Source organism: Streptomyces mobaraensis NBRC 13819 = DSM 40847 (assembly GCF_017916255.1).
Taxonomy (GTDB): Bacteria; Actinomycetota; Actinomycetes; order Streptomycetales; family Streptomycetaceae; genus Streptomyces; species Streptomyces mobaraensis.
The window spans coordinates 1080038-1137708 of record NZ_CP072827.1; the positions used below are offsets into that span (position 1 = coordinate 1080038).

The 57671-nt window shown below is 72.5% G+C and carries 44 protein-coding genes, 3 rRNA genes and 1 riboswitch (2 of these 48 running past the window's edge); of the genes, 13 read left to right on the forward strand and 34 right to left on the reverse strand.

Annotated elements, in window-relative coordinates:
- The 8 genes from J7W19_RS04075 to J7W19_RS04110 all read right to left on the reverse strand — a co-directional run.
- Nucleotides 1–181, reverse strand: partial view of a DMT family transporter gene (locus tag J7W19_RS04075; RefSeq protein ID WP_004947232.1) — the 5' end (the start) only. Its footprint begins 917 nt before the window's first position; only the first 181 of its 1098 coding nucleotides appear in the window; the start codon lies at nt 179–181; its stop codon lies off the left edge, out of view.
- Nucleotides 182–397: 216 nt separating this feature from the next.
- Entirely contained in the window at nt 398–1501 is a 1104-nt protein-coding gene (locus J7W19_RS04080; RefSeq protein ID WP_004947229.1) for an EamA family transporter, read from the reverse strand.
- A 12-nt stretch (nt 1502–1513) separates the two neighbouring features.
- Nucleotides 1514–2056: a Clp protease N-terminal domain-containing protein gene (locus tag J7W19_RS04085; RefSeq protein WP_051072641.1), complete on the reverse strand. Its 543-nt coding sequence runs from the start codon at nt 2054–2056 to the stop codon at nt 1514–1516.
- A gap of 145 nt (nt 2057–2201) precedes the next feature.
- Nucleotides 2202–2795, reverse strand: a complete 594-nt coding sequence (locus J7W19_RS04090; RefSeq protein WP_078588082.1) for a PadR family transcriptional regulator — start codon at nt 2793–2795, stop codon at nt 2202–2204.
- Nucleotides 2796–3016: 221 nt separating this feature from the next.
- Nucleotides 3017–3628 (reverse strand): DUF2867 domain-containing protein, encoded by a 612-nt coding sequence (locus J7W19_RS04095; protein WP_004947222.1) that lies wholly within the window; start codon nt 3626–3628, stop codon nt 3017–3019.
- A gap of 66 nt (nt 3629–3694) precedes the next feature.
- Nucleotides 3695–4273, reverse strand: coding sequence for a hypothetical protein (locus J7W19_RS04100; RefSeq protein WP_004947219.1), 579 nt, complete (start codon nt 4271–4273; stop codon nt 3695–3697).
- A gap of 119 nt (nt 4274–4392) precedes the next feature.
- Entirely contained in the window at nt 4393–5454 is a 1062-nt protein-coding gene (locus tag J7W19_RS04105) for a hypothetical protein (protein WP_004947214.1), read from the reverse strand.
- 496 nt (nt 5455–5950) lie between these two features.
- Nucleotides 5951–6355: a winged helix-turn-helix transcriptional regulator gene (locus J7W19_RS04110; protein WP_004947212.1), complete on the reverse strand. Its 405-nt coding sequence runs from the start codon at nt 6353–6355 to the stop codon at nt 5951–5953.
- 105 nt (nt 6356–6460) lie between these two features.
- On the opposite strand from J7W19_RS04110, the gene J7W19_RS04115 reads away from it, so the two are divergent.
- Both J7W19_RS04115 and J7W19_RS04120 read left to right on the forward strand, forming a co-directional pair.
- Nucleotides 6461–7372: an alpha/beta fold hydrolase gene (locus tag J7W19_RS04115; protein WP_004947211.1), complete on the forward strand. Its 912-nt coding sequence runs from the start codon at nt 6461–6463 to the stop codon at nt 7370–7372.
- Between the two features lie 87 nt (nt 7373–7459).
- The gene (locus J7W19_RS04120) at nt 7460–8290 is read left to right on the forward strand and encodes a PhzF family phenazine biosynthesis protein (protein ID WP_004947208.1); all 831 of its coding nucleotides are present in this window, start codon (nt 7460–7462) and stop codon (nt 8288–8290) included.
- A 54-nt stretch (nt 8291–8344) separates the two neighbouring features.
- Here the strand turns inward: J7W19_RS04120 and J7W19_RS04125 are convergent, their stop codons facing one another.
- Nucleotides 8345–9145, reverse strand: a complete 801-nt coding sequence (locus J7W19_RS04125) for a CPBP family intramembrane glutamic endopeptidase (RefSeq protein ID WP_004947205.1) — start codon at nt 9143–9145, stop codon at nt 8345–8347.
- 197 nt (nt 9146–9342) lie between these two features.
- Entirely contained in the window at nt 9343–10839 is a 1497-nt protein-coding gene (locus J7W19_RS04130) for a glutamate-cysteine ligase family protein (protein WP_004947203.1), read from the reverse strand.
- Nucleotides 10840–11318: 479 nt separating this feature from the next.
- Between J7W19_RS04130 and J7W19_RS04135 the strand changes: the two genes are divergently transcribed.
- Nucleotides 11319–11915 (forward strand): hypothetical protein, encoded by a 597-nt coding sequence (locus J7W19_RS04135; RefSeq protein WP_004947200.1) that lies wholly within the window; start codon nt 11319–11321, stop codon nt 11913–11915.
- 346 nt (nt 11916–12261) lie between these two features.
- Nucleotides 12262–12468, forward strand: coding sequence for a DUF5999 family protein (locus J7W19_RS04140; RefSeq protein ID WP_004947198.1), 207 nt, complete (start codon nt 12262–12264; stop codon nt 12466–12468).
- Nucleotides 12469–12564: 96 nt separating this feature from the next.
- Here the strand turns inward: J7W19_RS04140 and gcvP are convergent, their stop codons facing one another.
- Nucleotides 12565–15450 carry an aminomethyl-transferring glycine dehydrogenase gene (gene gcvP / locus J7W19_RS04145; RefSeq protein ID WP_004947195.1) on the reverse strand — a complete coding sequence of 962 codons (2886 nt, stop codon included), beginning with the start codon at nt 15448–15450 and terminating at the stop codon, nt 12565–12567.
- 191 nt (nt 15451–15641) lie between these two features.
- Nucleotides 15642–15762, reverse strand: a riboswitch (glycine riboswitch).
- A gap of 190 nt (nt 15763–15952) precedes the next feature.
- On the opposite strand from gcvP, the gene J7W19_RS04150 reads away from it, so the two are divergent.
- A complete protein-coding gene (locus tag J7W19_RS04150; RefSeq protein ID WP_004947193.1) occupies nt 15953–16441 on the forward strand; it encodes a PRC-barrel domain-containing protein in 489 nt (162 codons plus the stop codon).
- Nucleotides 16442–16781: 340 nt separating this feature from the next.
- Here the strand turns inward: J7W19_RS04150 and J7W19_RS04155 are convergent, their stop codons facing one another.
- From J7W19_RS04155 to J7W19_RS04215, 13 genes are all read right to left on the reverse strand, one after another.
- A complete protein-coding gene (locus tag J7W19_RS04155; RefSeq protein WP_078588080.1) occupies nt 16782–18203 on the reverse strand; it encodes a DNA polymerase IV in 1422 nt (473 codons plus the stop codon).
- Nucleotides 18204–18339: 136 nt separating this feature from the next.
- On the reverse strand, nt 18340–18942 hold the full coding sequence (locus J7W19_RS04160) for a MerR family transcriptional regulator (RefSeq protein ID WP_051072642.1): 603 nt from the start codon (nt 18940–18942) through the stop codon (nt 18340–18342).
- Nucleotides 18943–19263: 321 nt separating this feature from the next.
- The gene (locus J7W19_RS04165) at nt 19264–19737 is read right to left on the reverse strand and encodes a bifunctional nuclease family protein (protein WP_004947186.1); all 474 of its coding nucleotides are present in this window, start codon (nt 19735–19737) and stop codon (nt 19264–19266) included.
- A gap of 101 nt (nt 19738–19838) precedes the next feature.
- The gene (gene ftsR / locus J7W19_RS04170) at nt 19839–20621 is read right to left on the reverse strand and encodes a transcriptional regulator FtsR (protein ID WP_004947183.1); all 783 of its coding nucleotides are present in this window, start codon (nt 20619–20621) and stop codon (nt 19839–19841) included.
- Nucleotides 20622–20676: 55 nt separating this feature from the next.
- Nucleotides 20677–21513 (reverse strand): FHA domain-containing protein, encoded by an 837-nt coding sequence (locus tag J7W19_RS33745; protein ID WP_411848822.1) that lies wholly within the window; start codon nt 21511–21513, stop codon nt 20677–20679.
- Between the two features lie 130 nt (nt 21514–21643).
- A complete protein-coding gene (locus J7W19_RS04180) occupies nt 21644–22552 on the reverse strand; it encodes a DUF881 domain-containing protein (protein ID WP_004947177.1) in 909 nt (302 codons plus the stop codon).
- A 5-nt stretch (nt 22553–22557) separates the two neighbouring features.
- Nucleotides 22558–22890, reverse strand: a complete 333-nt coding sequence (locus J7W19_RS04185) for a small basic family protein (protein WP_004947174.1) — start codon at nt 22888–22890, stop codon at nt 22558–22560.
- Nucleotides 22887–23804, reverse strand: a complete 918-nt coding sequence (locus J7W19_RS04190; RefSeq protein ID WP_040890440.1) for a DUF881 domain-containing protein — start codon at nt 23802–23804, stop codon at nt 22887–22889. Before J7W19_RS04190 ends, J7W19_RS04185 begins: the two co-directional genes overlap by 4 nt.
- Before the next feature lie 113 nt (nt 23805–23917).
- Nucleotides 23918–26413 (reverse strand): mannose-1-phosphate guanyltransferase, encoded by a 2496-nt coding sequence (locus J7W19_RS04195; protein WP_004947168.1) that lies wholly within the window; start codon nt 26411–26413, stop codon nt 23918–23920.
- A 96-nt stretch (nt 26414–26509) separates the two neighbouring features.
- Entirely contained in the window at nt 26510–27118 is a 609-nt protein-coding gene (locus J7W19_RS04200) for a CDP-alcohol phosphatidyltransferase family protein (protein ID WP_004947166.1), read from the reverse strand.
- A 150-nt stretch (nt 27119–27268) separates the two neighbouring features.
- Nucleotides 27269–27385, reverse strand: a 5S ribosomal RNA gene (gene rrf, locus J7W19_RS04205).
- A gap of 76 nt (nt 27386–27461) precedes the next feature.
- Nucleotides 27462–30585 (reverse strand): 23S ribosomal RNA (locus J7W19_RS04210).
- 275 nt (nt 30586–30860) lie between these two features.
- A 16S ribosomal RNA gene (locus tag J7W19_RS04215) occupies nt 30861–32386 on the reverse strand.
- Together the 16S, 23S and 5S rRNA genes form the textbook arrangement of a ribosomal RNA operon.
- 594 nt (nt 32387–32980) lie before the next feature.
- Between J7W19_RS04215 and J7W19_RS04220 the strand changes: the two genes are divergently transcribed.
- Entirely contained in the window at nt 32981–33430 is a 450-nt protein-coding gene (locus J7W19_RS04220; protein ID WP_004951969.1) for a PTS sugar transporter subunit IIA, read from the forward strand.
- Nucleotides 33431–33538: 108 nt separating this feature from the next.
- Nucleotides 33539–35209, forward strand: coding sequence for a phosphoenolpyruvate--protein phosphotransferase (gene ptsP / locus J7W19_RS04225; RefSeq protein WP_004951972.1), 1671 nt, complete (start codon nt 33539–33541; stop codon nt 35207–35209).
- Between the two features lie 78 nt (nt 35210–35287).
- Here ptsP and J7W19_RS04230 read toward each other — a convergent pair whose 3' ends face one another.
- Nucleotides 35288–36217, reverse strand: a complete 930-nt coding sequence (locus tag J7W19_RS04230) for a hypothetical protein (protein WP_004951974.1) — start codon at nt 36215–36217, stop codon at nt 35288–35290.
- 91 nt (nt 36218–36308) lie between these two features.
- The gene (locus tag J7W19_RS04235; RefSeq protein WP_004951976.1) at nt 36309–38321 is read right to left on the reverse strand and encodes an acetoacetate--CoA ligase; all 2013 of its coding nucleotides are present in this window, start codon (nt 38319–38321) and stop codon (nt 36309–36311) included.
- A 217-nt stretch (nt 38322–38538) separates the two neighbouring features.
- Between J7W19_RS04235 and J7W19_RS04240 the strand changes: the two genes are divergently transcribed.
- Nucleotides 38539–40902, forward strand: coding sequence for a glycoside hydrolase family 31 protein (locus J7W19_RS04240; RefSeq protein WP_040891928.1), 2364 nt, complete (start codon nt 38539–38541; stop codon nt 40900–40902).
- Between the two features lie 328 nt (nt 40903–41230).
- On the opposite strand, the gene J7W19_RS04245 is transcribed toward J7W19_RS04240, so the two are convergent.
- From J7W19_RS04245 to J7W19_RS04255, 3 genes are read right to left on the reverse strand one after another with little or no spacing between them, the layout of a single operon-like run.
- Nucleotides 41231–41650, reverse strand: a complete 420-nt coding sequence (locus J7W19_RS04245) for a DUF742 domain-containing protein (RefSeq protein WP_004951980.1) — start codon at nt 41648–41650, stop codon at nt 41231–41233.
- The gene (locus tag J7W19_RS04250; protein ID WP_004951981.1) at nt 41647–42096 is read right to left on the reverse strand and encodes a roadblock/LC7 domain-containing protein; all 450 of its coding nucleotides are present in this window, start codon (nt 42094–42096) and stop codon (nt 41647–41649) included. The genes J7W19_RS04245 and J7W19_RS04250 overlap by 4 nt, the downstream gene beginning before the upstream one ends.
- Nucleotides 42093–44942, reverse strand: a complete 2850-nt coding sequence (locus J7W19_RS04255) for a nitrate- and nitrite sensing domain-containing protein (protein WP_004951984.1) — start codon at nt 44940–44942, stop codon at nt 42093–42095. The genes J7W19_RS04250 and J7W19_RS04255 overlap by 4 nt, the downstream gene beginning before the upstream one ends.
- A gap of 428 nt (nt 44943–45370) precedes the next feature.
- Between J7W19_RS04255 and J7W19_RS04260 the strand changes: the two genes are divergently transcribed.
- Nucleotides 45371–45736: a hypothetical protein gene (locus tag J7W19_RS04260; RefSeq protein ID WP_051072726.1), complete on the forward strand. Its 366-nt coding sequence runs from the start codon at nt 45371–45373 to the stop codon at nt 45734–45736.
- Between the two features lie 117 nt (nt 45737–45853).
- Here J7W19_RS04260 and J7W19_RS04265 read toward each other — a convergent pair whose 3' ends face one another.
- The 5 genes from J7W19_RS04265 to J7W19_RS04285 all read right to left on the reverse strand — a co-directional run bounded on the left by J7W19_RS04265 (nt 45854) and on the right by J7W19_RS04285 (nt 55151).
- Entirely contained in the window at nt 45854–50497 is a 4644-nt protein-coding gene (locus J7W19_RS04265; RefSeq protein ID WP_004951987.1) for a coiled-coil domain-containing protein, read from the reverse strand.
- A gap of 46 nt (nt 50498–50543) precedes the next feature.
- Complete coding sequence (locus J7W19_RS04270) at nt 50544–51443, reverse strand: hypothetical protein (protein WP_004951989.1); 900 nt, start codon at nt 51441–51443, stop codon at nt 50544–50546.
- A gap of 277 nt (nt 51444–51720) precedes the next feature.
- Nucleotides 51721–53289 carry a hypothetical protein gene (locus J7W19_RS04275; protein WP_004951991.1) on the reverse strand — a complete coding sequence of 523 codons (1569 nt, stop codon included), beginning with the start codon at nt 53287–53289 and terminating at the stop codon, nt 51721–51723.
- Between the two features lie 84 nt (nt 53290–53373).
- Nucleotides 53374–54354, reverse strand: a complete 981-nt coding sequence (locus J7W19_RS04280; protein WP_152265469.1) for a DUF979 domain-containing protein — start codon at nt 54352–54354, stop codon at nt 53374–53376.
- Nucleotides 54351–55151 carry a DUF969 domain-containing protein gene (locus J7W19_RS04285; RefSeq protein ID WP_004955469.1) on the reverse strand — a complete coding sequence of 267 codons (801 nt, stop codon included), beginning with the start codon at nt 55149–55151 and terminating at the stop codon, nt 54351–54353. The genes J7W19_RS04280 and J7W19_RS04285 overlap by 4 nt, the downstream gene beginning before the upstream one ends.
- A 304-nt stretch (nt 55152–55455) precedes the next feature.
- Here J7W19_RS04285 and J7W19_RS04290 point away from each other — a divergent pair, with 304 nt between their 5' ends.
- The 4 genes in view from J7W19_RS04290 to J7W19_RS04305 are tightly spaced (each overlapping or abutting the next) and all read left to right on the forward strand, a layout consistent with a single transcriptional unit that may run on beyond the window.
- On the forward strand, nt 55456–56100 hold the full coding sequence (locus J7W19_RS04290; RefSeq protein WP_004955467.1) for a GntR family transcriptional regulator: 645 nt from the start codon (nt 55456–55458) through the stop codon (nt 56098–56100).
- Complete coding sequence (locus J7W19_RS04295) at nt 56097–56867, forward strand: LamB/YcsF family protein (RefSeq protein ID WP_004955465.1); 771 nt, start codon at nt 56097–56099, stop codon at nt 56865–56867. Before J7W19_RS04290 ends, J7W19_RS04295 begins: the two co-directional genes overlap by 4 nt.
- On the forward strand, nt 56864–57502 hold the full coding sequence (locus tag J7W19_RS04300) for a 5-oxoprolinase subunit B family protein (RefSeq protein ID WP_004955464.1): 639 nt from the start codon (nt 56864–56866) through the stop codon (nt 57500–57502). The genes J7W19_RS04295 and J7W19_RS04300 overlap by 4 nt, the downstream gene beginning before the upstream one ends.
- Nucleotides 57499–57671 carry the beginning of a 5-oxoprolinase subunit C family protein gene (locus J7W19_RS04305; protein WP_004955462.1) on the forward strand. The gene runs 691 nt beyond the window's last position, so 173 of the gene's 864 nt are visible here — the first part of the coding sequence; its start codon is at nt 57499–57501; its stop codon lies off the right edge, out of view. Before J7W19_RS04300 ends, J7W19_RS04305 begins: the two co-directional genes overlap by 4 nt.

Here is a 57671-nt window from a genome sequence, read left to right on the forward strand (position 1 = left end):
CGACGGGACCGAGGCCGCTGCTGTCGATCGCCAGGGTGGCGGTGGCTCCGGTGGTCCCCCAGGTGAGGGCGGTGAAGGTGACGTAGAGCAGGCCGCGCGCGGCGGACGGGATCCGCGGGGCGTCGGGGCGCACGGAGGGAAGGGCAGAAGGAAGGGACGACGACACGGACGTGTCGGACATGGCTGTTCTCCCGCTGAAGACGTGAAGGTCGCGTGGTCTTCGAACGCGGGCAGCGGCCGGCACCCGGGCGCGCGTCATGGCGCACCGGGCCGGTCACCCGGAAAGGTCCGGGGAACCCCCAGGGATCGGATCAGGATTGATCAGGTGGGGGAGGAAGGGCCGCCCGCGCTAGGCGGCGGGAGGCGGAAGAACAGCACTCGTAGGCATGATCACATCTTAGGACCGCGGCGCGCCGCCGGACAACTCCCGCCCGTCGGCCCCGCCTTCCGCCCTCCCAAGGCCGCCCCGAGACCCCACGTCGCGAAGACCGTCGCAAAGACCGTCCCGAGACCCGTCCCGAAGACCGTCCCCGAGACCGTCCGCCCCCTCGCCCCCGCCCCGTACCCCGCCGTCCCGCGGCGCCGAGCGCTGGGCGACGAACGCCCCGAGCAGCACGACCGCGCCGCCCACGAGCTGCGGAACCGACAGGCGCTCGCCCAGCAGCACCCAGGCGAGCACGGTGGCGACCACCGCCTCCAGACAGGCCACCACCCCCGCCACCTGCGGTGACAGCAGCCGCACCGACACCACCCCGGTGAGGTACGCGGCCACGGTGGCGACCAGCACCAGCCAGGCCAGCAGGACGACGGCCGGGACGTCCCCGCCGCGCAGTCCCGCGCTCCCGGCGAGCACATGCGCGTCCATGGTCCAGGGCCGCGCCACCGCCGTGAGGAGGAGGGCGCCGAGGAGGAAGCCGTAGGCGATGACGCCCACCGGGTCGGCGGCCTCGGCGTCGTCGCCGCCGTGGTCGGACAGGACGAAGTAGCCGACCTGGCAGACGGCCCCGCCGAGGGCGAGCAGCAGGCCCAGGGCGTCGAAGCGCAGCCCGGACCAGACCTCGACCACACAGGCCAGCCCGCCGACCGCCAGCACCACGCCAGCCGCCGCGGCCCGTGACACCGCCCGACGCCGGACGAACCGCACCCAGCCCAGCACCAGGGCGGGGGCCAGGTACTCGACGAGCAGGGCGACACCGACCGGGATCCGCGAGATGGCCGCGAAGTAGCAGGTCTGGACACCCGCGACGGCCAGCAGGCCGAAGCCCGCGAGCAGCGCGGGACGGCGCGTCACCAGGGCGCGGTGCCGCCACGCCAGGGGCAGCAGCACCAGGGCCGCGCCCGCGGACCGCAGCCAGACCACGTGGAGCGGGTCGAGCCCCGCCTCGATCAGCGGCTTGGCCGCGACGCCGGAGCCGCCGAAGGCGAGCGCCGAGACCAGGGCGAGGCCGAGCCCCGTCCCCCTTCCGCCGGACCGCAGGCCGGACAGCAGTTCCTTCCGCATCGACGCATCATGTCAGGCTCCGACAGGACCGTCACCGGCGTGGCTCCTGACCCACCGTCCGGCGCCGGGGCGGACGCACAGCCCCTCGGCGTCGATCCCGGCGCGTTCCAGCACCTCCACGGCCCGGCAGCGGGGGTCGAGGGCGAGCGCGTGCAGCAGGTCCAGCCCCTCGACCGGGCCCGGTCCGCGCACGGCGGCCCGCGCGTACGCCTCGCCCATGGCGATGGCGGCGGCGGGCGACCAGCCGGGGACGCCGCCCTCCGGCAGCAGCGGCAGCGCCCGCGAGTCCTCGACGCGGCCGCGCCAGCGCAGGCCGTAGCCGATGCTGCGCTGCACGAGGTAGCCGAGCAGCCGTACGAGCCGGTCCGGGCCGCCGGGCAGCGCGAGCCGGGTCTCGGGGTCGGCCTCCAGCAGGGAGTGCAGCAAGTGGGCGGTGTCGATCTGCCGGTCACCGTCGCGCAGGGCGCGCCGCCGGGCGCCGGCGACCGCCGCCGCCACCTCCGTGCTCAGCGGCACCTCGTCCGCCCCGCCGATGTCAGGTGTACGGCTTTGCACCCTCCCACCCCATCAGGCCCGGGCGCCAGAGGCATCCCCGAGCGGAAGCATTCGCGCGTCCCCCTCCGGTTGGGGGCGGACGCCCGCGCGCTCCTCCTTGAGGAGGAGACGCACGGGCGCTGTCCCCCAGGGGACCGACGGCGGGTCAGTCGCCTTCGGCGAGGATCAGGTAGAGCTTGCGGCGCGTCTCGTTGACGACGGCGAGCGCCTGTTCCCGCTGCTCCTCGCTGCCGGTGCGCCAGACCTGCCCGAACGCCTCCATCAGCGCGAATCCGGCCTGCCTGATCTCCTGCGCGGTCTCGCGGTCGGCGCCCCCGGCGACCTGCTCCCAGGGGGCCGCGGAACCCGCGTCGGCCTCCGCGCGACCGTCGTCGGTGAGCGCGAACAGCTTCTTGCCGCCCTCGCTCGCACTGCTGATCAGCCCCTCGTCCTCCAGCAGTTGGAGGGTGGGGTACACCGATCCGGGGCTGGGCCGCCAGGCGCCGCCGCTGCGCTCCGCGATCTCGCGGATCATCTCGTAGCCGTGCATGGGCCGGTCCTTGAGCAGCGCCAGGATCGACGCCCGCACATCACCGCGCCGCGCCCGACCGCCCGGGCCGCCGCGCCCCCGTCCACCGAACGGGGGCCCGCCGAAGGGCGGCCCGAACGGCCCGAAGGCCCGCCGCCCTCCCCGCTCACCACGCTCGCCACCACCACGCCGACCGAAGCCGGGGTGCTCATGACCATGGGGATACCGCATATCGCTCCTCCAGTTCATCGACCGTTCGCGATGCTTCGACGATATATCGGTATCGTTCATACGGCAAGACCCATGCCCTCGTCTCACGATGGCCCGCCTCCGCCCGCGACGTCAGGGCGCGACGGAAAGCGCGGCGAGGCGGCGCCGGCGGCGTTCGAGCCGGCCGGCACCGCTCGGAACGAGCGCCGCCGGCGCCGGACGAGCGCCTCGGCCGCCGTCCGTCACGACGGCCCCGGCCCGCGGCCCGCCACCGGGCGGTCCCGCCAAGCCTGTTCCCACCGCCGGGTCATGGCCGGATAGATGACGAGGTACCGAAAGGGCGCGATCAGGGCCATGTACAGCCGCCCGAAGCGTCCGTTGGCCTTGACCAGGACGGTCATCCGCAGCTCGTGGTCGCCGGCGCCGCCCGGGACCCAGCCGAGGTGCATGATCGTGTGTACGGTCTTGTTCGCCAGCTCCCGGGCGGACTCGTCGCGGAGTTCGTAGACGGCCTTGAGGGGCATCGCGTCGTCGTCCCATCCACGCGGCGCGTCGCGGAGGTCCGCGGGCAGGCGGTCACGGAGCGAGGCGACCCGTGAGCCCACACTCTCGGACGGGGCGTCCCATCCCAGCAGCGCGCCGAGCCTCCATCGCGCCGCGAACAGCAGTCTCGCCAGTGCGGGCTGGTTCCTGATGCCACCGGCGGCACGGAGAGCCTCGACCATCACGGGGAAATCGTCGGGGCCGGCCCCGGGCGTGCGGAAGCTCCAGACGTCCTCGACCGAGAAGTCCCCGGTGATCGCGTGGATGCGCCACGGTTGCTCGGTGAAGGCGGCGGTGGTGAGACGTGCCATGGTTACGCTCCTTTGATTTCGGCCTTTTCCGGCGGGGCGGCGAGACGGCGATCGGGCACGAGCCGGTCACCGTCCGGACGCCGACGACGCCGACGCCTCGCGCGCCGCCGGAGTCGGGCACGACCACGTTTCCGGCGTGGACCGCTTCCCCCGCGCGGCGGTCTGGGAGGTCAGACAACGCAGCAGGCGGACGTAAGGCGACCACGTGCGGCGACCGCGGCGTGCCGGTTCGAAGGCGAGCACCGCCCGGTCCAGGCATTCCTCCAGCAGGGCGTCGTGCAACCAGCGGAAGGCCAGCGGCCACGAGAGCCGGGCGGATCCGTGCAGTCGCATGGCGATGACGTGGCGGAGCACGGTGCCGCCCTCTTCCTCCGGGCCGACGGTGAACTCGTGGTACCCGTCGAAGCCACTCGGAGCCGAGAAGCGGAATCTCACCCATCGGCCGGGCACATAGTCCGTGACGCTGTAGCCGATCGGGCCGTGGCCGCCGCGCGAACCGACCCGCAGGCCGCGATCGAATCCCATCCTCGGCCAGGTCGCGAGCGGCCAGAGCGGGTCGTCATCACCCGCCAGGCCGTCCAGCAGGGCGCCGACCCGCTCCGCTGGTGCCGGGATCCGGCGTTCGTGAACGTTGAGCACCGCCATCGGTACCCCTCCAAGGCATTAGAGGATCTTCTCCAATTGATGTGGAGAGCACTCTCCATTTCAGTGCCCCACCACTCCCCCTGGCCGCCCGGGTCAACCTGCGGCCACTCGGCGCCCGCTCACACTCGCGGCTGACGGGCCAGCCGACCGGCAGGAACCGCGGTCCCGGTCACGGTCACGGCCCGCTTGTGGCCGAGAGCCCGCAGACCGGCCCCGAGCGCCAGCACCCCGGCGACCGTCTCCGCCACGTACACGGCGGCCATGAGCGCGGACGGACGATGGTCGGCGCCGACCATCGCGCCGAGGCCGCCGATGAACCCGCCCCACCCGAACGCCGCCGCGCTCCCCACCCAGGCCGCGGCGAGAGGCATCCGCACCCGGACCTCGGAGCGGCCCCGCCACAGCACGGTCAGGCCCCCGGCGCCGACCAGCGCCAGCACCCCTTGGACGGCCTCGACGGGCCGCACCGAGGCCTTGTCCATGTCGGAGATCTGCCGGGCGTTCAGGCCGAAGTCCGCGCCGCATCCCCACGCGAGGCGCAGGGCGGCGGTCACGGCCAGGAGCCCGGCCACGACCGCGACAACGGCGCGGACGCCGACCGGGACGCGCCGGGCGAACGCCCGGACCTGCCCGTTCAGGACACCGCCGACGCGGTCGTGCGCGTACATGGCGAACGCGCCGAGCAGAACGACGCCTTCGACGATGAAGCCGCTGTACACGAGGTCGTAGACCCACGGTTCGAGGAAGCCGTCGGGCTTGGCGAGGGGGTTGTGGCCGCCGAGCAGCGCGACGGCGGTCTGCGCCGGAACCGTGATCATGATGGGGGCCAGCAGCCCGGAGGCCACCCACATCGGCAGGACGATGAACAGGCCGCGCACCCGGGGCCCTCCGGGCCGGGTCATCTGGTGTGCGATCAAGGCGGCCGTCGCGTCCATCGCGAACGTCGCCAGGTTGACGGCCACCCACATGCCGTGGCTCACCCGGTGCCGGTCGACCACGCCGACGTTCGCACCGCAGACCCACAGCAGTTTGAGGCCGAGGTAGGGGAGGCACGCGAGGACGGCGGCGAAGCCGAGCCGGCGGCGCAGACGCTCACGGCGGGGATCGGCGACGGTGCCCGGCCCGGCCGTGGCCGCCGACGCGACGTCGAGGATGCTTGGTTCGCGGTTCGTGGTGTCCATGGGCTCAGCCTGTCCGCCGCCCCGGGGCGGCCGCGTCCGACCAGGCGCCGATCCGCTTCCCCCGCGCGGGGGAAACCCGACGGGCGCGTCCGCGCCTCAGCGTGCCGGTCGGCTGTCGCCGTCCGGCGTCGTATCGCCTTGGTGGCCCACACGATGGCGTTCGCGCCGAAGAACCTCCGGCGCCACCCGACGCCCTCGAACCCGAGCCCGCACAGCACCTCCGCGATGTCCCGACTCCCTCCCCCGTAGGGGGGAAGGAGATTCGACCCAGGCCACCGGCGGTCGCGGGCCCGGCCGGCCGTACTGGTCTGCGAGAGAACGCGGCCACGGGACGAGTGACCAGCGGGCGCGCGCACCCGGGCCCCGTCCCGATGGACGGCGCACCGCGCGCCGGGAGACGAAGACGGCCCGTGCCCCCGGTGCGCGGACGCCGTTCCGCGGAAGGAGCGAACTCCGGTACGCCGACGGGCCGTCAGGCCACCGTCGACGGGAGATCTCACGCCCCTCCCCCGCCCCCCGGCGCCGCGTCGGCGCGCCGGTTGTTGCGCTCGACCTCCGCCATGTGCGCCTCGGCCCAGGCGCGCAGGGCGGCGAGCGGCTCCTCCAGGGAGAGACCGAGGGCGGTCAGCCGGTAGTGCACGGCCGGCGGCACGGTCGGCTCGACGCGGCGGGCCGCGAGGCCGTCGCGTACCAGGCCGCGCAGGGTGACGGAGAGCATCTTCTGGGAGACGCCCGGCATCCGGCGCCGCAGCTCGGCGAACCGGACCTCTCCCGGGGCCGCCTCCGCCAGCACTTTGACCGCCATCGAGGTCCACTTGGAGCCGACGCGGTCGAGCAGCCGCCGCGTCGGGCAGTCCGGGTCGAACAGATCCCCGCGCCGGTCCGGAGTCGCCGTGGTCACCTGAAGCTCACCACCTGAGGGAGAAGTGCCGTCTTGGAACGTCGACCCTAGTCTCCTAGCGTGAGCTGGTCGCCTTTGGTTACCACCCCTCACCTGGGAGTTCCCATGCCCGAGTTGCGCTCCGTCCCCGTCCGCGGCATCGAACTGAATGTGGCCCTGGCCGGCTCCGGACCCGCCGTCCTCCTGCTGCACGGCTTCCCCCACACCTGGGAGCTGTGGACGGACGTGATGGCGGAGCTGTCCGACCGGTACCGGGTCATCGCGCCGGACCTGCGCGGCTTCGGCCGCAGCGGCCGCTCCCCCGCCGGGTACGACGCCCACCGGTCCCCCGCCCGGTACGACACCCACCGCTGCGCCAGCGGGTACGACGCCCGGTCCCTGGCCGACGACGCCGAGGCCCTGCTCACCGCGCTCGGCGAGCCCTCGGCCGCCGTGGTCGGCATCGACGCCGGCGCCCCGCCCGCCTTCCTCCTCGCCCTGCGCCGCCCCGAACGGGTCCGGCGGCTCGTCCTCATGGAATCCCTGCTCGGCACGCTCCCCGGGGCCGAGGACTTCCTCGCCGCCGGCCCCCCGTGGTGGTTCGGCTTCCACGCCGTCCCGGACCTGGCGGAGACCGTCCTGGAAGGGCACGAGGCCGAGTACGTCGACTGGTTCCTGCGCTCCGGCACCCTCGGCGACGGCGTCCGCCCTGCCCTGCGGGACGCGTTCGTCCGCGCCTACACCGGCCGCGACGCCCTGCGCGCCGCGTTCGCCGTCTACCGGGCCCTCCCCGAGAGCGCCGCGCGGATCGAACGCGCCACGGCCACCGCGCGGCTGACCGTGCCGACGATGGCGATCGGCGCCCACCCCGTCGGCAGGGCGCTGGAACACCAGCTCAGGCCCCTCACCGACGATCTGACCGGCCATCTGATCGAGGACTGCGGCCACATCGTCCCGCTCCACCGGCCGCGGGCGCTGCTCGCCCTGCTACGGCCCTTCCTCGCCGCCGACCGCGCGCCCCTCCCCGCCGCCGGCTGACACCGTCCCCTCGCCGTCCGGCCGAACAAGGCCACCGCCCGGCGATTGGCCGTGTCGGCAGCCTGCTCCGCGCCCTACCGTCCTGCCATGCGAATCCGAATCGTCGACGCGTTCACCGACCGCCCCTTCGCCGGCAACCCGGCCGGCGTCATGCTCTTCGACGGCCCCTTCCCCGACGACGACCGGCTCCAGGCCGTCGCCGCCGAGGTCAACCTCTCCGAGACGGCGTTCGCCCGGCCGCTGGACGGCACGCACCGAGGGGGTGAGGGGGAGGAAGCGGACTGGGCGCTGCGCTGGTTCACCCCGTCCACCGAGGTCGACATGTGCGGCCACGCCACCCTGGCCACGGCACACATCCTGCACACCACCGGCGCCGCCACCGGAACCGTGCGCTTCGCCACCCGCTGCGGTGTGCTCACCACGACGGCGCACGAGGACGGGTCCCTGACGCTGGACTTCCCGACGTCCTCGCTCACCCCGCTGGCCGTTCCCGACGGGCTGGCCGAGGCGCTCGGCGCCGCACCGCTGAGCGTGCACGACACCAGCGACCACATCGGCGACCTGCTCGTCGAACTGTCCGACGAGCGGACCGTCCACGCCCTGACCCCCGACTGGCACGCGCTGGCCGGCCGGTCCCGCCGGGGCGTCATCGTCACCGCGCCGGCCGCCGACCCCGCCCTCGGCTACGACTTCGTCTCCCGCGGCTTCTTCCCCAACGTGGGCATCGACGAGGACCCGGTCACCGGCAGCGCGCACACCGCGCTGGCCCCCTTCTGGGCGGCCCGCCTCGGCCGCACCGAGCTGACGGGCCTGCAGGGCGGCGCCCGGCGGGGACGGGTCCGTACCGCGCTGCGCGGCGACCGCACGCTGCTGACGGGCCGCGCGGTGACGGTGATCGACGGCGAGTTCCTCGTCTGACTCGTCCAAGCGGGGCGCCGGCGGAGGACACGGTGCACGGGGGCCGCCGGCGGCTCAGGCCGTCGGCAGCCACCCCACCTTCCCGGCGAGCAGCGCGTACCCGACGAACGCCACGATGTCGATCAGCGCGTGCGCCGCCACCAGCGGCCCCACCCGCCCCCACCGGCGGTACAGGAGAACGAAGAGGACGCCCATCGCCACGTTGCCGAAGAACCCGCCGATGCCCTGATAGAGGTGGTACGAGCCGCGCAGCACCGCGCTCGCGGCCAGGGCCGCCAGGGGCCCCCAGCCCGTCTGGCCCAGCCGGCGCAGCAGGTAGCCGACGACCACGACCTCCTCCAGCACCGCGTTCTGCACGGCGGAGGCGATCAGCACCGGGAACTTCCACCACACGTCCGGCAGCGACTCGGGCACCACCGTCAGGTTGGACCCGGCGGCCCGCGCCCCCAGGTACAGCAGCAGCCCGGTGCCACCCACGACGGCGGCGACGGCGGTGCCGCGCGCCAGGTCGGAGCCGGGGCGGCGGCGGTCGAAGCCGATGGACCGCAGCCCGGCGCCCTCGCGCGACAGCAGGTGGGCGACGAGGAGGACGGGCACCAGCGCGGTCGCGATGCCGAAGAGCTGCCAGGCGAGGTCCAGCCAGGGCCGGCCGGGTGCGTGGGAGGTGTTGAGCCGGGCCGCCTGGTCCTTGAGCCCGCCCGGCCGGGTGAGCGCGCCGATGAAGCTGATCAGCGCCGAGACCCCGCTGGCGCCCAGGGAGAGGGCCAGTACCAGGACGGTCTCGGTGCCCAGCGTCCGCCGGGACGGTACGGGGAGGGAGACCGGCCCGGCCGGGGCGCCCGGGGGTTCCTCCACACCCGGCTCCCCCGCGTCACGGGCGTCCTGTCGCGTCGCTCTGTTCACTCGTGGTCCACTCCTGCCTGCGCCCCTCGCCGTACCGCCCGCGCGTCGTCGCGTACGGCTCCGCGGCGGTGCCGCCACCGCGTCGTCCCAGCTTGCCCGACGGCCGCGGGCCCCGACCACAGAGGGGCTCCTCACGTGAGGTCGCGAGGTCAGGCGACCCCCACCGGCCAGGTGTGCACCGGCTCCCCGGTCGCCATCAGCTCGCAGTAGCGCCGTGTGGTGGCGGCCAGCGCGGCGTGCCGGTCCAGGCCGCGGTCCCGTGCCGCGTGGTAGGTGGCGGCCTGCCAGGACGCCCCGTTGGCGCGCCGCCGGCAGCGGCCCTCGATGACGCCGAGGTAGCGGTCGCGGTCGGCGGGTTCGACGCCCCAGGCGTCGAGGCCGGCGGCGGCGAGCGGCAGCAGTTCCTCGCGGACCAGCCGGACGGCGGGCACCCGGGCCACTCCTCCGTTGCGCCCCTTGGGCCAGCGCAGCACGGCGTCGATGCCGTGCCGGCAGGCGGCGTCGAAGTTGTCGGCCGCGGCGGCGAACGGCAGCCGCGTCCACACCGGCCGCGGCTCCTCCGCGAGGGCCCGGACGAGTCCGTAGTAGAACGCGGTGTTGGCCAGCACGTCGGTGACGGTCGGGCCCGCGGGCAGGACGCGGTTCTCCACCCGCAGGTGGGGGACGCCGTCGGCGATGCCGTAGACGGGCCGGTTCCAGCGGTAGACGGTGCCGTTGTGCAGGACGAGTTCGTCCAGTCGCGGCACCCCGCCCGCGTCCAGCACCCGCAGCGGGTCCTCGTCACCGCTGATGGGGAGCAGCGGGGGGAAGAAGCGGAGGTTCTCCTCGAAGAGTTCGTACGCCGAGTCGATCCACCGCTCCCCGAACCAGGTGCGCGGCCGTACGCCCTGCGCCTGCAGTTCGGGCGGGCGGGTGTCGGTGGACTGGACGAACAGCGGCGGCCGGCTCTCGCGCCACAGTTCGCGGCCGAAGAGGAACGGGGAGTTGGCGCCCACCGCGATCTGCGCGGCGGCCACCGCCTGGGCCGCGTTCCAGACGGCGGCGAACCGGCCGGGGGTGACCTGGAGGTGCAGTTGCACCGAAGTGCAGGCGGCCTCGGGGCAGATGGACCGCGCGGTGCAGGTCAGCCGCTCGACACCGGCGATGTCGATGCTGACGTCCTCGCCGCGGGCCGCCATCACCTGTTCGTTGAGAAGCGCGTAACGGTCGGCGGCGGAGAAGTTGTCCGGGACGAGGTCGTCCTGGCCGAGCGTCGGCAGAATGCCGATCATCACTATTCGGGAGCCCACTTCCCGGGCTTTCCGGTCGGCGTAGGAGAGGCCGGTGCGCAGTTCCTCGGCGAGTTGGTCGAGAACGCGCCCCGACAACCGGTGCGGGACAATGTTCACTTCCAGGTTGAATTGACCGAGTTCGGTCTGGAAATCATGGCTCGCGATACGCTCCAGCACCTTGGCATTCATCATGCTCGGCATACCGTCGGGGCCCGCCAGATTCAACTCGATCTCCAGCCCCATAAGGTTCCGGGGCCGGTCGAAACGCTTCTCCTCCAGTAACCTCCCCAGCCCTTCCAGGCACTGCCGGAGCTTGTCCCGATGCCGCTGCCGGTCGTCCAGGCCGAACTCCACGGCGGCGACCTTCTCACCCATGGACGCGTCCTCCTCCAGCGGTCGCCCTCGGCGCCGGCCCGTTCCCATCACGGTCGATGATGCCCAGACGAGGCGATCGAAACGCCTCACCCCGTCCCCGTATAACCGGTAGGCTGGCAACCAAGCGCACTCCGGCACATTCCCTTGGCATGACGGCAGCTCACGGCATGTCGCATTGCGCTGGTGATAAACGCCGACGAGTTTCGGCCGACCGTTCCCGGGAAAGAAACCGAGGTCAGGTGTGCGCGACCGGGAACGAAAACACCGAAAACGACCCCGCAGGCGGCCCTGATTTCCCCTTGCCGGAAATACCGGCGACAGCTAGCCGAAACACCCTGTGAACATGTGTCGTATAAACTCGGAGTGAGGCAGAGAGTAGGCGCCCCGGCAGTCGGTCCCGGCCCCCCTCTGACCCCGCACACCGACAGCGTCGTCACCTGCCAGCACCTGCGTGTCTCCGAAGTGAGAGGCGACCCATCATGCCGCTGCACATCCCCCCTGCCCCCGCGCCTGCCCTCCGTAGCGTCCGCACCGCCCTCGGCTCCCCCACCGCGGTCCGGGAGACCCGCACCCCGTCCCTGAAGGCCGCCCAGGGAGCGCTCAGCTGCGAACTCCCGCTTCCCGTCCACGTCCTGGAGCAGCACGCCCCGGCCGGTGCCACCCCCCGCACCCGGCTCACCGGCTGGCGCTTCCTGATCAAGGAGGACGAGCGCGCCATCGCCGCCGGCGAGGCCCGGCCGACCGCCGACGGCTGGACGTTCTCGCACTTCTTCGAGGGACCGTACGTCCTCTCCACCGAACTCGCCCTGCGGCAGGCGGAGTCGCTGTCGACGCCGTACCAGCCGCGCCTGCTGACCGTGCCCGGCCTCTACATGCTGACCTTGTGGCTGCACGGCGACGTCACGGCCGACGCCGAGTCCGGCCTGCCCGCCCCCGGCGACCTGCTGGTACCGCTCGCCCCCGCGCCGCCCGGCATCGCCGCCCACCGCCCGCACCGCTTCGCCGACCTGCTGCCGGTGCTCACCCTCCGGCTGACCCCCGCTCCCCTCACGACACCGATGCTGAAGACCGCGTGACGCGTCCCGACGGCGCCCCGTGACCCTCTCCGGTCGCGGGGCGCCGCGCCGTTTCCGCCCCTCCCGCCCCCCATGCCACCCCCATGCACTCCATGTCACCCACACGGCTCAGCGCGCGGAGGTCGACCCGAACCGACCGAAGGAGCAGACTTGTTGACAGCAACCGTCCGCATGGGTGACGCGTCTTCCTCCACAGCGGACCGCTGCTACGAAATCCCTGCGGAATCACGCCCGTAGGGCAACACTGGGAACGACAGACCACATCGTCACGGGGGGCGGCATGACCACCGCATCGAGCCGCAGCACAGCGACAGCAGCAGAGACATCCCAGCGAAAGAACCCTCCCATGTGCCAGCACCATCCCGCGTGCCCGTCAGCCGATTCCGCCGACCGGGAAGCCGCCCACCTCGTGGCGCACTTCCCCCAGCAGGGCTGGAGCCTGCTGTGCAACGGCGTCCTCTGCTTCGAGGACACCGGCGAACTGCTGCCGGACGGGCAGATCATCGCCCCGCACCGGCCGCTCGGCGCCGAGCATGTGGTGACGGCGGCCTGACGGCCCGTCGGCGCCGATGATCACCGCACGACACGACGAAAGGGCCGGCCCGGCGTTCCCGCCGGACCGGCCCTCCCCGTGTGACGGGCCCGTCGCCTAGCCCTCGTACTCGTCCAGCGGCGGGCAGGAGCAGACCAGGTTGCGGTCACCGAACGCGCCGTCGACCCGGCGCACCGGCGGCCAGTACTTGTCGGCCGCGGAGACCCCGCCCGGGAAGACCGCGGTCTGTCGGTCGTACGGGTGCTCCCACGCACCGGCGACCGACGCGGCGGTGTGCGGGGCATTGCGCAGCGGGTTGTCGTCCTTGTCCCACTCGCCCGTGCCGACCTTCTCGATCTCGGCGCGGATCGCGATCATCGCCTCGCAGAACCGGTCGAGCTCGCCGAGGTCCTCGCTCTCGGTGGGCTCGATCATCAGCGTGCCGGCCACCGGGAACGACATGGTCGGCGCGTGGAAGCCGTAGTCGATCAGGCGCTTGGCGACGTCGTCGACGGTGACGCCGGTCGCCTTGGTGAGCGGCCGGAGGTCCACGATGCACTCGTGGGCGACGAGGCCGTTGGGGCCGGTGTAGAGCACCGGGTAGTGCGGCTCCAGGCGCTTGGCGATGTAGTTGGCGCTCAGCACCGCGACCTGGGTCGCGGCCTTGAGCCCCTCGCCGCCCATCAGCCGGACGTACGCCCAGGAGATCGGCAGAATGCCGGCCGAGCCCCACGGCGCCGCCGAGATCGGGCCGACCCCGGTCTCCGGGCCCGCGGCGGGCTGGAGCGGGTGGTTGGGCAGGTACGGCGCGAGGTGGGCGCGGACGGCGACGGGGCCGACGCCCGGACCGCCGCCGCCGTGCGGGATGCAGAAGGTCTTGTGCAGGTTCAGGTGCGAGACGTCGCCCCCGAACTCGCCCGGCTTCGCCACGCCCACCAGGGCGTTGAGGTTGGCGCCGTCCACGTACACCTGGCCGCCGGCCTCGTGGACGAGGGCGCAGATCTCGCTGATGTGCTCCTCGAACACCCCGTGCGTGGAGGGGTAGGTGACCATGAGGACGGCCAGCTCGTCGCGGTGCTTCTCGATCTTGCCGCGCAGGTCGTCGGCGTCGACCTCGCCGTCCTCGCCCGTCTTGACGACGACGACGCGCATGCCGGCCATCACGGCGCTGGCCGCGTTGGTGCCGTGCGCGGAGGACGGGATGAGGCAGACGGTCCGCTGCTCGTCACCGTTGGCGCGGTGGTAGGCGCGCACGGCCAGCAGACCGGCCAGCTCGCCCTGCGAACCGGCGTTGGGCTGGAGCGAGACCTTGTCGTAGCCGGTGACCTCGGCCAGCCGCTCCTCCAGCTCGCGGATGAGCGTGAGGTAGCCCTCGGCCTGGTCCGCCGGGGCGAACGGGTGCAGCGCGCCGAACTCCGGCCAGGTGACCGGCTCCATCTCGGTCGTCGCGTTGAGCTTCATGGTGCAGGAGCCCAGCGGGATCATGCCCCGGTCCAGCGCGTAGTCCCGGTCGGCGAGCCGGCGCAGGTAGCGCAGCATCGCGGTCTCGGAGCGGTGCTGGTGGAAGACCGGGTGGGTGAGGAAGTCGGAGCCGCGCAGCAGCCCCTCGGGGAGGGCGTCGGCGGTGGCGGCGTCCAGCGCCTCGACGTCCGCGGTCACCCCGAACGCGGCCCAGACGGCGGCCAGGTGCTCGCGGGTGGTGGTCTCGTCGCAGGCGATGCCGACGGTGTCGGCGTCCGTCCGGCGCAGGTTGACGCCCCGCTCCAGGGCGGCGGCGACGATCTCGTCGGCCCGGCCCGGCACCCGCGCGGTGACGGTGTCGAAGTACGCGCCGTGCACGACCTCGACGCCGCCGGCCCGCAGGCCCTCGGCGAGCAGCGTGGCGTAGCGGTGGACGCGGCGCGCGATGCCGGTGAGCCCGTCGGGCCCGTGGTACACGGCGTACATCCCGGCCATGACCGCCAGCAGGACCTGCGCGGTGCAGATGTTGCTGGTGGCCTTCTCGCGGCGGATGTGCTGCTCGCGGGTCTGGAGGGCCAGGCGGTACGCCTTGTCGCCGTCCGCGTCGACGGAGACGCCGACGAGGCGGCCGGGCAGGCTGCGCGCGAACTGCTCGCGGACGGCCATGTAGCCGGCGTGCGGCCCGCCGAAGCCCATCGGCACGCCGAACCGCTGGCTGGTGCCGACGGCGATGTCGGCGCCCAGCTCGCCGGGCGGGGTGAGCAGCGTCAGGGCCAGCAGGTCGGCGGCGACGGTGACGACGGCGCCCAGCTCGTGGGCCCGCTCGATGACCGGCCGCAGGTCGCGGACGGCACCGGAGGCGCCGGGGTACTGGAGCAGCACGCCGAACACGCCGCGCTCGGCGATCTCGTCCGGGATGCCGGCCGAGAGGTCGGCGACGACGACCTCGACACCGGTCGGCTCGGCGCGGGTCTCGATGACGGCCACGGTCTGCGGCAGCGCGTCGGCGTCGACGAGGAACACCCCGCCCTTGACCTTGCCCACACGCCGCGCGAGCGCCATCGCCTCGGCGGCGGCCGTGCCCTCGTCGAGCAGCGAGGCACCCGAGGTCGGCAGCCCGGTGAGGTCGGCGACGACGGTCTGGAAGTTGAGCAGGGCCTCCAGGCGGCCCTGGGAGATCTCCGGCTGGTACGGGGTGTAGGCCGTGTACCAGGCGGGGTTCTCCATGACGTTGCGGAGGATCACCGGCGGCGTGAACGTGCCGTGGTAGCCGAGCCCGATCATGGGCACGAGCACCTGGTTGCGGTCCGCGAGGCCGCGCAGCTCGGCGATCACCTCGGCCTCGCCGCGGGGCGCGGGCAGCCGGAGCGCCTCGGCGCTCTTGATCACGTCCGGCACGGCGGCGGCGGTGAGTTCGTCCAGCGAGCCGAAGCCGACATGGGCGAGCATCTTCGCCTGCGCCTCGCTGTCGGGGCCTATGTGGCGGCCGGCGAAGGGAGTGCCGCGCTCCAGGTCGGAGAGGGCGATGCGGTGGGCGGTCATCTGCGGGGGCCTCCTGGTCATTGCGACCTGCGAGGGGTACCACGGCGCGGGTACCCGGACGGCCTCCCCCTCTGTCATCTCGACCTGAGAGCTTCACCGGGTCCTTGGTGACGCGACCCGGCTTTCACCGTCGGTGAGGAGGGGCTCGGCGTGGTGCCCGGTCCGGTGCCCGCCCTGCTTTCCAGAGTGACCTCGTCCGCGCGGTACGTGTGCCTGAGAGATTCCGGGGAGGATTTGCTCCTTCGGCGCCCCCGACGGATCCGTCGGGGCAATGCCCGTCCGGCTCCTGGGGGACTCTCCCGCGCGGGGTCCACAGCCAATCGCCAGCCTACCAGCGGCGATGCCGACGGCGGATCTCCTGGACCGGTGCTTTTCCGCGCGGTCCCCCATTACTCCTGTTTGACGGCTTATCGCGCCCTCCGAGGGCTTTCCAGGGCTTTGCGGCGGACCTCCCGGGGAAATCAGGGAAGAGAGGGTGCGGAAGTGACTCCCGGGAGGACAGATGCAGTCGGATATCGATCCTCGGACCCTGATCGGCCGCAAAGCCTACGACCGCGACGGCGCGAAGATCGGCACCGTGGACGAGGTCTACCTCGACGACGCCACCGGCGAACCCGAATGGGCGGCCGTACGCACCGGCCTGTTCGGCCGCGACGCGTTCGTCCCCCTGGAACCGAGCGAGGTCGTCGACGAGTCCCTGCGCATCCCCTACGACCGGACCCTCATCCGAACCGCCCCCGACCTGGGCGTGGGCCGCCACCTCTCCCCCGAACAGGAACTCCGCCTCTACCACCACTACCGCATGCCCCTGCCGACCCCGGAGACACCCGCGCCCGGGGCGGGCGAGAGGGACGAGAGGGACGAGAGGGACGAGAGGGACGAGAGGGACGAGAGGGAGGGTGCCGGGCACGAACCGCGACGCCCCGCCGACCCCGGACGGGAGCCCGGCGGGAGCCGCACATCCGGGCAGGACCCAGGCCACAGCGCCTGAACCGGGCCGGCCCGAACGGGCGTGAGCGAGGCACGGGGTGAGCCGAAGCCCCACCGGCCCCGCCGGGGACCGCGGGCGGAGCCGACGCCCGCCACGCCGAGCGTGGCCGGCCGCTCCGCCGAGGGCGGGGCGGTGAGCCGGATGATCACGGGAAAACCCGTGCGCCGTTCGCCCGGTGGCGAAGGCCGGGGACGTGGCCGCCGCCAACCCGCGGATGGGGGCGAGCCGCCCGGCCCTAGGACGCGCACCGCAGGTGCGCTGGGGGCGCGCGAGGGTCCTCCCCGCGAGAAACGGTGAAAGGGAGGGACCGGGGCACCCCAAGCGCGTCAGTGCCGCACCCTCACCGCCCCGACGCGGCGGCCACGTCGCCGACGGGCGGCGCCGGCGCCCCCTCCCCCACCACCGGCCGTATCAGCGGCACCGGCTCCGCCGGCTCCAGATCCGGATCGTCGACGGTGAACGTCCGCACCCGCCCCGGAGCCGCCGACCAGGGCTCCTCGAACCGCACGGTGACCCGCCCGAGCCCGCTCCCCTGCACCCACCCCCGCCCGAGCTCCCGGTGCACCACGTCCAGCCCCGGCAGCCACCGCCGGGCCGGCACCGCCTCGCCGTCGTCCGCCCGCCGCTCGAGTGCCCCCTCGGCATCCTGGAGCCCGCCGTCCTCCCCCGCCGCCTCGGCGGCCTCAGCGGCCCGCGCCTGCGCGAACAGATCCTCCTGCGTGTAATCGGCGAGCCCGCTGACCCCCACTCCCAGCAACCGCACCCCCGCCGTCGTGTCGACGCCCTCCAGCAACCGGGCGGCCGCCTCCCGGACCACCGCGGGATCGTCCGTCGGCCCGCGGAGCGTCTCGGAGCGCGTCAGCGTCGAGAAGTCGTACCGCCGCACCTTGATGACGACCGTCCGTCCCGACCGCCCGGCCGCGCGCAACCGCCGGACACAGCGGTCGGCGAGACGCGCGAGCTCCAGCTGTACCCGCGTCCGGTCGGTCAGGTCCTCGGCGAAGGTGTCCTCCACGGAGACCGACTTCGCGTCCCGCTCGGCCACCACGGGCCGCTCGTCGTGGCCCGTCGCCAGGGCGTACAGCCCGGCCCCGTGCGCCTTGCCCAGCAGCCGCACCAGCTCCGCCTCCCCCGCCTCGGCCGTCTCGGCCACCGTGTGGATGCCCGCGCGCCGCAGCGTCTCGGCCGTGGCGGGCCCGACGCCGGGAATCGTCCGCACCGGCATGGGCCCCAGCAGCTCCAGCTCCGTACCCGGCTCGATGACGACCAGCCCGTCCGGCTTCGCCTGCTCGGAGGCGATCTTGGCGAGCATCTTCGACCCGGCGAGCCCCACCGACCCGCTGACCCCCGTCGCCGCCAGGATGTCCCCGCGCAGCCGCTCCCCCACCGCCCGTACGGCCTCCGTCGCCGGCTCGACGCCACCCGCCTCCAGGTCGACGAACGCCTCGTCGAGGCTCAGCGGCTCCACCAGCGGCGACAGCTCGGCCAGCAGCCCCATGACGACGCCGCTCACCTGCTGGTACAGGCTGAAGCGCGGGGTCAGGTAGGCCGCGTTGGGGCACAGCCGGCGGGCCTGGGCCGTCGCCATGGCGGAGTGCACCCCGAAGACCCGCGCCTCGTACGACGCGGTGGCCACCACACCGCGCGGCCCGATGCCGCCCACGACGACCGGCTTTCCGCGCAGGCTGGGCTTGGCCGCCTGCTCCACCGAGGCGTAGAAGGCGTCCATGTCGAGATGCAGGATCGTCGGTGAACCTCTCACACCACGAATGGTCCCGCATACCACTGACAATCGCGCTGACGTGCGACGACGGTGCCGCCCGCGCCGCGTCCCGCTGACGCGGAAGCGGGCCCGGGGAGGAACCCCGAGCCCGCTTCCGTACACCTGTCAGCCGCCCTCAGCCCGCCCGGTTGCGGCGCCGCGCCAGCTCGTCCGCCGGGTTGTGGCCGATCAGTGTCTCCCCGGTGTCCACCCGCTCGCCGTGGAGCTGGGCGAGCGCGCTCTCGACGTCCCGCCAGACCACCCCGACGGCGATCCCGAAGACGCCCTGGCCCCCCTGGAGGAGCCCCACGACCTCGTCGGGGGACGCGCACTCGTAGACCGTCGCGCCGTCGCTCATCAGCGTCATCTGCGCCAGGTCGGCCATGCCGCGGGAGCGCAGGTGCTGGACGGCGGTGCGGATGTTCTGCAGGGAGACGCCGGTGTCCAGCAGCCGTTTGACGATCTTGAGGACGACGACGTCCCGGAAGCTGTACAGCCGCTGGCTGCCGGACCCGTACGCGGGCCGGACACTGGGCTCCACGAGCCCCGTGCGCGCCCAGTAGTCGAGCTGCCGGTAGGTGATGCCGGCCGCCGCGCAGGCGGTGGGCCCGCGGTAGCCGATGGTCTCCGTGCCGGCCGCCGTACCGCCCGCGGCGTCCGCCTCCCTGGGGCCGCCGGCCCGGGGTCCCCGCTGGGCGGTGACCGCCGCCGGGGCTGGAGCGCTTCCCACGCCGCTCAGGCCGTGGGCGGGGCTGCCGCCCGCACCGTTCAGGCTATGAGGGAGGGTCACCGGTTCGACCGATCCCCCGTGCAGCGGATACGGACTGCCGACCGCTGTACCGTCGCCCGTGCTTCTCACGCCGACCTCCGTCCTTGACCTGCCTTCTCGACGGTAGGCAGTCGCTCGGGGTGCGTCAACGATCGCCACACTCGGCACGCCGAGTGATAATCACCCTGAGAGTGGTTTTACGTGTCCCCGCCGGGGAAAGGCTACTCGAATACCCTGCCGCGGCCCCGGGCGCGCCCCTGGCGCGCCTGCCGAAAGGGGCCGCCGGCCGCCTCACTGGCTGTTGGTACCGAAGTCCTCCGGCGAGATCTGGTCGAGGAACTCGCGGAACTTCTCCACCTCGTCCTCCTGCTCGTCCGGGATGGCGATCCCCGCGTCGTCCAGCACCCCGTCACTGCCGTAGATCGGCGTTCCGGTGCGCAGGGCCAGCGCTATGGCGTCGGACGGCCTGGCGCTCACCTCGACTCCGCTGGCGAAGACCAGCTCCGCGTAGAACACGCCTTCGCGCAGGTCCGTGATGCGGACCTCCGCGAGCTGCTGCCCCACCGCCTCCAGCACGTCCTTGAACAGGTCGTGGGTCAGCGGTCGGGCCGGAGCCATCCCCTGCTGGGCGAAGGCGATCGCCGTCGCCTCCCCCGGTCCGATCCAGATGGGGAGGTAGCGGTCGCCTCCCACTTCGCGCAGGAGCACGATCGGTTGGTTGGAGGGCATTTCCACCCGGACACCCACGACATCGAGCTCGTTCACACAGCAACCCTAGGACGTGCTCGGCAGGTTTGGGTAGTCGGGGCCGTCCTCGGTCACCGTCCGCACAGTCGGAACGGCCCCCGTCCGCCCGGCCGGAGCGGTCACTGTCCGCGCAGCTGGAGCGCGGACCGCACCAGGGCCGCGTGCAGCCGGACCGACAGTCCGGCGAGCTCCCGCGCGGTGGCCTCGGCGTGCGCCCTGGTCTGCGGGTTGCGGTGCCTGCGCAGCGGGGCGACCACCTGTTCGACCAGGCCCGCCTCGCGGTCCGCCGCGGCCTTCACGGCCCGCAGGTGCCGCGGCTCCAGCCCGAATCGTCCCAGGTCGGCGACGAGGCGGGCGACGGCCACGGAATCGGCGCCGAATCCGCCGTCCGGGTGGGGGACGACCAGCCCGTACGACTCCCACTCCACCAGCTCACCCTCCGTGACCCCGGTGAGCTCCAGCAGCTCGGCGCGGCCGATCCGCCCGCCGGGCCCGGCGGGAACGGGCTCGGGACCGGCCTCCACCGGATCCTCGGGCCCTTCCACCAGCTCCCCGAGGCCGAGGCCGTCCCGGGGCTGCCCGGGGGCGGGCAGCGGGATCCGCTCACCGCGGGCCAGCGCGTCCAGGTGCTCGCGGATGACCTTCAGCGGCAGGTAGTGGTCGCGCTGCATCCGCAGCACCTGGGCGAGCCGTTCGACGTCCGCCGTACTGAACTTGCGGTATCCGGACGGCGTGCGCTGCGGCTCGACCAAGCCCTCCGCCTCCAGGAAACGGATCTTGGAGATGGTGACCTCGGGGAACTCCTCGCGCAGCAGGTTGAGCACCGTTCCGATGCTCACCAGCCGGCCCTCCGCACCGGCGGTGCCGGAGGAGCCGGCACCACCCGACGGTGTCTGAAGCATGGCCCTTCCCTTGCTGTCCCCCGGACGCGTCGTCCCGGACGCGGTCCGGGAGGGGTCAGATGCTCCGCTGGCTGCCGAAGAAGACCAGGCGGTACTTGCCGATCTGCACCTCGTCGCCGTTCGACAGCACCACCGAGTCGATCTGCTCCCGGTTCACGTACGTGCCGTTGAGGCTGCCGACGTCCGTGACGCTGAAGCCGCCGTCCTGCCCCCGCCGGAACTCCACGTGGCGGCGCGAGACCGTGACGTCGTCGAGGAAGATGTCGCTCTGCGGGTGGCGGCCCGCCGTGGTCACCTCGCCGTCCAGCAGGAAGCGGCTGCCCGAGTTCGGACCGCGCCGGACGACCAACAGCGCCGAACCGAGCGGCAGCGCCTCCACGGCGGCCTGGGCCTCCGGGGAGAGCGACGGGATGGGCGTCTGCCCGGTGGTCTCGGAGTCGTACGCCTCCAGACCGGAGATGGAGATCGTGGACGTGGTCTCCGAGGCGCGCTCGGCGACGGCACCCGGCCGCAGCGGCGCACCGCAGTTGGAGCAGAACCGGCTGTTCTCGCCGTTCCGATGACCACACCTCGTACAGACCGGCAACGCAGCCCCTTCCCCCGCACCCGACATCGGCGTACCGAGACCTATGCGCGCGGTCGCCGTGGGATCGCCGGGAGGAACTCCCTGACCCCCGTGGGCGCCGTCGTGGACACCCGCCTGGTCGCGGAACAGGGGACGCGCCTCCTGGCCCCGCTCATCGCCCTCCACCGGCGCCTGGGCCCGGTGACGCGCGGAACCGCCGCCGCTCTGGCGGGAGCTCTTGCCGAACAACTTCGCAAACAACTTCACGGGCGATTCCCCTTGACCGAAACAGACCCGCCCGTGGGGCAGGACAAAACCTCGCTGCACACACCGTCCGACCTGGACATCCTTACAACGTCCAGGACCGATGGACAGTTTCCATCACGCACCGCCGTCTTGGTGCGCCGACCCCCCGCAACTTCCCGCCCTCCCCGCAGAACCCCTGCGTTCGCCCGCCTCACCGCGATGACGACCGAGCGTAGTCAGGCCGCTTCGCCGGACGCAAGGCGTCGACAACGATCTTCTCAGACCGGGAGATGTCGACCCCGGCCTGCTCCTTCTGCAGAGTCTGCACCACACCACCGGGGATGTTGAGAGCGGGCTTCAGATCGTCGGGCTTGCCGATGGCCTTGAACTTGTAAGGCTGCGACACCTCCTTGCCGTCGATCTCCACCTTCCCCGCGCTACCGGAGAAATATGTGTCGGCGGCCACCCGGACATCGTTGAGCTGGATCGCCTCCGCCCCGGCCGCCCGCAGCTCCTGGACGGCGTCCAGCAGCATGTCGGGCTCCACCGCCCCCTTGCCGTCGCTCACCGTGAGGACGATGCCGGGCCCCTGGGCGGCCACCGTGCCCGCCAGGATGCCGAGCTGCTGCTCCTTCTGCGCCGTCTGCTTACGGGCCTCGGCGGCCTGGTTCGAGCTGCTCTCCAGCTCCGTCCGCTGGCCCTCCAGCTTCCGCTTCTCGTCCTCCAGCCGCTTGGTGCGGTTGTCGAGTTCGTCCAGGATCCGCACCAGGTCCTCCTGGCGCGCACCGCGCAGCACGCCGCTCTCGCTGTTCGACCGCACCTGGATCGCCAGACCCAGGCCCAGCACGCACAGCAGCAGGGCGACGGTGAGCTGGGCCCGGGTGAACCGCGGCGGCCACAGGCCCTTCACCAGCCGCTGACGCCCCGTCAGGGGCGGTTCCGCGGCCGGCTCGGGCGCGGCGCCCTCCGGACTCCCGCCGGTGTCCTCCCGGCCCTCCGGCGGGCCTTCCGGTTCCCCGGACGGCTCCGCCCCGGCGGCACCCGACGCGGCCGCCTTCCGCTCGCGCTCTTCCCGGCCGGGCTTCTCCTCCGGCCCCTCGGGCCTGGCGTCGTCGCTCATCGGCCTCACGCCCGGAACACGTGCCGCCGGATGGCGGCGGCGTTGGAGAAGATGCGGATGCCCAGGACGACCACCACACCGGTGGACAGCTGCGCGCCGACGCCCAGCTTGTCGCCCAGGAAGACGATGAGGGCCGCGACGACCACGTTCGACAGGAACGACACCACGAAGACCTTGTCGTCGAAGATGCCGTCCAGCATCGCCCGGAGCCCGCCGAACACCGCGTCCAGGGCCGCGACGACGGCGATGGGAAGGTAGGGCTCGACCGCCGTCGGCACCACGGGGCGGACGACCAGTCCGACCACGACTCCCACGATGAGGCCCAATACGGCGATCACGATGTGCCCTTCCCTGTGTCGGCGGCGCGGCCGGCCGCGCCGCCCCCCTGCGGCCGTGCGGTTCGTACGGTCAGACTCGGCGCGGGCGACAGCCGGATGTCGTCCTCGACGGAGATGTCGGCCCTGACCCCGTAGTTCTGCTGGAGGACGTGGAGGTACTGGCCGTCGACGCTGTCCTGGAACGAGGTGCTCATCCGCCGGCCGTCGCCGATCGCCAGCACCGTGTACGGCGGCGCCAGCGGCTTGTTGTCCACCAGTATGGCGTCACCGGCCGCCCGGATCGCCGACAACGAGGTCAGGCGCTGGTCATTGATCGAGACGGCCTCCGCACCGGCCTGCCACAGGCCGTTGACGACGCGTTGCATGTCGCGGTCGCGCACCCGGCCGGTGTCGGAGAAGCCGCTGCTCTCCCGGGGGCCGCCGCCCCCGCTCTTGGCCTGCTTGGCGTCGTCGACGACCACCTTGACCCCGGGGCCGTGCACCGGCGTGGCCCCGGCGAGCAGGGACACCAACTCGGCCTTGTCCCCGCCGTGTTCCTCCAGGGCCTCGCGCTGCCGGTCCCCGACGCTCTCCCGCAGCGCGTTGACGTTCTTCTGCAGCGCGTCGGCCGCCGCCGTCTCCTTCTCGATGCGGTGGATGAGCTGCTCGCGCTCCTTGGCCAGCGTCGGTGCCGATATGCGCGCCTGCGCGGCACCGAGCGTCACCACCACCGCGGCCAGCAGCAGCGCCGCGGCCAGCCCCAGCTTCGCCCGGAGCTTGCCCGGCAGCCCCTGGCCGCCCTCGGCCCGCCGGGCCGCCGCCTCCGCGTAGCCGTCGTCCAGGCTGTGGTCCATCACATTGGTCAGCAGCGACATGGAGGCGTCGGGGCGCGGAGGCGGTGCGGGGGTCCTCCGAACGGGGGGCTGCTGCGACATGCCGCACATCGTCGCACGTCGGGGGCGTCGTCTCCCAATGGCCCCACCGGCGTGCCGGAACGGGGACCGGGAGACACCCCGGGAAGGGTGCCTCCCGTGACCGCTCGGGACCGCTAGCGGCCGGCGCCGTCCACCACGGCGGACCACTCGTCCAGCAGCGCCTGGGCGGACGCGTCGTCAGGCCCCTCGGCCCACAGGTGCGTCACGGCCTCGGCCGGGTCGGGCAGCACCATCACCCACCGTCCGTCGGCCTCCACCACCCGGACGCCGTCGGTCGTGTCGACCGACCGGTCCCCGGCCGCCTCGACCACCTGACGCATCACCAGGCCCTTGACCGCCCACGGCGTGGCCAGGTCCCGCCGCAGGACGTGCGCCCGGGGGATCCGGGCGTCGATCTGGCTGAGCGTGAGCTGCGTCCGGGCCACCAGGCCGACCAGCCGGACGAAGGCCGCCGTGCCGTCGAACACACTGCTGGACTCCGGCACGATGAAACCGCCGCGCCCGTCGCCGCCGAAGATGGTCGAGTCCGCCCGGCCGACGCGGGTGAGATCGTCCGGCGAGGTCGTCGTCCACTCCACCTGCGTACCGTGGTACGCGGCCACCTGTTCGGCGATCCGGGTCGTGGTGACCGGCAGCGCCACCCGGCCGGACCGCCGCTCGGCGGCGACCAGGTCGAGCAGCACCAGCAGCGCCCGGTCGTCCTCGACGATCCGCCCCCGCTCGTCCACCAGCGAGATCCGCTCGCCGACGGGGTCGAACCGCACGCCGAACGCGGCCCGCGCGGAGGCGACGATCTCCCCGAGCCGGACCAGGCCGGACCGCCGGGCGTCGGCGGTCTCGGTGGGCCGCGCCTCGTCCAGCCCGGAGTTGATGGTCAGCGCCTCCACCCCGAGCCGCCCGAGGAGGCTGGGGAGGACGAGACCGGCGCTGCCGTTGGACGCGTCCACGACGACCTTCAGCCCGGCCTCGGCGACACCCGAGGTGTCGATGGACCGCAGCAGCGAGCCCGTGTACGAGTCGTAGACGCTCGACGGGAAGGACAGGTCGCCGATCTCGCCCGGGAACGCGCGCCGGTACTCCTGGCGGGCGTAGACCCGGTCCAGCTTCCGCTGTCCGGCCTGGGAGAGATCGGCACCGCGCTCGTCGAAGAACATGATGTCGACGGAGTCCGGCACCCCGGGCGTGGTCCGGATCATGATGCCGCCCGCGCTGCCCCGCGCGGTCTGCTGCCGGGCCACGGGCAGCGGGACGTTCTCCAGGTCCCGCACCTCGATGGCGCTGGCCTGGAGGGCCGAGATGACGGCCCGCTTGAGGGCGCGCGCGCCCCGGGAGTGGTCGCGGGCCGTGGTGACCGTGGCGCCCTTCTTGAGCGTCGTGGCGTAAGCGCCGGCCAGCCGGACGGCCAGCTCCGGGGTGATCTCGACGTTGAGGATGCCGGACACCCCGCGCGCCCCGAACAGGTGCGCCTGGCCGCGGGACTCCCAGATGACCGAGGTGTTGACGAACGCGCCGGCCTCGATCGTCTTGAAGGGGTAGACGCGGACGTTCCCCTGGATGATCGATTCCTCGCCGACGAGGCACTCGTCGCCGATGACGGCGCCGTCCTCGATCCGCGCGGCGCGCATGATGTCGGTGTTCTTGCCGACAACGCAGCCGCGCAGGTTGCTCTGCTGGCCGATGTAGACGTTGTCGTGGACGACGGCCTTGTGCAGGAACGCGCCGCTCTTGACGACGACGTTGGAGCCGACGACGGTGTGCTCGCGGAGCTCGGCGCCGGCCTCGACCTTGGCGTAGTCGCCGATGTAGAGGGGGCCGCGCAGTTCGGCGTCGGGGTGGACCTCGGCGCCCTCGGCGACCCAGACGCCGGGCGAGATCTCGAAGCCGTCTATGTCGACGTCCACCTTGCGCTCGAGGACGTCGGCCTGCGCCTTGACGTAGCTCTCGTGGGTGCCGACGTCCTCCCAGTAGCCCTCGGCGACGTAGCCGTAGATGGGCTTGCCTTCCTTCATCAGCTGGGGGAAGACGTCACCCGACCAGTCGACCGGGACGTCGGGCGCCACGTACTTGAAGACCTCGGGCTCCATGACGTAGATGCCCGTGTTCACGGTGTCGGAGAAGACCTGGCCCCAGGTCGGCTTCTCCAGGAAGCGCTCGACCTTGCCGGCGTCGTCCACGATGGTGATGCCGAATTCGAGCGGGTTGGGCACCCGGGTGAGGCAGACGGTGACGAGGGCGCCCTTTTCCTTGTGGAACCGGATGAGATCCGTCAGGTCGAAATCGGTGAGGGCGTCGCCCGAGATGACGAGGAAGGTGTCGTCCTTGAGGGCCTCTTCCGCATTCTTGACGCTGCCCGCCGTACCCAGTGGCTTTTCCTCGTTGGCGTACGTGAGCTCCATCCCGAGCTCCTCGCCGTCACCGAAGTAGTTCTTCACGAGTGAGGCGAGGAACTGGACGGTGACCACCGTCTCCGTGAGCCCGTGCCGCTTCAGGAGCCGGAGTACATGCTCCATGATCGGGCGGTTGGCCACCGGCAGGAGCGGCTTGGGCATGCTTGAGGTCATGGGGCGAAGGCGGGTGCCTTCGCCACCGGCCATCACGACGGCCTTCATGTCGGAAGCGTCCTCCTTGAGAGATGACGGACCACCGACTAAATCCCCCCGATCGCCTCCGTTGTACGTACGCGGGAACGTACGGCTACGACGGGATCAGTCGGCTGTGGTATCCGCCTTGACCAGTCGGCGGACTTGAACCACATAGAGGATCCCTGCCCACCAATAGAGGGTTGTACCCCATCCGGCGAACGCCCATCCGAAAATAGTGGCGGGCAGGTGTACCCAGGTGTCATTGTCACTGAGAAGCAGCAGCGGGAACGCGTACATCAAGTTGAAGGTCGCGGCCTTGCCCAGGAAGTTCACCTGGGGTGGCGGGTATCCGTGCCGTCGCAGGATCCACACCATGACCAGCAGCATCGCCTCGCGGGCCAGGAGGGCCGCGGTGAGCCAGAGCGGCAGGATCTCCCGCCAGGTCATTCCGACCAGGGTGGAGAGGATGTACAGCCGGTCGGCGGCGGGGTCGAGCAGCCGGCCGAGGCTGCTGATCTGGTTCCAGCGTCGTGCGAGCTTCCCGTCGAGGTAGTCGCTGACGCCGCTCAGCGCCAGCACCAGCAGCGCCCATCCGTCGCAGTTCGGCCCGTCGAAGACGGGCTGGAGGATCAGCCACAGGAAGAGGGGGACGCCGACGAGGCGAGCCATGCTGAGGATGTTGGGGATGGTGAGGACGCGGTCGGTCTGTACGCGCGTCTCCTGGACCTCCACCCGGGGGCCTCCTGTGGGACGGTTCCTGTTGTTTTCTTCTTGACCTTACCGGTAGCCGGTGACTTCATCGGCAGCCGGGGTGCGGTCGGTAAACGCAAGTAAGCCCTGGCAGGGAGCGATGCTCCCCACCAGGGCTTACTTGTAATTTTAGTTCGGCGGCGTCCTACTCTCCCACACGGTCCCCCATGCAGTACCATCGGCGCTGAAAGGCTTAGCTTCCGGGTTCGGAATGTAACCGGGCGTTTCCCTAACGCTATGACCACCGAAACACTATGAAACATATCAACAACCGGCATATTGGTTGTTCGTGGTTTCAGAACCAACACAGTGGACGCGAGCAACTGAGGACAAGCCCTCGGCCTATTAGTACCAGTCAGCTCCAACCGTTACCGGTCTTCCACACCTGGCCTATCAACCCAGTCGTCTACTGGGAGCCTTACCCCATCAAGTGGGTGGGAGTCCTCATCTCGAAGCAGGCTTCCCGCTTAGATGCTTTCAGCGGTTATCCCTCCCGAACGTAGCCAACCAGCCATGCCCTTGGCAGAACAACTGGCACACCAGAGGTTCGTCCGTCCCGGTCCTCTCGTACTAGGGACAGCCCTTCTCAAGACTCCTACGCGCACAGCGGATAGGGACCGAACTGTCTCACGACGTTCTAAACCCAGCTCGCGTACCGCTTTAATGGGCGAACAGCCCAACCCTTGGGACCGACTCCAGCCCCAGGATGCGACGAGCCGACATCGAGGTGCCAAACCATCCCGTCGATATGGACTCTTGGGGAAGATCAGCCTGTTATCCCCGGGGTACCTTTTATCCGTTGAGCGACGGCGCTTCCACAAGCCACCGCCGGATCACTAGTCCCGACTTTCGTCCCTGCTCGACCCGTCGGTCTCACAGTCAAGCTCCCTTGTGCACTTACACTCAACACCTGATTGCCAACCAGGCTGAGGGAACCTTTGGGCGCCTCCGTTACCCTTTAGGAGGCAACCGCCCCAGTTAAACTACCCACCAGACACTGTCCCTGATCCGGATCACGGACCCAGGTTAGACATCCAGCACGACCAGAGTGGTATTTCAACGACGACTCCACACACACTGGCGTGCATGCTTCACAGTCTCCCACCTATCCTACACAAGCCGAACCGAACACCAATATCAAGCTATAGTAAAGGTCCCGGGGTCTTTCCGTCCTGCTGCGCGAAACGAGCATCTTTACTCGTAGTGCAATTTCACCGGGCCTATGGTTGAGACAGTCGAGAAGTCGTTACGCCATTCGTGCAGGTCGGAACTTACCCGACAAGGAATTTCGCTACCTTAGGATGGTTATAGTTACCACCGCCGTTTACTGGCGCTTAAGTTCTCAGCTTCGCCTGGACGAATCCAAGCTAACCGGTCCCCTTAACGTTCCAGCACCGGGCAGGCGTCAGTCCGTATACATCGCCTTACGGCTTCGCACGGACCTGTGTTTTTAGTAAACAGTCGCTTCTCGCTGGTCTCTGCGGCCACACCCAGCTCAGGAAGCACGTTCCATCACCGGACATGGCCCCCCTTCTCCCGAAGTTACGGGGGCATTTTGCCGAGTTCCTTAACCATAGTTCACCCGAACGCCTCGGTATTCTCTACCTGACCACCTGAGTCGGTTTAGGGTACGGGCCGCCATGAAACTCGCTAGAGGCTTTTCTCGACAGCATAGGATCATCCACTTCACCACAATCGGCTCGGCATCAGGTCTCAGGCTTCATGCTGTCCGGATTTGCCTAGACAGCGCCCTACACCCTTACCCCGGGACAACCACCGCCCGGGCTGGACTACCTTCCTGCGTCACCCCATCGCTTACCTACTACAAGTCTGGATCGTCGGCTCCACCACTCCCCTACGCTCCGAAGAGCTCAGGGCGGCTTCACGGACTTAGCATCGCCTGATTCGATATTGGGCGTTTCAAAGCGGGTACCGGAATATCAACCGGTTGTCCATCGACTACGCCTGTCGGCCTCGCCTTAGGTCCCGACTTACCCTGGGCAGATCAGCTTGACCCAGGAACCCTTAGTCAATCGGCGCACACGTTTCCCACGTGTGTATCGCTACTCATGCCTGCATTCTCACTCGTGAACCGTCCACAACTCGCTTCCGCGGCTGCTTCACCCGGCACACGACGCTCCCCTACCCATCACAACAGGCGTTAGCCCTCATGCTGCAATGACACGACTTCGGCGGTACGCTTGAGCCCCGCTACATTGTCGGCGCGGAATCACTTGACCAGTGAGCTATTACGCACTCTTTCAAGGGTGGCTGCTTCTAAGCCAACCTCCTGGTTGTCTCTGCGACTCCACATCCTTTCCCACTTAGCGTACGCTTAGGGGCCTTAGTCGATGCTCTGGGCTGTTTCCCTCTCGACCATGGAGCTTATCCCCCACAGTCTCACTGCCGCGCTCTCACTTACCGGCATTCGGAGTTTGGCTAAGGTCAGTAACCCGGTAGGGCCCATCGCCTATCCAGTGCTCTACCTCCGGCAAGAAACACACGACGCTGCACCTAAATGCATTTCGGGGAGAACCAGCTATCACGGAGTTTGATTGGCCTTTCACCCCTAACCACAGGTCATCCCCCAGGTTTTCAACCCTGGTGGGTTCGGTCCTCCACGAAGTCTTACCTCCGCTTCAACCTGCCCATGGCTAGATCACTCCGCTTCGGGTCTTGGGCGCGCTACTCAATCGCCCTATTCGGACTCGCTTTCGCTACGGCTTCCCCACACGGGTTAACCTCGCAACACACCGCAAACTCGCAGGCTCATTCTTCAAAAGGCACGCAGTCACGACACAAGAAGCAAGCTCCCTGTGCGACGCTCCCACGGCTTGTAGGCACACGGTTTCAGGTACTATTTCACTCCGCTCCCGCGGTACTTTTCACCATTCCCTCACGGTACTATCCGCTATCGGTCACCAGGGAATATTTAGGCTTAGCGGGTGGTCCCGCCAGATTCACACGGGATTTCTCGGGCCCCGTGCTACTTGGGTGTCTCTCAAACGAGCCGCAATGATTTCAGCTACGGGGGTCTTACCCTCTACGCCGGACCTTTCGCATGTCCTTCGCCTATCACTACGGTTTCTGACTCGTCCCGTCGCCGGCAGACGACAGAAGAGAGATCCCACAACCCCGCATGCGCAACCCCTGCCGGGTATCACACGCAAACGGTTTGGCCTCATCCGGTTTCGCTCGCCACTACTCCCGGAATCACGGTTGTTTTCTCTTCCTGCGGGTACTGAGATGTTTCACTTCCCCGCGTTCCCTCCACACTGCCTATGTGTTCAGCAGCGGGTGACAGCCCATGACGACTGCCGGGTTTCCCCATTCGGACACCCCCGGATCACAGCTCGGTTGACAGCTCCCCGGGGCCTATCGCGGCCTCCCACGTCCTTCATCGGTTCCTGGTGCCAAGGCATCCACCGTGCGCCCTTAAAAACTTGGCCACAGATGCTCGCGTCCACTGTGCAGTTCTCAAACAACGACCAGCCACCCGTCACAACCCACCAACAGGCAGACCTTTACCGGGGCCGGCAGAAGGAACAGACCATAAGTCCGTACCCTCAGACACCCAACAGCGTGCCCGACCCGACCAGCTCACGATCACGTTCCACGCCGAAGCAGTACTAGCGATCCCTCACCGATCGTGCCGAATAGTCAACGTTCCACCCATGAGCAACCGTACGAGACATTCGCTCGTAGTCGGCTATGTGCTCCTTAGAAAGGAGGTGATCCAGCCGCACCTTCCGGTACGGCTACCTTGTTACGACTTCGTCCCAATCGCCAGTCCCACCTTCGACGGCTCCCTCCACAAGGGTTGGGCCACCGGCTTCGGGTGTTACCGACTTTCGTGACGTGACGGGCGGTGTGTACAAGGCCCGGGAACGTATTCACCGCAGCAATGCTGATCTGCGATTACTAGCAACTCCAACTTCATGGGGTCGAGTTGCAGACCCCAATCCGAACTGAGACCGGCTTTTTGAGATTCGCTCCACCTCGCGGTATCGCAGCTCATTGTACCGGCCATTGTAGCACGTGTGCAGCCCAAGACATAAGGGGCATGATGACTTGACGTCGTCCCCACCTTCCTCCGAGTTGACCCCGGCAGTCTCCTGTGAGTCCCCATCACCCCGAAAGGCATGCTGGCAACACAGAACAAGGGTTGCGCTCGTTGCGGGACTTAACCCAACATCTCACGACACGAGCTGACGACAGCCATGCACCACCTGTACACCGACCACAAGGGGGCACCCATCTCTGGATGTTTCCGGTGTATGTCAAGCCTTGGTAAGGTTCTTCGCGTTGCGTCGAATTAAGCCACATGCTCCGCTGCTTGTGCGGGCCCCCGTCAATTCCTTTGAGTTTTAGCCTTGCGGCCGTACTCCCCAGGCGGGGAACTTAATGCGTTAGCTGCGGCACGGACGACGTGGAATGTCGCCCACACCTAGTTCCCAACGTTTACGGCGTGGACTACCAGGGTATCTAATCCTGTTCGCTCCCCACGCTTTCGCTCCTCAGCGTCAGTATCGGCCCAGAGATCCGCCTTCGCCACCGGTGTTCCTCCTGATATCTGCGCATTTCACCGCTACACCAGGAATTCCGATCTCCCCTACCGAACTCTAGCCTGCCCGTATCGAATGCAGACCCGGGGTTAAGCCCCGGGCTTTCACATCCGACGCGACAAGCCGCCTACGAGCTCTTTACGCCCAATAATTCCGGACAACGCTTGCGCCCTACGTATTACCGCGGCTGCTGGCACGTAGTTAGCCGGCGCTTCTTCTGCAGGTACCGTCACTTTCGCTTCTTCCCTGCTGAAAGAGGTTTACAACCCGAAGGCCGTCATCCCTCACGCGGCGTCGCTGCATCAGGCTTTCGCCCATTGTGCAATATTCCCCACTGCTGCCTCCCGTAGGAGTCTGGGCCGTGTCTCAGTCCCAGTGTGGCCGGTCGCCCTCTCAGGCCGGCTACCCGTCGTCGCCTTGGTAGGCCATCACCCCACCAACAAGCTGATAGGCCGCGGGCTCATCCTGCACCGCCGGAGCTTTCCACCACCGAGCATGCGCTCAGCAGTCGTATCCGGTATTAGACCCCGTTTCCAGGGCTTGTCCCAGAGTGCAGGGCAGATTGCCCACGTGTTACTCACCCGTTCGCCACTAATCCCCTCCCGAAGGAGGTTCATCGTTCGACTTGCATGTGTTAAGCACGCCGCCAGCGTTCGTCCTGAGCCAGGATCAAACTCTCCGTGAATGTTTCCCCGTAATCGGGGCGACACCACGAGAGCGGAACGACCAGGCGGAATAAGCTCGGTCGTTCACAGCGTCCTCGCTGTGTTTTTCAAAGGAACCTCATCCAGGACCACAAGGATCCATGGACGGGGTTGTTTTATAGTCTGGCGTTGACTTTTGGCACGCTGTTGAGTTCTCAAGGAACGGACGCTTCCTTTGTACTCACCCGAGAGACTCTCTCAGGCTTTCCTCCGGGCGCTTCCCTTCGGTGTTTCACACTCTATCAGGCGTTTTCCGTCTCTCTCGCCACCCGCCTTTCCGTATGCATCGAGGCATAAGGGCAGACAAAAGCGGTCCCGAGAAAGGATCACATCTGAATGGAGTGCCGCCCCCGTACCGTGCTCGTCGGCTTTCGCCGCGGGCTCCGGTCGTGGGCAGGGATCCGACAGTACAGGCCCCCGGTCGAGAGAGGCAAATCGGTTACGGAGCGCACTGGCCGGAGGTGGGGCGCGCTCGTGCGGAACCGTCAGTTCCTATGACTTAGGCTCTGATCAGTGCGCCGTCCAGGACAGGTAGTGACGGTGCGTGATGAATCTCCACCCCTGGGAGGCTTCCCATGACCACCGTGTCGTCCCCGATCGCCGGACGCGCCATCGGACTCGCGGCAGTGCCCGATCCGGTCTTCTCCGGCGCGATGGTGGGACCCGGTACCGCCGTCGACCCCGTGCGTGAGCCCTCCGAGGCCGTCGCCCCCGTCGACGGAGTCGTCGTCTCGCTCCACCCCCACGCGTTCGTCGTCGTCGACTCCGAGGGCCACGGCGTTCTGACGCACCTCGGCATCGACACCGTCCAACTCAACGGCGAGGGCTTCGAGCTGCTCGTCAACAAGGGTGACACCGTCCAGCGCGGCCAAGCCGTCATCCGCTGGAACCCGGCCGCCGTCGAGGCGGCGGGCAAGTCGCCGATCTCCCCGGTGATCGCGCTGGAGGCCACCGCCGACACGCTCGCCGACGTGCGCGAGGACGGCGAAGTCAAGGCCGGCGACCAGCTGTTCAGCTGGCACTGACAGGCCGCGCAAGGCCGCCGGGGCACCGGCGGAAACGGTTCAGCTGAACGCAACAGGGACGCGTTCCCCCCACCGGCCGCGGCCGGTGGTCCCCTTCGAGAGGACATGATGGAAGCAACGCTGCGAGGCGTCGGCGTCAGCCACGGTGTGGCGATCGGCGAGGTCCGGCACATGGGCACGGCGGTGCTGGAGCCGCCGGCCAAGCAGATCCCGACGGACGAGGCACCGCGCGAACAGGGGCGCGCGCGCCAGGCCGTCGAGGCTGTGGCCGCCGATCTGATCGCCCGGGGCAACCTCGCCGGCGGCGAGGCCCAGCACGTGCTCGAGGCCCAGGCCATGATGGCGCAGGACCCCGAGCTGATGGCGGACGTCGAGCGGCGCATCGCCGTCGGCAGCACCGCCGAGCGCGCGGTCTACGACGCCTTCGCCGCCTACCGGGCGCTGCTCGCCGGGGCCGGGGAGTACCTGGCCGGCCGGGTCGCGGACCTGGACGACGTGCGGAACCGGATCGTCGCCCGCCTGCTGGGCGTGCCGATGCCGGGCGTGCCCGACAGCGACGAGCCGTATGTGCTGATCGCCCGGGACCTGGCGCCCGCCGACACCGCGCTGCTCGACCCGACGCTGGTGCTCGGTTTCGTGACCGAGGAGGGCGGGCCGACCAGCCACAGCGCCATCCTCGCCCGTGCGCTGGGCGTGCCGGCGGTCGTGGCGCTGCCGGGCGCCGGTGAGCTGGCCGAGGGCACGGTCGTGGCCGTGGACGGCAGCACCGGTGAGATCTTCGTCGACCCGAGCGAGAAGAAGCGCGCGGAGCTGACGAAGGCGGCCGAGGAGCGCCGGGCGGCGCTGGCCGCCTCCTCCGGTCCGGGTGCGACTTCCGACGGGCACAAGGTGCCGCTGCTCGCCAACGTCGGCGGTCCGGCGGACGTGCCCGCGGCGGTCGAGGCGGGTGCCGAGGGCGTCGGTCTGTTCCGTACCGAGTTCCTGTTCCTGGACGACAGCGCCAAGGCGCCGTCCGAGGCGAAGCAGGTCGAGGCGTACCGCAAGGTGCTGGAGGCGTTCCCGGAGGGCCGGGTCGTCGTGCGCGTGCTGGATGCGGGCGCGGACAAGCCGCTGGACTTCCTCACCCCGGCGGACGAGCCCAACCCGGCGCTCGGCGTGCGCGGTCTGCGGACGCTGCTGGACCACCCCGAGGTGCTGCGCACCCAGCTCACCGCGCTGGCCAAGGCCGCCGAGGGACTGCCCGTCTACCTCGAGGTCATGGCCCCGATGGTGGCGGACCGCACGGACGCCAAGGCGTTCGCGGACGCGTGCCGCGAGGCCGGGCTGCGGGCGAAGTTCGGCGCGATGGTGGAGATCCCGTCGGCCGCGCTGCGGGCGCGCTCCATCCTGCAGGAGGTCGAGTTCCTGTCGCTGGGGACCAACGACCTCGCGCAGTACACCTTCGCCGCCGACCGTCAGGTCGGTGCCGTCTCCCGCCTCCAGGACCCGTGGCAGCCGGCGCTGCTCGACCTCATCGCCCTGTCCGCCGAGGCGGCCAAGGCCGAGGGCAAGAGCTGCGGCGTCTGCGGTGAGGCCGCGTCGGACCCGCTGCTCGCCTGTGTGCTGACCGGTCTCGGGGTGACGAGCCTGTCCATGGGCGCCGCCTCGATCCCGTACGTGCGTGCCACGCTGGCCAAGCACACTCTCGCCCAGTGCGAGCGTGCCGCCGCCGCGGCCCGTGCGACGGACTCGGCCGAGGAGGCCCGGCTCGCGGCGCAGGCGGTGCTGTCCGGCGAGTGAGTGCCGCCCGCGGAAGCGGGTGAGCGAGGAGTGAGGGAGAGGGGTGCCTGCCGGGCGGCGGGCGCCCCTCTCTTCGTGTCACTCGTCCTCGGCCTCCCCCGCGTCGTGTTCCGGCAGTTCGATGCCCGCCTCGTACGCCACGCCGTGTTCGGGCGGGATGGGTTCGCCGGTGGCGGGGTCGGTGCAGTAGGCGGAGAAGACCTCGGCCTCGTCGAGTGGCCGGGGCCAGCCGGCGCGGAGGGTCCAGCCGCGGACGGTGGGCGGCCGGCCGAGGGCGGTGGTGCGGGCGACGATGCCGCCGGGGCGGTCGGTGGCGATGCCCGCGGCCAGGACGGTGCAGAAGACCAGGGCCGAGGGTTCGTCGAGCCGGAGCCGTCCGTCGGTGCCGCAGTCGGCCTGGAGGAGGGCGACGAGCGGGGCGTCCCCGTCGGCGGGGACGCTGCACACGAGGTGGTGGCCGCCCGGGCCGAGGGCCTCGACGATGCGGCGCAGGATGAGGGAGGCGCGGGCGAAGGCTCTCCGGCCGGTGTCGTCGCCGCAGCGCTCGCAGCCGTCCCCGGTGAGCAGTCCGGTGGCGTACTCCCAGGTGGCCTGTTGTTCGGCCGCGTCGATGAGGCCGGGGAGCAGCCGGGCGACGGGGCGTCCGTCGTAGGCGACCGTGGTGCCGGCGGCGGCGACCTCGGCCGTGTAGCGGGTGCGGCTGGTGGCGCTGTCCGGGTCGAGGCGGAGGTCCGCGCAGTAGGCGGCGTAGTCGGCCGGGTCGAACAGGGCGACGCTGGTGTAGGCGCCCTGGGCGGCCAGGGTGCGGAGGAGGGCGTCCACGTGCCGCAGGTAGCCGGGGTGGTCGTCGAAGCCGAAGCTGGTGTAGCGCCGCATGGCGGCGAAGTCGCGTTCGTCCGCCAGGACGGCGATGGTGCCGGGTACTTCTCTGCGCAGTCGTCGGCGTGCGCTCCGCCGGGCACGGGTGTCGTCGGTGTGTGCGGTGTCGGGCCGCGTCGTGTGCGCCATGTTTCCCACTCCCCCTCAGCGCGGTTACCAATGCTCACTCAGAGTAGTCGAGGGCACTGACAACGGCGCCGGGGGCGGGCGGGGGCGGTGGTCAGCCCTGGCGGCGGCGCCGGCCGAGGTCCGCGTAGAACGCAAGCAGCGCGGGGTTGTCGACGGAGCCGGGGTTGACGGCCTGTTCGAGGGGAGTGCCCTGGAGGAGGCGCTTGACCGGGACCTCGATGCGCTTGCCGGTGAGCGTGTGGGGGATGGCCTCGACGGCTATGACCTCGTCGGGGACGTGTCGCGGGGAGAGCTGTTGGCGGATGGTCCGCTTGATGCGGTCGAGGAGCGCGTCGTCCAGGGTGGTGCCGGGGGCGAGGTGCACGAAGAGGGGCATCCAGTAGCCGCCGTCGGGTTCCTCGACGCCGATGACCAGGGATTCCCGGATCTCCGGGAGCCGTTCGACGGCCTCGTAGATGTCGGCGGAGCCCATGCGGACGCCCTGCCGGTTGAGGGTGGAGTCGGAGCGTCCGTGGACGACGACGGTGCCGCGGGAGGTGAGGGTGATCCAGTCGCCGTGCCGCCAGACGCCGGGGAACGTCTCGAAGTAGCTCTCGCGGTAGCGCCGGCCGTCGGGGTCGTTCCAGAAGCGGAGGGGCATGGACGGCAGGGGCGCGGCGACGATCAGTTCCCCGACCTCGTCGACGACGGGCTTGCCCTGCTCGTCCCATGCCCGGAGGTCGGTGCCGAGGCAGGGGGCCTGGAGTTCGCCGACGTACACCGGGAGGGTGGGGACGGCGCCGGCGAAGCAGCTGCAGACGTCGGTGCCGCCGCTGACGGAGGCGATCCACATGTCCTCGGCGACCGCGTCGTGGATCCACCGGAAGCCGTCCGGCGGCAGCGGGGAGCCGGTGGTGGCGACGCAGCGGACGCGGGAGAGGTCGAGGTCGCGGCCGGGGTGGAGGCCGGCCTTGCGGCAGGCCATCACGTACGCGGCGGAGGTGCCGAACAGGGTGGCGCCGGTGCGTTCGGCGACCCGCCACTGGGCGGCGGTGTCGGGGTGGCCGGGGCTGCCGTCGTAGAGGACGACGGTGGCGCCGACGAGGAGGCCGGAGACGAGGAAGTTCCACATCATCCAGCCGGTGGAGGTGTACCAGAAGAAGCGGTCGCCGGGGCCGAGGTCACAGTGCAGGGAGAGCTGCTTGAGGTGTTCGAGGAGGATGCCGCCCTGGGACTGGACGATGGCCTTGGGCAGGCCGGTGGTGCCGGAGGAGTAGAGGACCCACAGCGGGTGGTCGAAGGGCACCTGCTCGAAGACCGGCTCGACGTCGCCCGAGGTCAGCTCGTCCCATTCCAGGGCGCCCTCGGGGGCGGGGGTGCCCAGCAGCGGGATGTGGACGACGGCGCGCAGGGTGGGCAGGCCGGCGCGGAGTTCGGCGACGGTGTCGGCGCGTTCGTGGCGCTTGCCGCCGTAGTGGTAGCCGTCGACGGTGAACAGGACGACGGGTTCGACCTGCTGGAAGCGGTCGAGGACGCTGCGGGCGCCGAAGTCGGGGGCGCAGGACGTCCAGACGGCGCCGACGGCGGCGGTGGCGAGGAAGGCGACGACGGCCTGGGGGATGTTGGGCAGGTAGCCGCTGATCCGGTCGCCGGGGCGGACGCCGAGGCGGCGGAGCTCGGCGGCCAGGGAGCCGACCCGGGTGCGGAGTTCGGCCCAGGTGACGGGGCGCGGGTCGAGGGTCTCGTCGGTGTGCAGCAGGGCCGGTCCGGCGGCGCGGGCGGGGTCCTCGGCGGTGCGCAGGGCGTGTTCGGCGTAGTTGAGGGTGGCGCCGGGGAACCAGACGGCGCCGGGCATGGACGCGTCGGCCAGCACCCGCTCGTACGGCCGGGAGAACCGTACGTCGCACCACTCGGCGACGGCCTGCCAGAAGGGCTCGGGCGCGGCGACGGACCAGCGGTGGAGGGCGGCGTAGCTCGCCTCGGGGTCGCCGGGGACGGGCGCGGGGGCGCCGTGCCGTTCGGCGGCGCGGGCGTGGAAGCGGGTGACCTGGGCACGGGCGACGCGGTCGGCGTCCGGCCGCCAGAGCGGCGTCGGCTGGTCGGCGTGGTGCGGTGCGGTGGTCATCGTGGCTGCTCCCGGCTGTACGCGTCGTGGGCGTGGCCGCCGTGCGGCGGGTTCCCGGGGTGTGGGCCGGCGCGCGCGGCTGACGAGGACGATGCCATGTGATCGTCTTCCGCACCAGGGGTGTCGGGCCGTGCCGCCGCGAGGCGTCGGTCACCGCCGGGTGAACGGGCGGCGAACCCGCTCCGTCCGGCGGGGTGCCGGTGGCAGGGTGAACGCCATGGATGCGCATGACCTGGGACGGTCGGTCAAATGGGTGACGTCGTTCAGGACGGTGGGGGCGGCGCGGGTGCTGCGGTCGGTGCGGGCCGCGTGGTGGCGGCGGCGGGTGGACGCCGCGGAGGCGCCGGGGCCGGTGGCCGAGCGGGCGCGGGTGCCCGGTCCGGCCCTCGGGGCGGATCCGGAGCCGGGCGGCGGGGTGGTGCGGTTCGCCCGGTCGTCGCTGCGGGTGCGGGTGGCGGCCGGGGGCGCGGTGTTCTGCGGGTGGGACGGCGCGGCGCCGGAACCGTCGTACGCCCTGGCGGGCCCGGTGCCGGAGGTGGACGAGCGGGTGGTGCTGGAGCCGGACACGGACGGCGGCTGGCGGGTGGTGTCGGAGCGGCTGCTGGTGGTGGTGTCACGGCACGGGGCGGTGGAGGTGCGGACGCCGGGCGGGGTGATGCTGCGGCGTGACCAGCCGCCGCGCTGGTGGGATCCGGTGGACGCGGCGGCCGATCGGGCGGGGCCGCGGTGGACGCAGCGGTCGGAGGTGCCGGCGGACGCCCGGTTCTTCGGCCTGGGCGGCCGGTCGGCGGGGCCCCGGCTGCGCGAGGGCGCGTACCGGCTGTGGAACACCGACCCCGGGGGTTCGTTCGAGCCGGGGGACGATCCGCTGTACCTCACCATGCCGGTGCAGCTGGTGGTGGCGGACGCGGGCACGCACCTGGTCTTCCACGACAACTCCTGGGACGGGCGGGTGCTGCTGTGGGAGGGCGAGGAGGGTGCCGGTTCGGGGCACGACCGGCCGGGCCGCTGCGAGCTGCGGATGACCGGGGGGCCGCTGCGGTACTGGGTGGTCGCGGGCACCCCGGCGCGGGTGCTGCGCGGCTGGGCGGGGCTGACCGGGGGTGCCGCGGTGCCGCCCGCCTGGGCGCTGGGGCACCACCACGCGCGGTGGGGGTTCGGCAGCGAGGCGGAGGTGCGGCGGGTGGTGGCCGGGTACCGGGAGCGGGGGCTGCCGCTGTCGGCCGTGCACCTGGACATCGACCACTACCGGGGCCACCGGGTGTTCACGGTGGACCGGGAGCGGTTCCCCGACCTGCCCGGGCTCTCCGCCGAGCTCCGGAAGGACGGCGTCCGGCTGGTGTCCATCGTCGATCCGGGGGTGAAGGCCGAGCCCGGCTGGGAGGTGTACGAGGCGGGCGCGGCGGCCGGCGCGTTCGTCCGGGACGGCCGGGGGCGGCCGGTGCGCGGCGAGGTGTGGGCGGGCACGTCGGTCTTCCCGGACTTCACCGATCCGGCGGTGCGCCGCTGGTGGGGCGGCCTCTACGCGGAACGGCTGGCGGAAGGGTTCGCCGGGTTCTGGCACGACATGAACGAGCCGGCGGCGTTCGCGGCGTTCGGCGAGCACACCCTGCCGCGGTCGGCGCGGCACGCGCTGGAGGGCCGGGGCGGCGACCACCGGGAGGCGCACAACGTGTACGCGCTGGCCATGGCGCGGGCCGGGTACGAGGCGCTGCGCGAACTGCGGCCGGACGAGCGGCCGTTCCTGTTCTCGCGGTCGGGCTGGGCGGGGCTGCAGCGGTACGGGGGGACGTGGTCGGGCGATGTGACGACGGGCTGGCCGGGGCTGCGGGCGTCGTTGTCGCTGGTGCTGGGGCTGGGGTTGTGCGGGGTGCCGTTCTCGGGTCCTGACGTGGGCGGGTTCACGGGTTCGCCGTCGCCGGAGCTGTATCTGCGGTGGTTCCAACTGGGCTCTTACCTGCCGCTGTTCCGTACGCACGCGGCGATCTCGGCGGGGCGCCGGGAGCCGTGGGAGTTCGGCCCGGAGGTGCTGGAGCACGCGGGGGCGGCGCTGCGGGAGCGGATGCGGCTGCTGCCCTACTTCGTCACGCTGGCCCACCGGGCGCGGGTGACGGGCGCGCCGTACGTCCGTCCGGTGTGGTGGCGCTCGCCGGAGGACCGGGCGCTGCGGGACTGCGAGGACGCGTTCCTGCTCGGGGACGCGCTGCTGGTGGCGCCGGTCCTGGAGCCGGGGGCCGACCGGCGGGCGGTGCGGCTGCCACGCGGCCGCTGGTACGACACGGCGACGGGCCGCCCGCACGAGGGCCCCGGCCAGGTGCTTCTCGACGCGCCGCTCGCCCGGATCCCGGTCCTCGCGCGGGCGGGGGCGGTGCTTCCGGTGGCGGGCGCGGACGGCGGGGTGGAACTGGAGGTGTGGGCCCCGGCGGCGGGCCGGACGGGCGGCGGGGTGCTGGTCGTCGAGGACGGCGGGGAGGAGGCCGAGGTGGTGCGGTTCACGACCGGGTGGCGGGACGGCGTGGTGATGGTGGAACGGGAGGGAGCGGCGGAGGTGGGGTTTCCGGTGCGGGTGCGGGGGGTGTAGGGGGCGGGGGTCGACCGGGCGGCCGGGGCCGGGCGTCCAGGCGGACGGACGTCGGGGGCGGGCGGTCGGGCCGACCGGCCAAGGGCCGGCCGGCGGCGGGGTCCGCGCGCCGTCCGAGGGCGACCGCCGGGCCGGGTCCGTCCCATGCGGGTCCCCGCCCGGCCGCGCCCGGGGCCGTCGCCGCGTGGAGCCGTCCGTCGTCCCGCCGCGGTCCGCTGTCGCCGGGCGTGCGGGCTCCGGGTCGGCCGGCCGGAGTCGGTGACCCTCGCGGGTCTTCCGGAGGCGGGGCGCTGCCCCGGCCGTCCCCGTCGCGCGCCGCGCGCCCGTCTCACAGCGTGCGCAAGCCGTTGATCACCAGCCGGAGGATGCTCTCGTCGGGCGGTTCCGCCGGGGGGATCGGCCGGTCGACGCGGACGATGCCGGCTTCGAAGAGGTCGCCGACGAGGACGCGGACGACGCCGGAGGGGAGGCCGAGGCGGTCGGTGAGTTCCGCGACGGAGCGGGGGTCCTCGGCCGTGAGCTCCGCGATGCGGAGGTGTTCGGGGCCGAGCCGGTCGTCGGTGCCGTCGGGGGACCGCACGGCGATGACGAACGCCGTGCGGTCGAGCCGGTGCTGCCCGGCGCCCCGGGTGCGTCCACGGGTCATGGTGTACGGGCGGACCACCGGGCCCGCCGCGTCGTCGTACCAGTGCTGCGGCTCTCCGGTCCTGTCAGGGGTCCCGCCGTCTCCGGCCCTCCGTCCGGTCATCCGCCGGCGGCCTCGCCGGTGCGCGGGGAGCTGGCCAGGTGGGCGCCGACGCGCTTGACGAGGAGGGTCATCTCGTAGGCGATCAGGCCGATGTCGGAGTCCGCTTCGGCGAGGACGGCGAGGGCGCTGCCCTGTCCGGCGGCGGTGACGAAGAGGAACGCGTCGTCCAGTTCGACGACGGTCTGGCGCACCTGTCCGGCGTCGAAGCGGCGGCCCACGCCCTTGGCGAGGCTGTGGAAGCCGGAGGCGACGGCGGCCAGGTGCTCGCCGTCCTCGCGGGTGAGGTCGGCGGAGGAGCCGACGGCGAGGCCGTCACCGGAGAGGACGAGGGCCTTGCGGATGGTGCCGACGCGCTCGACGAGGTCGTCGAGGAGCCAGTTGAGCTTGCCGTTGCCCGCGGGCTGTGCCGTGGCGGTGTCTGCCGACGCGTTGCGTATGGCGGTCATCGACCGTCCCTTTCGTTGGTGGTTCGTGTGCTGTCGTGCTCGGTGGGGTGCGGGGCGTCCGCCCGGCCGCGCTGCCATCCCCGTTGCAGGGACGTCATGCGGGCGCGGACCTCCTCGGGGTCGCGCGCGGTCTCGTGATCGGCCGGCTCGGCGGCGGTCCGGCGGGATTCCCTGGCGAGGTTCTCCCGGACGAGGGGGGCGAGGCCGGCCTGGCGGACGCGGCGGGGCAGTCCGGTGGGCGGGGTGGGTTCGTCCAGGAGGTCCGGGAGGTTCGGAAGGTCCGGGAGGTCCGGGAGGTCCTGGCGATCCGGGATGCCCGAGGGTCCTGAGGGGCCCGGGCGATCGGAACGGTCCGAACGGTCGGCTCGATCGGCTGGGTCGGCTCGGTCCGCTCGGTCGCGGCGGTCCGTGGCGTCGGCGCGTTCGGCGCGGTCCGTGCGGTCGGCCACCGGGCGGCCGTGGTCCGAGACCAGCACCGGGGGCCGGGGGCGGCGCGGCAGCCCGCCGGGCGTTTCCCGGCCCGCCGTTCCGCGGCCGTCCGGGGTGCCGTGGGTGCCGGAGCCGGGGCGCCGGTCGGGGCCGCGGGAGCCGAACGCCGGGGCGGGGGCCGCGGGGCGGCGGGCGGGCGGCTGGTCGGCCGGGCGGTCGTGGACGGGCGCGTCGAGCGGAACCCGGGACTTCCAGGGCTCCCGCGGGGTGCGCGCGTCGAGGGGGCGGCGTGCGTCCCGCGGGCCGCGTGGCGCGAGCGGGGCGTCCGTGCCCAGCAGATCAGCGCCCAGCGGACCGGCGCCCAGCGGGTCCGCGTCCACCGGGACCGCGTCCCGCACATCGAGTTTCTCGAGGGGCGAGAGCGGCGGCTCCAGCTCGACCGGCCCGTCCTTGCGGGCCGCCTTCCGGGCCCGCGCCCCCGGGGCGGCGTCCTTCGGCGGCGCCTCGTCGAAGAGCGCGGCGGGGATCAGGACGACCGCGGTGGTGCCGCCGTAGGGCGAGGGCTGGAGCGAGACCCGCACGCCCTGGCGGCGGGCGAGCCGGCTGACGACGAACAGGCCGAGCCGGTCGGTGTCGGAGAGGTCGAACTCGGGCGCCTCCGCGAGGCCGAGGTTGGCCTCCAGCAGGGCGTCCGGGCTCATGCCGAGGCCGCGGTCGTGGATTTCGAGGGTGAAGCCGTTGGGCACCCGCTCGCCGACGACCTGCACGGCGGTGTGCGGCGGCGAGAAGACCGTGGCGTTCTCCAGGAGTTCCGCCAGCAGATGCGTCAGGTCGGCCACGGCCGGGCCCTGGACGGCCAGCGGCGGCAGCCGGCGCAGCTCGATCCGCTCGTACGCCTCGACCTCGGAGACGGCGGCGCGGACGACGTCCATCAGCTGGACGGGCTTGCGCCACTGGCGGGAGGGGGTGGCGCCGGAGAGGATCACCAGGCCCTCGGCATGCCGGCGCATGCGCGTGGTGAGGTGGTCGAGGCGGAAGAGGTCGGCGAGTTCGTCGGCGTCCTCGGTGCGGCGCTCCATGGTGTCGAGCAGCGCGAGCTGACGGTGCAGCAGCACCTGGGAGCGGCGGGCGATGTTGACGAAGACGTCCGACACGCCCCGGCGCATTTCGGCCTGTTTCACGGCGGCCTCGACGGCGGCGCGCTGGAGGGAGTTGAGGGCCCGGCCGACCTGGCCGAGTTCGTCGGGCGGGTACTCCAGGCGCGGCGCCTCGGTCTCGACGTCGACCTGTTCGCCGGCGGCGAGGCGGCGCAGGACGGCGGGCAGGCGGACGCCGGAGACCTCGTGGGCCTCGCGGCGGAGCTGCCGGAGGTCCCTGACGAGTCCGCGGCCGACGCGCCAGGAGACGACGACCGAGCAGACGAGGGCGGCGAGGCCGAGCACGCCGGCGACGGCGGCCTTGGTGAGGACCCAGGTGGCGACGGGTTCCAGCCGGTCCTCGTGGCGTTCCTGCGCGTCGTGGCCGAGGCGGGCGAGGTCGTCGAGGACGGTGCCGGCGGTGGCCTGCCAGCGCTTGGTGTCGAGGGCGCGGAGGGCCTTGGCGGGTCCGGCGGAGACGACGGCCTCCTCGGTGCCCTTCAGCGTCCGGGGGCTGGTGCCCCGCCAGTAGTCGTCGTAGGTCTTCTGGTCCCGGGCGGGCAGGACGGGGAGGTTGGTCGCGTAGAGGATCCTGCGCTCGGCCATGCGGTCGGCGAGCAGGCGCAGTTCGCGGGCGCTGATGGTGCGGGCGGTGAGCGCGGCGGCGAGGAGGGCGTCCTCGCGGGACAGGGACTCACGGGCGTAGGTGAGGCCCACCAGGGCGCGGCGCTGCTGTTCGAGGCCGGCGTCCTGGACGGAGCCGAGGAGGCTGAGGAAGTCGAGGTGGGGGTCGATGACCTCGTTGTACGCGAGGAAGGCGGCGTCGCGGGTGACCGTGTCGCCCGCGACCCTGGCGCGCAGGGCGCCGAGTCCGGCGAGGCGGCGTTCCATGGTGCGGAACCAGTCGGCGGCGGTGGGGCTCATGTCCTCGCGCACGTCGCCGGAGGCGCCGGAGCGGAGGGCGGCGGCGGCCCTGTCGGTGGCGCGCTGGCGGGCGCGGAGTTCGGTGAGGGCGGCGGTACGGGCGCGGGCGGCGCCGGCGCTCCGGGAGCGGGGGCCGGCGAGGACGACGAGGGCCTGGCGGCGTTCCTTCTGGAGGGCGTCGACGACGGCCTCCGTGGGGTGGCCGATTCCGCGGGTGACCTCGGCGGCGGAGAGCAGGCGGTCCGCCTCCATGCCGGTGATGACCGTGGCGAACACCCAGAGGACGGTCAGGGACACCAAGGGCACCAGCAACAGTGCCACGATCTTCCGGCGGATCGATTTCCCGCGAAAGCGCATGGCCTCCCCCACTGCACCCCGCGGCGCGACGGGGGTGGTGCTCCGACACTGATGCGGCGTGAGCCTACTACTGCGGGGATTACGCCTCGAAGGGCTGTACGGCCGCCCGGGCGTGGGGGGTTGGCCGTGTCGTCCCGAGTTCTCCCGTGATCAGGGGACTTCTCCCGGGGCCGGACGGACCGGAACGCCGCCGGGGGCGGTGCGGGCCCCGCCGCATGATCAAGCCGGATGGCCTGAACTCGCCCCTTTCCGGGGCGATCCCCGGCCATGGGCCGCGTGGTGCGCGGGCAGACGACAGGGCACTGAGGAGGACGTTCGCGCGCTCCGGCGCCCGCGCCCCGGCACGCGTTCTCCGGTCCGGGTTATTTTTGACATTCCTGCGGGAAAGGCCCCGAGCGGGGGGCAGCCACTGGGGGAGGTGAGCCGCCATGGACAGGGTTCGCGACGGACGACGGCCGGACGGACGCCCACGGGCGCGCGCGCCGTTGTGGACCGAGGAGCCGGTCCACCGGCCGCGGATGCCCGACCCGGTGCGGGCGGCGGCGGTACGCGCCGTGCTCCTCGTCGCGCTGACGACGACGCTCGCCATGGCGGCGGTGCTGCTGACCCTCGCGGGGTCGTGGCTCGCCTTCCCGGTGCTGGTCGCCACGGTGGCCGGCACGGTCGCGACGACGTGGGGCGTCCTCGACGTGTGGGTGACGCGTCAGGTGTGGCGCCAGCGGCACGGGGTGGTGTCGGTGCCGAGCAGTACGGCACGGGAGATGCGGCGGATGCGGCGGCCCAGGTATCCGTGACGGGCTGGACAGCCAGCCCGTCCGGCGTTTGAGGACAACCGCGCGGAGCGCGGTTTCGGGATCTGGGGCGGAGCCCCAGGAAACGGACCGGGGCACAGCCCGCCGCAGGCGCCCCCCTCAGCGCCCAGCCGGCACAGGCTCACGCTCCGACGGATCCTCCTCCGGCCGCCGGAACATCCGCGTAGCGGTGATCTCGCCGTGCACCGGCTCCGACTCCGGATCGGCCTGCGGCAGCCCGGGCCGCAGGTGCTCCTCGACGCTGATGTACTTCAGGCCCGCCCGCAGGTCCGCGTCGTTGCGCAACCGGATGACCAGCGGGAACTCGGCGAGCGCCGTGGTGTCGAACAGCCCGGTGGTGTACAGCAGCTGGACGCCGAGGGCGTCCGCGACGGCCCGCTGCAGCTCCAGCAGGTACGTCGCGTTGGCGCGGCCGATCGGGTTGTCGAGGAACAGCGTGCCCGCGTGCTTCTGCCGGTCCCGGCCGCGGTCGTTGCTGCGCAGCGCGGCCATCGTGCAGTACAGGGCGATGGCGGCGGTCAGCAGCTGGCCGCCGGAGAAGACGTCGCCCATCTGCCCGACGGGCACCCGCTCGGCGCGCAGCACCGCGTCCGGCTTGAGGATCTCGACGGCGACGCCGCGCGGCAGCAGGGCCGCCCGGACGCCCCGCAACAGCAGCGACATGCCGTCGCGGCGCAGGTCGGAGTTCTTCTTGACGGCGGACCGGGTGGCCTCGTCGATGACCTCGCCGAGGCGTTCGGTGAGGGTGCTCTGGTCCGGGTCCTCGAAGCGGATACGCAGGAACTCCTGGCCCGACCACTCCCCCAGCCCCTCGGGCAGCCGGGAGAGCCGCTGGGCGGAGCGGAGCGTGGTGAGCGAGGACTCGACGAGGCCGCGCAGCCGGTCGACGATCCCGTCGCGGTTGCGCTCCAACTGGTCGAGCTCGTCGGTGAGGACGCGCAGCCGGGGCGCGAAGGCGTCGGCCCAGGCGGCGGCGTGCTCGGGCAGCGCGGACGCCGGGAGTTCGCGGATCTGCTGCCGGGCGGGGGTGCGGACCTGCTCGTAGCGCGTGGAGTTGGCGTGCCGGACGAGGACGTCGCTGGCCTCGCGGACGGCCGCCTCGGCCGCCGAGAGGTCGCCTGCGCAGCCGCGCAGCGAGCGCCGGGCCTCGGCGGCGGCCTGCCGGGCCTCCTCCAGGGTGCCGGTGTACGGCTCGGGGGCCGTCTCCTCGTCGTCGGGGGCGTTGTCGCGGAGCAGGTCGCGCAGGAGGGCGGCGGTGTCGTCGAAGCCGCCGGCGGCGTCCTCGGCGGCGCGGTGCGAGCGGAGCAGGCTCGCGTGGGCGGTCCTGGCCTCCTCCAGCGCGTCGGTGTGCGCGGTGAGTTCGGCGGTGGCGGTGCGCAGCAGTTCCTTGGCCTGGTCGGCGTCGGCGGGCACCCGCTCGTCGGGGAGCTCGGTGTGGGCCTCGCCGTCGGCGGGGGCGAGGCGTTCGGCCTCGCCGCGGAGCCGGCCGAGCTGCTCGCTGGCGGCGGAGGCGCGGCCTTCGAGCAGTTGGACGAGGGCCTCGGCGCGGGCGGCGGCGGCCTGCCGGGACGGGCCGTCGGCGCCTTCGGTGCCCTCCAGCAGCTGGGCGGCGCGGGTGCGGACCTTGTTGGTGAGGCGGTCGAGTTCGGCGCGGGCGGCGCTCTCGTCGCTCTCGGCGCGGGCCTGTTCGGCGCGCAGGTCGGCGCCGACGCCGACCTTCTCGTACACCTGGGATGCGGCCCGGTACGCCTCGCGGAGGGCGGGCAGCGAGTCGGTGGACGCCTCGGCGTCGTCGGGCACGTCGTCCGGGGCGCCGGCGATCTCGGCGCGCTCGGCGCGCAGGGCGCGGGCGGTGCGGTGGGCGTCGTCGGCGGCGCGCTGGGCGGCGCGGCGGTCCTCGTCGGCGGCGCGGGCGCGGTCGACGCAGGCGGCGGCGCGCTCCTCGTACTCGGCGGCCTCCTCGGCGAGTTCACGGAGCCGGGTCTGCCAGTGGGCGCGTTCGCGGAGCCGGTGGGCGAGGCCCGCCAGGGCGTCGGCGACCCGGCGGGCCCGCTGGGCGGCCTCCTGCCGCTCGTCGCGGACCCGGGCGGTCTCGGCGGCGGTCTCGTCGGCCTCGGCGCGGGCGGTCCGGGCGGCGGTCAGCTCCTCCTGGGCCGTCTCGGCGGCGGTACGGCAGCGTTCGGCCTCGGCGGCGAGCTCGGCGAGCCGGCCCTCGGGGCAGCCGGACCGCCAGGAGGCGAGGCGGGCGGCGAGGGCGCGGTCGCCGGCGAGCCGGGCGGCGACGGCGCGGATCTCCTCGTCGCGGGCGGCGGCGCGCTCGCGGAGGGCGTGCCGCTCCTCGTCGGCGGCCCGTTCGTCGTGCATGGCGGGGTTCGGCGGGACGAGGAAGACGCCACTGTCGCCGTCGGTCTCGGGTACGGGCGCGAGGAGGGCGGCGGCGGTGCCGACGGCGACCGCGGAGCGCGGCAGCAGCGAGGCGTCGGCCAGGGCCTCGCGGGCGCGGCCGTGGGCGTCCGGGTCGGTGATGACGACGCCGTCGACGAGCTCGGGGCGGGCGGCCAGGACCCGGGCGTGCTCGGCGGGGTCGACGGCCTGGGCGAGGTAGCGCCAGCCGGGGAGGGCGGGGATGCCGTGCTCGCCGAGGAACTCGACGGTGGCGAGGACGTCCGGGCCGGCCGGGAGCAGGCCGCCGTCGCCGAGGGCGCCGAGGATGCGGGAGTCGTCGGCCGCGGCGGTGCGCAGGTCGAACAGCTGCCGCTCGGCGGCGGCGACGGTGTCGTCCAGCAGCTCGCGGAGGGCGTCCGCGTTGCGGTCCAGCTCCTCGGCGGTGAGCGGGCCCGCCGCCTTGCCGGGTCCCTCGGTGCCGCGCTGGGCCGGGACCTGGCCGACGGCGCCCGGCTGCGGCAGGCCGAGGAGTTCGGCGAGCCGCGGCTCGGCGCCGAGGGACTCGGCGAGGCGGCGCTCGGCGTCGTACGCGCCGGCGGCGGCCGTGGCCGCGTCGGCGGAGCGGGCGGCGGCCAGTTCGGCGCGGGACTCGGCGGCGGCCGTCTCCCGCGCCCGGTCGGCGGCGGTCCGGGCGGTGTCCCGGGCGGTCTCGTACGCGGCCGTGGCGGTCTTCTCCGCGTCGCTGGCGGCGAGGGCGGCGCGGGCCGGGTCGGCGTCGGGGGCGCTGTCGTCGAGCCAGCCCGCGCGGACGGCGTCGGCGGTCTCCTGCTCGACCTCGGCCAGCCGCTGCCGCAGGTGGCCGGCCTCGCTGCGGGCGCGCTGGGCCTCGGTGGCGGCGGCGGTGGCGTCGCGGTGGGCGGCCTCGCCGGTCTCCTGGAGGACCACCGACCGCTGTTCCTGCTCCTCGGCGAGGCGTTCGCCCTGCTCGGCGGCGGCGTTGAGGGCGCGGACGAGGGCGGCGGCGGCCCGGGTGCGGGCGGCGAGGGCGGGCGCGGCGTCGCGTTCGGCCTCGTGGATGGCGGCGGCGACGCGGGCGGAGCGGTCGGCGGCGGCCCGGTGCCGCAGCACGGTCTCGGCGGCCTGCCAGGCGGAGTGCAGGGTGCGGGCGTCGTTGAGCTCGCGGCGCTGGGCGGCGGCGGCCTTCTCGGCGGCGGCGAGCGCCAGGGAGGCGTGCCGGTAGGCGAGTTCGGCGGCGATCCGGGAGGCGTGCTCGCGGGCGGTCTCGGCGTCGGTGACGCGGTGCGCGGCGGCGGCCACCTGCTCGGCGAGCTCGGCGGCCCGGCCGCGCTCCTCGGCGGCGCGCGCGGAGAGCCGGCGGGCGAGGACGCGGGTGCGGCGCTCGGCGCCGGCGTGCACGCCCCGCGCCTGGTCGCGGCGGGCGCCGGACTCGACGATGCGGGAGAGCAGGTCGAGGGAGCCGGCGGTGAAGTCGCGTTCCGCGGTGAGCTCGGCGCGCCGGCCGAGCTTGTGGGCGAAGCCGTGGACGAGGTCGGCGAGGCCGTCGGTGTCCCGGGTGTCGGTGACGGCGCGCAGCAGCAGGTCGGTGAAGTCGGAGTCGTTCTTGACCGCGAAGAGGCCGGCGGCCTCGCCCTCGTCGGCGTTCATCTCCCGCTGGTAGCGGAAGAGTTCGGGGTCGAGGCCGAGCTCGCCGAGGTGCTCGTTCCAGCGCTCGTGGATCTCCTCCCAGACCACGTCCAGGTTGGGGTACGCCTTGCCGGCCTCGGTGAGGGCGTCGCGGAACCCCTTCATGGTGCGGCGGCGGCCACGGGCCGTGGAGGCGCCCTCGGCGCGCGGGCGCAGGGCGGTCGACTCGGCGACCGGCAGCGCGTCCAGGCTCATCCCCGGGCCGGGACGGAACGAGTACCACGCCTCGGCGAACTTCCGCGGGTCGTTGGAGACCTGACGGCCGCGCCACTCGCTGACCTTGCCGACGACGACCGTCTCACCGGTGAGGACGTGCTGCCACTCCAGGGCGACGTGCCCGCAGTCGTCGGCGAGCAGGAACTTGCGGAGCACGCCGGAGCTGGCGCCGCCGAGCGTGTTGCGGTGGCCCGGCAGCATCACCGAGAAGATCAGCTTGAGCAGGACGGACTTGCCGCCGCCGTTCTCCAGGAAGAGCACGCCCGCGGGCGCGGGGCGGCGCGGCGGGCCGACGGGCTCCTCCTCGAAGAAATCCGCCTGCGCGGGCGCGGGCGACGGCACGGGCGCGCCCACCCCCCGCAGGTCCAGCACGGTGTCGGCGTAGCGCGCACCGGCGGGCCCGATGGAGTAGAGGCGGACCCGGGACAGCTCGTACATGGCGGACTCTCGTTTGTCTTCGTCGCAGATCGGTGGGCGGGAACGGTCAGGAGTGGAACGGCAGGCCGGCGTCGGCGACCAGCTCCAGGTCCTCGGCGTCGTCCGGCGGCAGCAGCGTGGCGGTGCCGTCGCCGACCGGGACGACGCCCAGCTCCAGCAGCTCGGCCATGGCGGCGCTGCCGGCCATGTCACGGACCTGGAGCTGGTAGCGCGGCGTGGTGCGGTAGGCGCCGCCGGCGTCGTCGCCGGTGCGCTGGAGGAAGCCGGAGTCGACGAGGAAGGCGACGGCCTTGGCGATGATGCCCGTGGTGGAACCGGCCAGCCGGCGGGCGTCCTTGGTGGCGCCGGTGGCGCTGCGCCGCGCGTAGACCCGCCAGGCGGCCTCCAGGCCGGGGGCCTCGGTGACCGGGTCGGTGTTCTCCCCCGTCTCGGCCGCCCGCTCCTCCAGCCGGCGGCACGCCTGCCGGACGAACGCGTCGACGCCGTTGACGGTGATCCGGCCGATGTACCCGTCGTCGGCCAGGTCCTCGGGCCGGGGGAACGCCATGGCGGCGACGGCGAGGTGGGCGAGGCCGTGCAGGAAGCGGTCGCCGGAGTCGGCGGTGGCCCGGCGGGCGTAGTCGCTTATGCGGACGGCGAAGACGGAGTCCTCGGCGGCGGTGACGGCCATGCCGGCCCGCGTCGAGACCTCCAGCACGACCAGCCCGAGCCCGGCGGCGACGGCGTCGGCGAGCCGCGCGAAGGCGGGGTCGTCGCGGTGGCGGCGCAGGAGTTCGGCGTAGTCGGCGTCGCGGGCGGGCTGGAGCTTGGGCTGGAGCCCGAAGGATACGAGCCTGGCGGCGTCGGCGGCGTCGGCGGGGGTCAACGGCGCGTTGACCGGGCGCTCCGGCTCCGCGGCGGGCGCTTCCGGGTACGCCGCCGTCTCGTCGGGTTCGTAGTCGGTCACGGTCGGTGCTCCTGTGCGTTGTGGCTGGTCTTCGGGGAGGGGTGCCCCGGCCCCGCCCCTTCTCCGATTCCTGGGGGCACGCCCCCAGCCCCCCTGAAAGCGGCTTCGCCGCTTGTCCTCAAACGCCGGACGGGCTGAAGTGCGGGCTCAGGCCGGATCCAGCCCGTCTGGGGGCACCCCCTCTGGGGGAGTTTGAGGACAGCGCGCGCAGCGCGCTTCGGGGGCGCGGGGGCGCAGCCCCTGCAAGAAACGGTGAAAGGGCGGGGCCGGGGCACACTCACGACGCCTCCGACCGGTCCGCCGCCATACCCGCCGCATCCAGCAGCGCAGTGCCCACAATGAGGTCGGCTCCACCGAACTCCGGATCGTCCAGAACCGTCCCGTCGTCCACGGCGAAGAGCAGCGACCGCTCCCCCTGCCGATAGGCGGTCCCGACGGCCGGGCTCGCCGCGTGGACCGCCAGCAGAGCGACCAGGTACGGCAGTTCCGGATCCCGCCGCCGCGCCTCGGCGAGCAGTCCGGACAGCCGCCGCGGAGCGTCCGGCGGCAGCGTCAGCAACTCCATGGCGTGAGCGAGCTGCTCCTCGCTGAACCGGCTGTCGTCCGGCGTCGCGATGAGGTCCGGCTCCGGCATCTCCGCGCCGAGGTGCTCCCGTTCCGCGGGCGGCGTCAGCAGCAGGTCGACGAGGTCGCCGACGCGGACGGACGCCGGGGTGCGCAGGCCCGTGCCGCGCGCGAAGAAGGCGTCGGTGACGCGCCCCGCCTGTTCGAGCGGGAGCGGCAGGACGGGGGCGAGGAGCTGCCCGTAGAGGTCGAGGCCGGCGCCGGCGGACGGCGTGGCGAACGCCTGCCGGTCCTGCTCGGCGCGGAACAGCGGGCCGGCCTCCAGTAGCCGCGACTGGAGCTGGGTGTGGCGGCGGATGCAGTCCTTGACGATGTCGACGAGCTCGGCGGCGCGCCGCTTGTGCTCGGGGTCGACGCCGGTGGACGCCTCGTCGCGGACCTTGCGGATGTTGGTGAGGATCGCGTTCTCGTGCCGGTAGCGCTCGGCGACGTGCTGCAGCGCCTCGTCGATCATGTCCGGGACGGTGCGCAGCCAGTCGACCGCGCGGACGTTGCGCCGGGTGGCGTCGAGGGTCTTGCGGAGCGTCTCGGCGTACTGGACGGTGCGGTAGCGGGCCTGTTCGGCGGCGAGCTGGGCGTCGGCGAGCCGGCCCCGGCTGACGAGCACCTCCAGTTTGACCTCGGCGGCGATCTGCGCGCTGGTGACGTCCGTGTCGAGGGCGCCGACGAGGACGTTGACGGCCTCGTCGGTGGTGCGCAGGAAGACCGTGCCGCCGGGGCCCGGGACCTCCTCGATCAGCTTGAAGTCGTAGTCGCGGCGCACGTAGGCGCCGTCCGTGCCGAACGTCCCGTAGACGGCGCGGAAGCCGCGGTCGACGCTGCCGACGTTGACGAGGTTCTCCAGGACCCACCGGGCGACGCGCTCGTGCTCGGCGGCGGGGCGCTCGGGCGCCTGGGCGGCGACGCGCGGCAGCAGCCGGGCCACTATCTGCTCGTGGTCGGCGCCGGTGTCGAAGTCCATGGTGAGGGTGACGAGGTCGATGGCGGCCAGGGCCACCTCGGCCATCGCGTAGACGCCGTACTCGCCCGCGAGGTTGGCCTTGCGGACGTCGAGGTCGTGCAGCGGCGCCGTGCAGGCGAGCGCGCGCAGGCGGCGGGCCAGCCCCTCGTCGGCGGCCGGGCCCGGGGCGACGGGGCCCCCGGCTCGGGCATGGCCGGGAGCTCGGGTGGGCGCGGGCCCGTTGAGCTGGGGCGGAACGGCCGCCGGGGCTGGAGAAGTCACGTCGCACAGCGTAGGCGGTCGGTCTGACATCGGGCGAAACGGCACGGGGGCAGGGGCCCGTGCGCCGGTCCGGCCCCCGTCCGCTCACACCGCGAATAGGTACATGATGGTCATATTGCACCCGAGCAGGATGAATGCCGTGGGCAGTTGGGCCTTGATGGGGCCGTACTGGTCCGTGAGTTCGAGCAGGGCCGCCGGGACGAGGTTGTAGTTGGCGGCCATCGGCGTCACGAGGGTGCCGCAGAAGCCGGCCAGCATGCCGACGGCGAGCACGGCCGGGGCGTTCCCGTGCGCCTGCTCGACGAGGACCGGCCAGCCGACCGCGGCGGTCATCACCGGGAACGCGGCGAAGCCGTTGCCCATGACGACGGTGAACAGGAACATCCCCGCGCAGTAGACGACGACCGCGAGGAGCACGGACCCCTCGGGGAGCACCGCCGTGGTGATCCGGCGCACCTGTTCGCCGACCCCGGCGACGGAGAAGATCGCGCCGAGGGTGGCGAGCAACTGCGGCAGCAGCAGCGCCGAGCCCATCGATTCGAGCATCGAGCGCCCGGCGGCCACCGGCTCGGCGGGCCGCCGCTCGCGGACCAGGACCATGCCGACCACGAGCGCGACGACGGCGCCGATGCCGAGCCCGAGGATGGTCTCGCTGCCCTTCTGGAGCAGCGGCTGCCCGTTCCAGCGCGCCTTCTTGAGGCCGACGGCGCAGACCAGGGCGACGGCGGGGATGGTGAGGGCGGGGATGAACAGCCGGCCGCCGAAGCGGTCGGCGCTCTTCCGGCGCCGCACGGCCTCCTCCTCGGCCGCCTCGGCGGACCGGACGCCCCGGCCGGTCCGGCCGAAGCCCGCCAGGCAGATCATGACGAGGACGGCGGCGCCCAGCGGTTCGGGGGGCGCGCTGCCGTCCGCCACCCAGGTCGCGTAGCCGAAACCGAGGCCGAGCAGGCCCCAGAAGGCGGCGCTGCCGCGGCGCTTGGGGTTGGTGCGGTCGGTGAGCATCTGGGCGGCCATCAGCAGGAAGAGGCCGCCGACGAGCCAGAAGAACCATTCAGCCTTGATCATCGGCCACCCTCCCGGGTGCGGTCGGAGCCGGTTCCGCGGACGTCCGGCGGAGGCGCGGCGGCCGACGGCACGGCGGCGGATGACGCGATGGCGGACGACGCGGCGCCTTTCGCCCCCGGCGCCCCCGTCGCCCCCGCATCGAGCAGCGTCCGGTCCAGCCGCAGCAGCCGCCAGCCGTGCACGGCCAGGGCGCAGACGGCCGTCGGGATCGCCCAGAGCGCGAGGTCCAGCGGCTCCAGCCGCGTGTGGTAGGTGGTGTTGACGAAACCGGTGATGAGCAGGATGGAGCCGACGGCCAGGAAGACGTCCTCGCCGAAGAAGAAGCCGACGTTGTCGGCGCTCGCGGCGAAGGAACGTATCCGCTCCCGGACCCTCGCGGGCAGCGGCCCGCCGTGCCGGCGCTCGGCGGCCCCCTCGGCCATCGGGGCGGCCAGCGGAAGCACGGTCTGCGCGTGCCCGAAGGCGCCGGCCAGCCCGATCGCGGCGGTGAGCTGGCGGAGCAGCAGGTAGAGCGCCAGGAAGCGGCCGGTGGTGAGCCCGGCGAAGCGGGCGATCAGCCGGCGGGCCTGGATCTGGAGTCCGTGGCGTTCCAGGAGGCCGATGACCGGCAGGGTCACCGCGAAGATCGTCACGCCTCGGCTGGAGGCGAAGCCGGTGCCGAAGGCCGCCAGCACCTCGCGCGGCGAGAGGCCGCCGAGCAGACCGGTGGCGGTGCCGGCGACACCGACCACCAGCAGGGGGTTGCGCCGGGTGGCGAATCCGGCCACGACCACGAGGACGCCCAGGAGTACGAGCATGGGCCCCGCCTTCCGTTTGCTTCGCGTTGCTTCGCGGATGTCGTTTCGCAGGGTCGAGCCCGCCCGTTCCCCGCTCGACGTGAGCTCGACGTGAGCTCGACGGAACCCGACGGAGCTCGGCGGAGGTCAACGGGAGAAAGCGTGAACCGACTTGCCGAGGAGGCTAAGATGTTGTTCAACAATCCTCAAGGGTTTGCGCGCGGCCTTCACCGGTGATCCGCCACGTCCGCCGGGTCAGCCGGGTCCGCCGCGCCGCTCCCCGTCCCACGAGCACACGCCGGTCACCCCCTCCCCGGGAGAAGCCATGGCCCGTTCCACCGCGCAGCGCGTCTCCACCGTGCTCCGCGACCGCATCGAGGGCGGCGTCCTGCCGCCCGGCACCCAGCTCTCGGAAGAGGCCCTCGGCCAGGACCTGGGCGTCTCGCGCAACACCCTGCGCGAGGCGTTCCGCCTCCTCGTCCACGACAACCTCGTCGAACACCAGTTGAACCGGGGGGTGTTCGTCCGCTCCCCCGGCCCGGCGGACGTGGCCGACATCTACCGGCTGCGGGCCGCCCTGGAACTCGCCGGGGTACGCGCCGCCGGCCAGGCCCCCCGCGCGCTGCGCGAGGCCGTCACGGCCGCCGTGGCGGAGGCCGAATGGGCGGCCGACGACGGCGACTGGCCCGCGGTCGCCTCCGCCGACCTGCGCTTCCACCGCGCCCTGGCCGGACTCAGCGGCAGCCCGCGGATCGACACCACGATGGACCGGCTGCTCGCCGAACTCCGGCTCGCGTTCCACGCGATGCCGTCGCCGCGCGGCTTCCACCAGCCGTTCCTGATCCGCAACCGCACCATCGAGCGGTTCCTCGCCGAGGAGCGGTACGACCGCGCCGAAGCCGAACTGACCACCTATCTGGACGACGCCCGGCAGCTCATCGTCGACACGATGCTGGAGAACCGCCCATGACGCACCCCGCTCCCGCCCTCGACCTCAACGCCGACCTCGGGGAGGGCTTCGGCCGCTGGCGGCTGACCGACGACGAGGCCCTGCTGTCCGTCGTCACCAGCGCCAACGTCGCCTGCGGCTTCCACGCGGGCGACCCCTCCACCATGCGGCGCGTCTGCGAACAGGCCGTCGCCCGCGGCGTCCGGATCGGCGCCCAGGTCTCGTACCGGGACCTGGCCGGCTTCGGCCGCCGCGCCATGGACGTCCCGCCGGACGAACTCGCCGACGAGATCACCTATCAGATCGGCGCGCTGCGGGTGTTCGCCCGCGCGGCCGGCGGCGACGTCGCCTACGTGAAACCGCACGGCGCCCTCTACAACCGCGCGGTCACCGACGCGGACCAGGCGAACGCCGTGGTCGCGGGCGTGCTGCGGGCGGGCGGGCGACTGCCCGTCCTGGGCCTGCCCGGGTCCCGGCTGCTCGCGGCGGCGGAGGAGGCCGGACTCCCCACCGCCGCCGAGGCGTTCGCCGACCGCGCGTACACCGCCGTCGGCACGCTCGTCCCGCGCCGCCAGGAGGGGGCGGTCGTCACCGACGAGGAGGCCGTCGTGGCCCGGTCCGTCCGGCTCGCCCGGGACGCCGCCGTCACCGCGCTGACCGGTGAGGAGGTCGCCGTCCGGGCCCGCTCGCTCTGCCTGCACGGCGACACGCCCGGCGCGGCGGCACTGGCCCGGCGGGTGCGGGCGGCGCTGGAGGCGGCGGGCGTCCGGCTGGAGGCGTTCGCGTGACCGCCCTCCGGGACGAGGCGCCGCGCCCGCTGCGCGTCGGGCGGCACGCGCTGCTGGTCGAGGTCGCCGGCACCGCAGCCGCCCAGGCCCTCCACGCCGAACTGCTGCGCCGCCGCGCGGCCGGCACCCTGCCGCCGGTCACCGAGATCGTCCCCGCCGCGCGCACGGTCCTGCTCGACGGCCTGGACGATCCGGGCGCCCTCGCGGCCGATCTCGCCGGCTGGACCGTGCCGCCGCTGCCGCCCGCCGACGGCGAACCCGTCGTGATCCCGGTGCGGTACGACGGCGAGGACCTCGCCGAGGTGGCCGCGCTCTGGGGCGTCGGCGCGGCGGAAGTGGCGGGCGTCCACTCCTCGTTCGACTTCCGCGTCGCCTTCTGCGGATTCGCCCCCGGTTTCGGCTATCTGACCGGCCTGCCACCGGAGTTGCACGTGCCGCGCCGGGCCACCCCGCGCACCGCCGTCCCCGCCGGTTCCGTCGCGCTGGCCGGGCCGTACACCGGCGTCTACCCACGCTCCTCCCCCGGCGGCTGGCTGCTCGTCGGCCGGACGGACGCGGTGATGTGGGACCCGGGCCGCGAACCGGCCGCGCTGCTCGCCCCCGGCACCCGGGTCCGCTTCGAGGTGCTCCGATGACCGCCTTGACGGTCGTCCGCCCCGGCGCGCTGACGACCGTCCAGGACCTCGGCCGCCCGGGCCACGCCCACCTCGGCGTCCCCCGCTCCGGCGCCCTCGACGCCGCCGCCCACCGGCTCGCCGACCGGCTCGTCGGCAACCCCGAGACGTACGCGACGCTGGAGACGAC

What these genes read in the sequence shown, in the direction of transcription:
- J7W19_RS04080 (WP_004947229.1), bottom strand. Translation starts at nt 1,501, where the DNA reads ATGCGGAAGGAACTGCTGTCCGGCCTGCGGTCCGGCGGAAGGGGGACG.
- J7W19_RS04090 (WP_078588082.1), bottom strand. Translation starts at nt 2,795, where the DNA reads ATGCGGTATCCCCATGGTCATGAGCACCCCGGCTTCGGTCGGCGTGGT.
- J7W19_RS04095 (WP_004947222.1), bottom strand. Translation starts at nt 3,628, where the DNA reads ATGGCACGTCTCACCACCGCCGCCTTCACCGAGCAACCGTGGCGCATC.
- J7W19_RS04100 (WP_004947219.1), bottom strand. Translation starts at nt 4,273, where the DNA reads ATGGCGGTGCTCAACGTTCACGAACGCCGGATCCCGGCACCAGCGGAG.
- J7W19_RS04105 (WP_004947214.1), bottom strand. Translation starts at nt 5,454, where the DNA reads ATGGACACCACGAACCGCGAACCAAGCATCCTCGACGTCGCGTCGGCG.
- J7W19_RS04115 (WP_004947211.1), top strand. Translation starts at nt 6,461, where the DNA reads ATGCCCGAGTTGCGCTCCGTCCCCGTCCGCGGCATCGAACTGAATGTG.
- J7W19_RS04120 (WP_004947208.1), top strand. Translation starts at nt 7,460, where the DNA reads ATGCGAATCCGAATCGTCGACGCGTTCACCGACCGCCCCTTCGCCGGC.
- J7W19_RS04130 (WP_004947203.1), bottom strand. Translation starts at nt 10,839, where the DNA reads ATGGGTGAGAAGGTCGCCGCCGTGGAGTTCGGCCTGGACGACCGGCAG.
- J7W19_RS04135 (WP_004947200.1), top strand. Translation starts at nt 11,319, where the DNA reads ATGCCGCTGCACATCCCCCCTGCCCCCGCGCCTGCCCTCCGTAGCGTC.
- J7W19_RS04140 (WP_004947198.1), top strand. Translation starts at nt 12,262, where the DNA reads ATGTGCCAGCACCATCCCGCGTGCCCGTCAGCCGATTCCGCCGACCGG.
- gcvP (WP_004947195.1), bottom strand. Translation starts at nt 15,450, where the DNA reads ATGACCGCCCACCGCATCGCCCTCTCCGACCTGGAGCGCGGCACTCCC.
- J7W19_RS04150 (WP_004947193.1), top strand. Translation starts at nt 15,953, where the DNA reads ATGCAGTCGGATATCGATCCTCGGACCCTGATCGGCCGCAAAGCCTAC.
- ftsR (WP_004947183.1), bottom strand. Translation starts at nt 20,621, where the DNA reads ATGCTTCAGACACCGTCGGGTGGTGCCGGCTCCTCCGGCACCGCCGGT.
- J7W19_RS04180 (WP_004947177.1), bottom strand. Translation starts at nt 22,552, where the DNA reads ATGAGCGACGACGCCAGGCCCGAGGGGCCGGAGGAGAAGCCCGGCCGG.
- J7W19_RS04190 (WP_040890440.1), bottom strand. Translation starts at nt 23,804, where the DNA reads ATGTCGCAGCAGCCCCCCGTTCGGAGGACCCCCGCACCGCCTCCGCGC.
- J7W19_RS04195 (WP_004947168.1), bottom strand. Translation starts at nt 26,413, where the DNA reads ATGAAGGCCGTCGTGATGGCCGGTGGCGAAGGCACCCGCCTTCGCCCC.
- J7W19_RS04220 (WP_004951969.1), top strand. Translation starts at nt 32,981, where the DNA reads ATGACCACCGTGTCGTCCCCGATCGCCGGACGCGCCATCGGACTCGCG.
- ptsP (WP_004951972.1), top strand. Translation starts at nt 33,539, where the DNA reads ATGGAAGCAACGCTGCGAGGCGTCGGCGTCAGCCACGGTGTGGCGATC.
- J7W19_RS04230 (WP_004951974.1), bottom strand. Translation starts at nt 36,217, where the DNA reads ATGGCGCACACGACGCGGCCCGACACCGCACACACCGACGACACCCGT.
- J7W19_RS04235 (WP_004951976.1), bottom strand. Translation starts at nt 38,321, where the DNA reads ATGACCACCGCACCGCACCACGCCGACCAGCCGACGCCGCTCTGGCGG.
- J7W19_RS04240 (WP_040891928.1), top strand. Translation starts at nt 38,539, where the DNA reads ATGGATGCGCATGACCTGGGACGGTCGGTCAAATGGGTGACGTCGTTC.
- J7W19_RS04245 (WP_004951980.1), bottom strand. Translation starts at nt 41,650, where the DNA reads ATGACCGGACGGAGGGCCGGAGACGGCGGGACCCCTGACAGGACCGGA.
- J7W19_RS04250 (WP_004951981.1), bottom strand. Translation starts at nt 42,096, where the DNA reads ATGACCGCCATACGCAACGCGTCGGCAGACACCGCCACGGCACAGCCC.
- J7W19_RS04255 (WP_004951984.1), bottom strand. Translation starts at nt 44,942, where the DNA reads ATGCGCTTTCGCGGGAAATCGATCCGCCGGAAGATCGTGGCACTGTTG.
- J7W19_RS04260 (WP_051072726.1), top strand. Translation starts at nt 45,371, where the DNA reads ATGGACAGGGTTCGCGACGGACGACGGCCGGACGGACGCCCACGGGCG.
- J7W19_RS04265 (WP_004951987.1), bottom strand. Translation starts at nt 50,497, where the DNA reads ATGTACGAGCTGTCCCGGGTCCGCCTCTACTCCATCGGGCCCGCCGGT.
- J7W19_RS04280 (WP_152265469.1), bottom strand. Translation starts at nt 54,354, where the DNA reads ATGATCAAGGCTGAATGGTTCTTCTGGCTCGTCGGCGGCCTCTTCCTG.
- J7W19_RS04285 (WP_004955469.1), bottom strand. Translation starts at nt 55,151, where the DNA reads ATGCTCGTACTCCTGGGCGTCCTCGTGGTCGTGGCCGGATTCGCCACC.
- J7W19_RS04290 (WP_004955467.1), top strand. Translation starts at nt 55,456, where the DNA reads ATGGCCCGTTCCACCGCGCAGCGCGTCTCCACCGTGCTCCGCGACCGC.
- J7W19_RS04295 (WP_004955465.1), top strand. Translation starts at nt 56,097, where the DNA reads ATGACGCACCCCGCTCCCGCCCTCGACCTCAACGCCGACCTCGGGGAG.